Annotated in this window: 53 protein-coding genes and 2 rRNA genes (1 of these 55 running past the window's edge); 40 read left to right on the forward strand and 15 right to left on the reverse strand. The window is 66.1% G+C overall.

What is annotated here, in order from left to right:
- Both NX068_RS00005 and rrf read left to right on the forward strand, forming a co-directional pair.
- Positions 1 to 89 (forward strand): 23S ribosomal RNA (locus NX068_RS00005); the annotation flags it as partial.
- A gap of 123 nt (positions 90 to 212) precedes the next feature.
- Positions 213 to 326, forward strand: a 5S ribosomal RNA gene (gene rrf, locus NX068_RS00010).
- A 136-nt stretch (positions 327 to 462) separates the two neighbouring features.
- Here the strand turns inward: rrf and NX068_RS00015 are convergent.
- Positions 463 to 912 (reverse strand): MaoC family dehydratase, encoded by a 450-nt coding sequence (locus NX068_RS00015; RefSeq protein ID WP_263459244.1) that lies wholly within the window; start codon positions 910 to 912, stop codon positions 463 to 465.
- Between the two features lie 223 nt (positions 913 to 1,135).
- Here NX068_RS00015 and purL point away from each other — a divergent pair, with 223 nt between their 5' ends.
- The 6 genes from purL to NX068_RS00045 all read left to right on the forward strand — a co-directional run bounded on the left by purL (position 1,136) and on the right by NX068_RS00045 (position 11,080).
- Positions 1,136 to 5,071, forward strand: coding sequence for a phosphoribosylformylglycinamidine synthase (gene purL / locus NX068_RS00020; protein ID WP_263459716.1), 3,936 nt, complete (start codon positions 1,136 to 1,138; stop codon positions 5,069 to 5,071).
- A gap of 148 nt (positions 5,072 to 5,219) precedes the next feature.
- A complete protein-coding gene (locus tag NX068_RS00025) occupies positions 5,220 to 6,548 on the forward strand; it encodes a cyclic di-GMP phosphodiesterase (protein WP_263459245.1) in 1,329 nt (442 codons plus the stop codon).
- Positions 6,549 to 6,551: 3 nt separating this feature from the next.
- Entirely contained in the window at positions 6,552 to 7,847 is a 1,296-nt protein-coding gene (locus tag NX068_RS00030) for a GGDEF domain-containing phosphodiesterase (RefSeq protein ID WP_263459246.1), read from the forward strand.
- 92 nt (positions 7,848 to 7,939) lie between these two features.
- Entirely contained in the window at positions 7,940 to 8,359 is a 420-nt protein-coding gene (locus NX068_RS00035) for a DUF2946 domain-containing protein (protein WP_263459247.1), read from the forward strand.
- Between the two features lie 108 nt (positions 8,360 to 8,467).
- Positions 8,468 to 8,926 (forward strand): copper chaperone PCu(A)C, encoded by a 459-nt coding sequence (locus tag NX068_RS00040; RefSeq protein ID WP_263459248.1) that lies wholly within the window; start codon positions 8,468 to 8,470, stop codon positions 8,924 to 8,926.
- Between the two features lie 165 nt (positions 8,927 to 9,091).
- Entirely contained in the window at positions 9,092 to 11,080 is a 1,989-nt protein-coding gene (locus tag NX068_RS00045; protein WP_263459249.1) for a TonB-dependent copper receptor, read from the forward strand.
- 96 nt (positions 11,081 to 11,176) lie between these two features.
- Here the strand turns inward: NX068_RS00045 and NX068_RS00050 are convergent, their stop codons facing one another.
- Entirely contained in the window at positions 11,177 to 12,814 is a 1,638-nt protein-coding gene (locus NX068_RS00050; protein ID WP_263459250.1) for an electron transfer flavoprotein-ubiquinone oxidoreductase, read from the reverse strand.
- A 188-nt stretch (positions 12,815 to 13,002) separates the two neighbouring features.
- Here NX068_RS00050 and NX068_RS00055 point away from each other — a divergent pair, with 188 nt between their 5' ends.
- From NX068_RS00055 to ftsB, 8 genes are all read left to right on the forward strand, one after another.
- Entirely contained in the window at positions 13,003 to 13,422 is a 420-nt protein-coding gene (locus NX068_RS00055) for an acyl-CoA thioesterase (protein WP_263459251.1), read from the forward strand.
- Between the two features lie 75 nt (positions 13,423 to 13,497).
- The gene (locus NX068_RS00060) at positions 13,498 to 15,489 is read left to right on the forward strand and encodes an acetoacetate--CoA ligase (protein ID WP_263459252.1); all 1,992 of its coding nucleotides are present in this window, start codon (positions 13,498 to 13,500) and stop codon (positions 15,487 to 15,489) included.
- Between the two features lie 15 nt (positions 15,490 to 15,504).
- Positions 15,505 to 16,047 (forward strand): isochorismatase family protein, encoded by a 543-nt coding sequence (locus NX068_RS00065; protein ID WP_327084793.1) that lies wholly within the window; start codon positions 15,505 to 15,507, stop codon positions 16,045 to 16,047.
- 340 nt (positions 16,048 to 16,387) lie between these two features.
- Positions 16,388 to 17,080, forward strand: a complete 693-nt coding sequence (aqpZ, locus tag NX068_RS00070; RefSeq protein WP_263459253.1) for an aquaporin Z — start codon at positions 16,388 to 16,390, stop codon at positions 17,078 to 17,080.
- 204 nt (positions 17,081 to 17,284) lie between these two features.
- Positions 17,285 to 18,922, forward strand: a complete 1,638-nt coding sequence (gene pyrG, locus NX068_RS00075) for a CTP synthase (RefSeq protein ID WP_263459254.1) — start codon at positions 17,285 to 17,287, stop codon at positions 18,920 to 18,922.
- 11 nt (positions 18,923 to 18,933) lie between these two features.
- Complete coding sequence (gene kdsA / locus NX068_RS00080; RefSeq protein ID WP_263459255.1) at positions 18,934 to 19,773, forward strand: 3-deoxy-8-phosphooctulonate synthase; 840 nt, start codon at positions 18,934 to 18,936, stop codon at positions 19,771 to 19,773.
- Between the two features lie 155 nt (positions 19,774 to 19,928).
- Positions 19,929 to 21,212 (forward strand): phosphopyruvate hydratase, encoded by a 1,284-nt coding sequence (gene eno, locus NX068_RS00085; RefSeq protein WP_263459256.1) that lies wholly within the window; start codon positions 19,929 to 19,931, stop codon positions 21,210 to 21,212.
- Positions 21,213 to 21,285: 73 nt separating this feature from the next.
- Positions 21,286 to 21,558, forward strand: a complete 273-nt coding sequence (gene ftsB / locus NX068_RS00090) for a cell division protein FtsB (protein WP_068638080.1) — start codon at positions 21,286 to 21,288, stop codon at positions 21,556 to 21,558.
- A gap of 105 nt (positions 21,559 to 21,663) precedes the next feature.
- Here ftsB and NX068_RS00095 read toward each other — a convergent pair whose 3' ends face one another.
- Both NX068_RS00095 and NX068_RS00100 read right to left on the reverse strand, forming a co-directional pair.
- The gene (locus NX068_RS00095) at positions 21,664 to 22,215 is read right to left on the reverse strand and encodes a C40 family peptidase (protein WP_263459257.1); all 552 of its coding nucleotides are present in this window, start codon (positions 22,213 to 22,215) and stop codon (positions 21,664 to 21,666) included.
- A gap of 84 nt (positions 22,216 to 22,299) precedes the next feature.
- Positions 22,300 to 23,025, reverse strand: coding sequence for an SIMPL domain-containing protein (locus tag NX068_RS00100; protein WP_263459258.1), 726 nt, complete (start codon positions 23,023 to 23,025; stop codon positions 22,300 to 22,302).
- Between the two features lie 224 nt (positions 23,026 to 23,249).
- Between NX068_RS00100 and NX068_RS00105 the strand changes: the two genes are divergently transcribed.
- Positions 23,250 to 24,119 carry a DMT family transporter gene (locus NX068_RS00105; RefSeq protein ID WP_263459259.1) on the forward strand — a complete coding sequence of 290 codons (870 nt, stop codon included), beginning with the start codon at positions 23,250 to 23,252 and terminating at the stop codon, positions 24,117 to 24,119.
- 8 nt (positions 24,120 to 24,127) lie between these two features.
- Here the strand turns inward: NX068_RS00105 and NX068_RS00110 are convergent, their stop codons facing one another.
- Positions 24,128 to 24,682 (reverse strand): gamma carbonic anhydrase family protein, encoded by a 555-nt coding sequence (locus NX068_RS00110; RefSeq protein ID WP_263459260.1) that lies wholly within the window; start codon positions 24,680 to 24,682, stop codon positions 24,128 to 24,130.
- A gap of 203 nt (positions 24,683 to 24,885) precedes the next feature.
- On the opposite strand from NX068_RS00110, the gene NX068_RS00115 reads away from it, so the two are divergent.
- From NX068_RS00115 to NX068_RS00130, 4 genes are all read left to right on the forward strand, one after another.
- Positions 24,886 to 25,731, forward strand: a complete 846-nt coding sequence (locus tag NX068_RS00115; protein WP_263459261.1) for a 23S rRNA (adenine(2030)-N(6))-methyltransferase RlmJ — start codon at positions 24,886 to 24,888, stop codon at positions 25,729 to 25,731.
- Positions 25,728 to 26,093, forward strand: a complete 366-nt coding sequence (locus NX068_RS00120) for a nucleotide pyrophosphohydrolase (RefSeq protein WP_263459262.1) — start codon at positions 25,728 to 25,730, stop codon at positions 26,091 to 26,093. Before NX068_RS00115 ends, NX068_RS00120 begins: the two co-directional genes overlap by 4 nt.
- A 129-nt stretch (positions 26,094 to 26,222) precedes the next feature.
- Positions 26,223 to 27,806, forward strand: a complete 1,584-nt coding sequence (locus tag NX068_RS00125; protein ID WP_263459263.1) for an inorganic phosphate transporter — start codon at positions 26,223 to 26,225, stop codon at positions 27,804 to 27,806.
- Between the two features lie 19 nt (positions 27,807 to 27,825).
- Complete coding sequence (locus NX068_RS00130) at positions 27,826 to 28,155, forward strand: DUF3301 domain-containing protein (protein ID WP_263459264.1); 330 nt, start codon at positions 27,826 to 27,828, stop codon at positions 28,153 to 28,155.
- 6 nt (positions 28,156 to 28,161) lie between these two features.
- On the opposite strand, the gene folE is transcribed toward NX068_RS00130, so the two are convergent.
- From folE to fabI, 3 genes are all read right to left on the reverse strand, one after another.
- Entirely contained in the window at positions 28,162 to 28,800 is a 639-nt protein-coding gene (gene folE / locus NX068_RS00135; protein WP_263459265.1) for a GTP cyclohydrolase I FolE, read from the reverse strand.
- 86 nt (positions 28,801 to 28,886) lie between these two features.
- Entirely contained in the window at positions 28,887 to 29,489 is a 603-nt protein-coding gene (locus tag NX068_RS00140; RefSeq protein ID WP_263459266.1) for a hypothetical protein, read from the reverse strand.
- Positions 29,490 to 29,504: 15 nt separating this feature from the next.
- Entirely contained in the window at positions 29,505 to 30,284 is a 780-nt protein-coding gene (fabI, locus tag NX068_RS00145; protein WP_263459267.1) for an enoyl-ACP reductase FabI, read from the reverse strand.
- A 187-nt stretch (positions 30,285 to 30,471) separates the two neighbouring features.
- Between fabI and NX068_RS00150 the strand changes: the two genes are divergently transcribed.
- The 3 genes from NX068_RS00150 to NX068_RS00160 all read left to right on the forward strand — a co-directional run bounded on the left by NX068_RS00150 (position 30,472) and on the right by NX068_RS00160 (position 32,422).
- Complete coding sequence (locus NX068_RS00150; RefSeq protein ID WP_263459268.1) at positions 30,472 to 30,999, forward strand: HAD domain-containing protein; 528 nt, start codon at positions 30,472 to 30,474, stop codon at positions 30,997 to 30,999.
- 101 nt (positions 31,000 to 31,100) lie between these two features.
- Positions 31,101 to 31,874, forward strand: a complete 774-nt coding sequence (locus NX068_RS00155; RefSeq protein WP_263459269.1) for a hypothetical protein — start codon at positions 31,101 to 31,103, stop codon at positions 31,872 to 31,874.
- Positions 31,874 to 32,422: a YaeQ family protein gene (locus NX068_RS00160; protein ID WP_263459270.1), complete on the forward strand. Its 549-nt coding sequence runs from the start codon at positions 31,874 to 31,876 to the stop codon at positions 32,420 to 32,422. Before NX068_RS00155 ends, NX068_RS00160 begins: the two co-directional genes overlap by 1 nt.
- A gap of 83 nt (positions 32,423 to 32,505) precedes the next feature.
- Here NX068_RS00160 and NX068_RS00165 read toward each other — a convergent pair whose 3' ends face one another.
- The 3 genes from NX068_RS00165 to cspE form a co-directional block, all read right to left on the reverse strand.
- The gene (locus tag NX068_RS00165) at positions 32,506 to 33,387 is read right to left on the reverse strand and encodes an alpha/beta fold hydrolase (protein WP_263459271.1); all 882 of its coding nucleotides are present in this window, start codon (positions 33,385 to 33,387) and stop codon (positions 32,506 to 32,508) included.
- A gap of 108 nt (positions 33,388 to 33,495) precedes the next feature.
- Positions 33,496 to 35,547 (reverse strand): DEAD/DEAH box helicase, encoded by a 2,052-nt coding sequence (locus NX068_RS00170; protein WP_263459272.1) that lies wholly within the window; start codon positions 35,545 to 35,547, stop codon positions 33,496 to 33,498.
- A 278-nt stretch (positions 35,548 to 35,825) separates the two neighbouring features.
- Positions 35,826 to 36,035, reverse strand: a complete 210-nt coding sequence (gene cspE, locus NX068_RS00175) for a transcription antiterminator/RNA stability regulator CspE (RefSeq protein WP_004260632.1) — start codon at positions 36,033 to 36,035, stop codon at positions 35,826 to 35,828.
- A 366-nt stretch (positions 36,036 to 36,401) separates the two neighbouring features.
- On the opposite strand from cspE, the gene ylqF reads away from it, so the two are divergent.
- Complete coding sequence (gene ylqF, locus NX068_RS00180) at positions 36,402 to 37,322, forward strand: ribosome biogenesis GTPase YlqF (protein ID WP_263459273.1); 921 nt, start codon at positions 36,402 to 36,404, stop codon at positions 37,320 to 37,322.
- Positions 37,323 to 37,370: 48 nt separating this feature from the next.
- On the opposite strand, the gene NX068_RS00185 is transcribed toward ylqF, so the two are convergent.
- Positions 37,371 to 37,586, reverse strand: a complete 216-nt coding sequence (locus NX068_RS00185; RefSeq protein ID WP_263459274.1) for a hypothetical protein — start codon at positions 37,584 to 37,586, stop codon at positions 37,371 to 37,373.
- Between the two features lie 107 nt (positions 37,587 to 37,693).
- Between NX068_RS00185 and NX068_RS00190 the strand changes: the two genes are divergently transcribed.
- The 14 genes from NX068_RS00190 to pnp all read left to right on the forward strand — a co-directional run bounded on the left by NX068_RS00190 (position 37,694) and on the right by pnp (position 52,522).
- Positions 37,694 to 38,587: an alpha/beta fold hydrolase gene (locus NX068_RS00190; RefSeq protein WP_263459275.1), complete on the forward strand. Its 894-nt coding sequence runs from the start codon at positions 37,694 to 37,696 to the stop codon at positions 38,585 to 38,587.
- Positions 38,588 to 38,609: 22 nt separating this feature from the next.
- Entirely contained in the window at positions 38,610 to 39,464 is an 855-nt protein-coding gene (locus NX068_RS00195) for a 3',5'-nucleoside bisphosphate phosphatase (protein WP_263459276.1), read from the forward strand.
- A gap of 13 nt (positions 39,465 to 39,477) precedes the next feature.
- Entirely contained in the window at positions 39,478 to 40,110 is a 633-nt protein-coding gene (locus NX068_RS00200) for an L-threonylcarbamoyladenylate synthase (protein WP_263459277.1), read from the forward strand.
- A gap of 99 nt (positions 40,111 to 40,209) precedes the next feature.
- Complete coding sequence (locus NX068_RS00205; RefSeq protein ID WP_263459278.1) at positions 40,210 to 40,869, forward strand: site-2 protease family protein; 660 nt, start codon at positions 40,210 to 40,212, stop codon at positions 40,867 to 40,869.
- 13 nt (positions 40,870 to 40,882) lie between these two features.
- On the forward strand, positions 40,883 to 41,713 hold the full coding sequence (locus tag NX068_RS00210) for a segregation and condensation protein A (protein ID WP_263459279.1): 831 nt from the start codon (positions 40,883 to 40,885) through the stop codon (positions 41,711 to 41,713).
- Positions 41,691 to 42,290, forward strand: a complete 600-nt coding sequence (scpB, locus tag NX068_RS00215) for an SMC-Scp complex subunit ScpB (RefSeq protein ID WP_263459280.1) — start codon at positions 41,691 to 41,693, stop codon at positions 42,288 to 42,290. The genes NX068_RS00210 and scpB overlap by 23 nt, the downstream gene beginning before the upstream one ends.
- Positions 42,241 to 43,380, forward strand: coding sequence for a 23S rRNA pseudouridine(2605) synthase RluB (gene rluB / locus NX068_RS00220; RefSeq protein ID WP_263459281.1), 1,140 nt, complete (start codon positions 42,241 to 42,243; stop codon positions 43,378 to 43,380). Before scpB ends, rluB begins: the two co-directional genes overlap by 50 nt.
- Positions 43,381 to 43,651: 271 nt before the next feature.
- Complete coding sequence (rimP, locus tag NX068_RS00225; RefSeq protein WP_263459282.1) at positions 43,652 to 44,086, forward strand: ribosome maturation factor RimP; 435 nt, start codon at positions 43,652 to 43,654, stop codon at positions 44,084 to 44,086.
- Between the two features lie 27 nt (positions 44,087 to 44,113).
- Entirely contained in the window at positions 44,114 to 45,589 is a 1,476-nt protein-coding gene (gene nusA, locus NX068_RS00230) for a transcription termination factor NusA (protein WP_263459283.1), read from the forward strand.
- A 13-nt stretch (positions 45,590 to 45,602) separates the two neighbouring features.
- Positions 45,603 to 48,467 carry a translation initiation factor IF-2 gene (gene infB / locus NX068_RS00235; protein WP_263459284.1) on the forward strand — a complete coding sequence of 955 codons (2,865 nt, stop codon included), beginning with the start codon at positions 45,603 to 45,605 and terminating at the stop codon, positions 48,465 to 48,467.
- Positions 48,468 to 48,470: 3 nt separating this feature from the next.
- Entirely contained in the window at positions 48,471 to 48,917 is a 447-nt protein-coding gene (gene rbfA, locus NX068_RS00240; RefSeq protein ID WP_263459285.1) for a 30S ribosome-binding factor RbfA, read from the forward strand.
- Between the two features lies 1 nt (position 48,918).
- The gene (truB, locus tag NX068_RS00245; RefSeq protein ID WP_263459286.1) at positions 48,919 to 49,881 is read left to right on the forward strand and encodes a tRNA pseudouridine(55) synthase TruB; all 963 of its coding nucleotides are present in this window, start codon (positions 48,919 to 48,921) and stop codon (positions 49,879 to 49,881) included.
- A gap of 79 nt (positions 49,882 to 49,960) precedes the next feature.
- Positions 49,961 to 50,230, forward strand: a complete 270-nt coding sequence (gene rpsO / locus NX068_RS00250) for a 30S ribosomal protein S15 (protein WP_263459287.1) — start codon at positions 49,961 to 49,963, stop codon at positions 50,228 to 50,230.
- Positions 50,231 to 50,422: 192 nt separating this feature from the next.
- The gene (gene pnp / locus NX068_RS00255; protein WP_263459288.1) at positions 50,423 to 52,522 is read left to right on the forward strand and encodes a polyribonucleotide nucleotidyltransferase; all 2,100 of its coding nucleotides are present in this window, start codon (positions 50,423 to 50,425) and stop codon (positions 52,520 to 52,522) included.
- A 103-nt stretch (positions 52,523 to 52,625) separates the two neighbouring features.
- Here the strand turns inward: pnp and dksA are convergent, their stop codons facing one another.
- The 3 genes from dksA to NX068_RS00270 all read right to left on the reverse strand — a co-directional run bounded on the left by dksA (position 52,626) and on the right by NX068_RS00270 (position 55,825).
- Positions 52,626 to 53,051 (reverse strand): RNA polymerase-binding protein DksA, encoded by a 426-nt coding sequence (gene dksA / locus NX068_RS00260; protein ID WP_068638146.1) that lies wholly within the window; start codon positions 53,049 to 53,051, stop codon positions 52,626 to 52,628.
- Between the two features lie 417 nt (positions 53,052 to 53,468).
- Positions 53,469 to 54,413: an aldo/keto reductase gene (locus tag NX068_RS00265; protein WP_263459289.1), complete on the reverse strand. Its 945-nt coding sequence runs from the start codon at positions 54,411 to 54,413 to the stop codon at positions 53,469 to 53,471.
- Positions 54,410 to 55,825, reverse strand: coding sequence for an NTP/NDP exchange transporter (locus tag NX068_RS00270; protein ID WP_263459290.1), 1,416 nt, complete (start codon positions 55,823 to 55,825; stop codon positions 54,410 to 54,412). The genes NX068_RS00265 and NX068_RS00270 overlap by 4 nt, the downstream gene beginning before the upstream one ends.
- A 418-nt stretch (positions 55,826 to 56,243) precedes the next feature.
- On the opposite strand from NX068_RS00270, the gene bfr reads away from it, so the two are divergent.
- Positions 56,244 to 56,723, forward strand: partial view of a bacterioferritin gene (gene bfr / locus NX068_RS00275; protein WP_263459291.1) — the 5' portion only. It continues 6 nt past the right edge of the window; 480 of the gene's 486 nt are visible here — the first part of the coding sequence; the start codon lies at positions 56,244 to 56,246; the stop codon falls past the right edge of the window.

Below are 56,723 nucleotides of genomic sequence, written 5' to 3' on the forward strand. Positions count from 1 at the left end.
GTTGAAGACCACAACGTTGATAGGTCGGGTGTGGAAGCGTGGCAACACGTTGAGCTAACCGATACTAATTGCCCGTGTGGCTTGATCCTATAACCTTGATACACACACTAGAACTCGAAAAGTGCGCAACCCGCGCACCAATCACACAACACCCACACTTCTTCCTACTTTGCCCTGAAAGGCCACAACGCCTCCCAGGGAACAAGTCACAGTCTGACGACCACAGCTTTGTGGAACCACCCCTTCCCATCCCGAACAGGACCGTGAAACACAAACGCGCCGATGATAGTGAGGCCCGCCCTCGTGAAAGTAGGTCATCGTCAGACTAACTACTCCGTAAAAATGCCCGACCAACATCCTGTGGTCGGGCTTTTTTACGTCTATAGCCTCACGTTCAACAGCCGTTCGATGCAAAAAAGCGCGCAAACTGCGCGCTTGGGCATTGTTTTCAATGCTGCTGTGTCAGCTGCGGGCGGGAATCAGCAATTCCGCTTCGCCGTCGATGACGACGGTGTCGCCGCAGGTGCAGACCGTCGAAAACACGGCCCGGCGCTTTTCCGCCTTGAGCTCCTTCACCGTCACACGGGCAACGACGGTCTGGCCGATCTTCACCGGTGCCTTGAACTTGAGGTTCTGCGACAGGTAGATGCAGCCGGGGCCGGGCAGACGGGTGCCGAAGACGGCGGAGATCAGGCCGGCGGAAAGCATGCCGTGCGCGATACGGCCGCCGAACATCGTGCTCGAAGCGAATTCCTCGTCCAGATGGACGGGGTTCGTATCACCCGACACGCCGGCAAACAGCAGGATGTCCGCCTCCGTGACGGTGCGGGACATCGAGGCGGATTGGCCAACGCTGAGATCTTCGAAGCGGTAGCCGTACAGTTCGTCGAAATTCCGGGTGTTGTCGCTCATGTTCCAGTTCCTGTTGAAATGATCGCTGCGTCCAGGTGGGTGACGCCGGGAGACGTCAATATAGCCGATCTGATTGCCCAGGACATGAATGAAGCATCCTGCTGCGGGGCTTGGGGGCGAAGGGCGTTCGCAGCCCGGAGAGCTTCGGTGCCTCAGGTATAATCCGGGGTTCGATATCGAGCGACTGTCTGTCGTTCGCCCACGCTTCCTCTCCATGAAGAACATGACTTCGATCCTCAAGCTACGCGGTGCCCTGGCGCTGTCCTCCTCTCGTCTGGAACGTCTTTCAAGGGCTCTCGCCGAGCTTCAGCCCAGGCTCAAGGCCATTGCCGCGGAGCACTGGTATTTCGTCGAGATATCGGCGCCGTTGTCGAACGAGGAGCAGGAACGCCTGGCCGATCTGCTCGATGCGCGTCCCGCGACGCCGGCACTGCCGACGGGGGCCCTGAAGCTGGTCGTGCCGCGGCTGGGCACGATTTCGCCTTGGTCGTCGAAAGCGACCGACATCGCCCATCAGTGCGGCTTCAGCCAGATCGTGCGGATCGAGCGCGGCATCGCCTACACCATCGATGCCCGCGGCGCGGAAGACAACGCCGCGCTGCTGCCGCTGCTGCACGACCGCATGACCGAGTCGGTGCTGAACGCCGTCGATGAAGCTGAAGCCCTGTTCCACCACTACGAGCCGCAGCCGCTGACCTCGGTCGATATTCTCGCCGGCGGGCGCGAGGCGCTGGAGAAGGCGAACGGGGAGCTCGGACTCGCGCTGTCCGAAGACGAGATCGACTACCTCGTCGACAACTTCGGCCGCATGGGACGCAACCCGACCGACGTCGAGCTGATGATGTTCGCGCAGGCCAACTCGGAGCACTGCCGGCACAAGATATTCAACGCCGACTGGGTGATCGACGCGCGGCCGATGGAGAAGTCCTTGTTCGGCATGATCAAGGACACGCACAAGGCGCATCCCGAAGGCACGGTGGTCGCCTATTCGGACAATGCCTCGATCATCGAGGGCGCCCGCATCGCGCGACTGTATCCGGATGCGGACAGGGCCTTCCGCTACCACGACGAGGAAACCCACATCCTCGCCAAGGTCGAGACGCACAACCACCCGACGGCGATTTCGCCCTTCCCCGGAGCAGCGACCGGCGCCGGAGGCGAGATCCGCGACGAAGGCGCGACCGGGCGCGGCTCGCGGCCCAAGGCCGGGCTGGCGGGTTTCACCGTGTCCAACCTGAACATCCCGGATTTCGGCCAGCCCTGGGAGAAGGCCTACGGCAAACCCGACCGCATCGCATCCGCGCTCGACATCATGATCGAGGGGCCGATCGGCGCCGCCGCCTTCAACAACGAATTCGGCCGCCCGAACCTGGCGGGTTATTTCCGCACCTTCGAGCAGGAAGTCGAAGGCGAGGTGCGCGGCTACCACAAGCCGATCATGATCGCGGGCGGCCTCGGCAGCATCCAGGCCCGGCAGTCGGAAAAGCCGACTTTCCCGCCCGGCACCCTGCTGATCCAGCTCGGCGGCCCGGGCATGCTGATCGGCCTCGGCGGCGGTGCCGCATCGTCGATGGCGACCGGCACCAACACTGCCGATCTCGATTTCGCCTCGGTGCAGCGCGGCAACCCGGAGATCCAGCGCCGCTGCCAGGAAGTGATCGACGCCTGCTGGCAGCAGGGCGACAACAACCCGATCATCGCCATCCATGACGTCGGTGCCGGCGGACTGTCGAATGCGATGCCGGAACTGGCCGACCACGCCGGTCTCGGTGCGCACTTCGAGCTGCGCGAAGTGCATATCGAGGAGCCGGGCATGAGCCCGCGCGAGATCTGGTCGAACGAATCCCAGGAACGCTACGTGCTGGCGATCGCGCCCGGAAGCCTGCCGATGTTCCAGGCTTTCTGCGAACGCGAACGCTGCCCCTTCGCGGTGCTCGGCACGGCGACCGCCGATGGCCATCTCACCGTCTCCGACCGTCATTTCGGCAACAAGCCGGTCGACATGGACATGAAGGTGCTGCTCGGCAAGCCGCCGAAGATGACGCGCAACGTATCGCGCCGCGCCGTCCATCTGCCGCCTTTCGACACCACCGGCTTCGACCTGAAGGAAGCCGGTTTGCGCGTGCTGCGGATGCCGGCAGTCGCCAGCAAGAGCTTCCTGATCACCATCGGCGACCGCTCGGTCGGCGGCCTGACCGCGCGCGACCAGTTCGTCGGCCCCTGGCAGGTGCCGGTAGCCGACGTGGCGGTCACCGCGATGAGCTTCCAGGGCTATCGGGGTGAAGCCTTCGCGATGGGCGAGCGCACGCCGCTGGCCTGCGTCGATGCGCCGGCCTCGGGCCGCATGGCGATCGGCGAGGCGATCACCAACATCGCCGCCGCCGACATCGACAAGCTCGGCGACGTCAAGCTGTCGGCCAACTGGATGGCGGCGGCCGGTCATCGCGGCGAGGATGCCAAGCTCTACGACACGGTGAAGGCCGTGTCCGATTTCTGCATCACGGCGGGTGTGTCGATTCCGGTCGGCAAGGATTCGCTGTCGATGCGCACCGCCTGGCAGGACGAAGGTCGGGACAAGCAGGTGGTCGCGCCACTGTCGCTGATCGCCACCGCCTTTGCGCCGGTGCGCGACATCCGCAACACGCTCACGCCGCAGCTGCAGTTGCCCGAAAGCGTCGAGACCGAGCTGCTGCTGATCGACCTCGGCAACGGCCTGAATCGCCTCGGTGGCTCGGTTTTCGCCCAGGCCTACGGTTCGGTCGGCGAGCATGCGCCGGACGTCGATCCGGTGCAGCTCAAGGCCTTCTTCGAGGCCATCCAGCGCCTGCGTGGGGACGATCTGTTGCTGGCCTACCACGACCGTTCAGACGGCGGGCTGTTCGCTGCCGTCTGCGAAATGGCTTTCGCAGCCAAGTGCGGCCTGTCGCTGGTGCTCGACACCGTCTGCTACGACCCCTACATGAACGACGTCGATGGGCTGGAGAAGAAGCCCGACACGCTCAAGGGCCGTTTCGACGATCGCCTGTTCGCCGGCCTGTTCGCCGAGGAGCTCGGCGCGGTGGTGCAGATCCGCCGCGACGACCGCTCGCGTATCACCGAACTGCTGCGCTCGGCAGGGCTCGCCTACCACTTCATCGGCGAGCCGAACGCGATGGACGAGATCCGCCTGCGCCGCAGCGCCAAGCTGGTGTTCGCCGCCAGCCGCGTCGAGCTGCTGCAGGCCTGGTCGGAGACCAGCCATCGCATCGCGATGCTGCGCGACGATCCGGAGTCGGTCCGTCAGGAGTTCGAAGATCTGGCCGATGCCACCGATCCCGGCCTGTCGGTGTCGCTGAGCTTCGACGTCAAGGAGGACGTCGCCGCTCCCTTCATCGCCAGCGGCGTGCGGCCGAAAGTCGCGGTGCTGCGCGAGCAGGGGGTCAATTCGCAGCTGGAAATGGCTGCCGCACTGGAGCGTGCGGGCTTTGCGCCGGTCGATGTGCACATGTCCGAGCTGCAGGCTGGGCGGGCCGACCTGGCCGGCTTCCACGGGCTGGCGGCCTGCGGCGGTTTCTCGTACGGCGACGTGCTGGGCGCGGGGCAGGGCTGGGCCAAGTCCATCCTGTTCAACAACCGTCTGCGCGATGAATTCGAAGCCTTCTTCCGCCGCAACGATACTTTTGCGCTCGGCGTCTGCAACGGCTGCCAGATGATGGGCCATCTGGCGCCGATCATCCCGGGGGCCGAAAACTGGCCGACCTTCCACCGCAACCGCAGCGAACAGTTCGAAGCCCGCTTCGTCATGGTGGAAGTCACCGACAGCCCGTCGATCCTGCTCAAGGGCATGGCGGGCAGCCGCATGCCGATCGTCGTCAGCCACGGCGAAGGCCGGACTGTGTTCGCGAGCGAGCAGGATCGCACAGCCGCCTTGATGGCACTGCGATATATTGATCGTCATGGTTCGCCCACCGAGCGCTACCCTTCGAATCCGAACGGCTCGGCGGACGGTGCGACCGGTTTTACCACGGCGGACGGACGGTTCACCATCATGATGCCCCACCCCGAACGCACGGCGCGGACCTTGCAGATGTCCTGGGCGCCGCGCTGGCTGGTGGAGGAGAGCCCGGATGCCTCGCCCTGGCTGCGCATGTTCCGCAATGCGAGGGTTTGGCTGGGGTGATTCTCCGGAGGTGATCCTGCCGGCCCTGTATTGCCCAAACTGGGGATGCAGGGCTCGGGCCGGGCTCAGGTCCGGTGTCGTCCTGTCGTTAAAGAGTTTCCGACCGAGAAATCACCCTTCGTCGAAAGGGTGCTCATGGAGCCTTTGATTGAATAGCACGATTCCGGCAAGCGAGGTCCAGATCGGGATGTACGTCGCGGACATCGACCGGCCCTGGGTGGAAACGCCCTTCATGTTGCAGGGCTTTCTTGTCACGACTTCCGATGAACTCCAGACCTTGCAGCGCTTTTGCAAGCATGTCGTCATCGATCGCAGCCGCTCGGTCGGTGAGCACCAGCGCACCCGCGCAATCGAGAAGGACGAGCCGCTCAAGGGGCCGGGCCTGCGTTCGAGCACGGCCGACGAGGAGGAGCGGGACAGTCGCGAGGAGGCTTCGCGCTTCCTCGCCGTTGCACGCAGCTTCAGAGGCAGGATTCACACCCAGCGCAGGCCGAGCATTCCGCGTGTCAGGGCTGCCGATGGCCGCAGCCGCCTCGAATCCGAGCTGTTCTATTCCGCGCCGATCGTCGACGACGTGTATCGCGCCCTGCGGGAAACCCAGGTGGCGATCGATGCCGGCGACAACATCGATGTCCTCCGCCTGGAAGGGCTGGTGGGCGAGATGGCGCAAGGGGTCGAGCGCAATTCCGATGCCCTGATGTGGCTGACCCGCCTGAAGCGCACGGACCGCTACACCTACGATCATGCGGTCAACGTCTCGGTCCACGCCATGGTGTTCGCCCGTTTCATCGGGCTGGACACGAGAAGCATCCGTCAGCTCGGGTTGGCGGGCCTGTTGCAGGACATCGGCAAGGTCAGGATCGACCCCGACATTCTGGCCAAGGCGGGGCCGCTGGACGGCGGCGAGTTCGAGCACGTCCGCGCCCATGTGCTGCACACCCTGGCGCTGCTCAAGGTCAACGAAAACGTAGACCCCGAGATCTTCGACATCATTGCCGCGCATCACGAGCGTTTCGACGGCAGTGGCTATCCGCGCGGCCTGAAGGGCATGAACATTCCGCTGGCCGCCGAGATGGCCGGCCTCATCGACACCTATTGTGCGATGACCCGGGACAGGGTCTATCTGCCGGCGGTGTCGAGCCAGCGCGCGATGGAAGAGATCAACCGGCTGCGCAATACCTTGTTCCGCGACGCGCTGGTCGACCAGTTCCTGCAATGCATCGGGCTTTACCCGATCGGGACGCTGGTGGAACTCAATTCCGGCGAAGTGGCCGTGGTCATCCAGCAGAACCAGGTACGGCGGCTGCAGCCGCGCGTGATCATCATCCTCGGACCGGACAAGGCGGTCGAGCGCTTTCCGCGAATACTGGACCTGCTGATGCAGCCCGAAACGGCTGCCGGAGAACCTTACCGGATTCTCCGCGCCTTGCCGCCCAATGCATACGGTATCGATCCCAATGATTTCTACCTGGCCTGACCGATGGCATTCCTGAGCTCCCCCGACTTGTTGCCGGCCCTGAACGAAATCTCGTGCCACCCGATGGACGGCTGTCCCCAGGGGGCCGAGCTCGGGGTGATCACGGCCAGCATTCAGCCCAATGTCTCCATCTGCCGGCTGTCGCTCGAACAGGGGCGCAGACTCGAGAGCGAGATGGGCATGATCCTCAAACGACTGCTGCGCAGCGGCGACAGCCTGTTCGCGCTTGGCCGCGGGGAATGGCTGATCGTGCTGCCGGCACTGCCGAGCAGGGCGGTGCTGACTCTGGCGATGCTGAAGATCGAGCAGGTCTTCGGCGAATCTCCGTTCCAGTTCAACGGCCTGGAGCTGCCGATCCAGTTCATCTGTGGCGCGGCGGTATCTCCCGAGCATGGCGAGGATCCGCTCTACCTGGTGCAGTCGGCGCGAATCGCGGCGCTCGATGCGCAGCAAAGAGGCGAGCGAGGGGCGATGTACGACAAGTCGATGGAGCGGACCTCGCCGCGGCTCGCCATCCTCGAACGTGACCTCCACGGCGCGTTTGGCGGTGAAAGGCCCTTGCAGCTTTTCCTGCAGCCCAAAGTCCACGCGATCGACGGCGAGTGCGATGCTGCCGAAGGCTTGCTGCGCTGGGAGCGCGTGCCCGGCGAATGGGTGCCGCCACCCGTGGTGCTCGGCCTGATCGACAGGCTCGGCATGCGCCATCGCTTCAACCGCTGGCTGTTCCAGCATGCAGCCCAGGCGCTTGCGCGGCTGGATGCGGAGGGCTTCGACATTACGCTGTCGATCAACCTGTCCGCCACCGATCTCTACGACGCCGAAGTTCCCGATCTCATCGGCCAGGCCCTGTCCACGTGGGGGATGCCCCCTCGCAGGCTATGTCTCGAGATCACCGAGACCGACATGGTCGACGATGCGGGGGAAGGCGTTGCCGACGTGCTGTGCCGCCTGCGCCTGCTCGGCGTCAAGCTCTCCATCGACGATTTCGGCACCGGCTTTTCGGGCATGAGCCGGCTCAAGCACCTGTCGGTGCAGGAAGTGAAGATCGACCGCAGTTTCGTCGTCGATCTGCTGCGTTCGGAGCGGGACCGGGAAATCGCCTCGTCGATCATCGATCTTTCCCATCGCCTGGGGGTCACGGTGACGGCCGAAGGCGTCGAGGATGCGGAAACCGCTGCTGCGCTTGCCGCCCTCGGTTGCAACCACCTGCAGGGCTTCCATTTTTCGCCGGCGCTGGCGCTGGACGATTTCGTCGTCTGGCTCGGACGCTACGACGCATCCCGTGGTCCGTCGTCCTGAGGCATGCCGCCTGAGCGACATCAAGGTCTGCCCTGAACCTGTGAATATAATCCGCGGACGACGATCCAGTCTGCCTCTTGGCTGTCCGACCCGTGCACCGCTTTCATAAACGCCTTCCCGCCTGGTTTGCCATCCTTGTGCTGCTGTTCGCAGCCTTGGCGCCTGCCGTCAGTCGGGCGATGGTGGAGCCGGGCGAGCAACTGCTGGTCGAGGTCTGTTCGGCGAGAGGTGCCAAGCGGCTGGCGATCCCGGCCGTGGAGGCCGGGCTTTATCTGGATGTGGAGCTGGCCAGGGACCAGGGTGCCGGCGATTCCACTCCGCTTGAGCTGCTGTCGGCCTGCCCGTATTGCGTCTTCCATGCCGACAGCGCCGGCTTGCCGCCGTTCGAGCACAGCGGACCGTTTGCCGCGGTGGGCCCGCGCGGGCGCCTGCCGCTGTTTTCCCTTGCCGTCCCGCGGCTTTCCGTCGCATGGTCGCCTGCGAGCCCTCGCGCACCACCCGTGCATGCATGAGTCCGTCTGCACCTCCCGGTGCATGAATTCCCGCGCCTGACCGCCTCCACCGCCATCCAGCGCTGCGGTCCAGGCCCTGCATGTGTTTTGTCGTCGAGGACTTCGATCATGAAGAAAACTGCCCTTGCCCTGGCTTTCGTCCTGGGTTCCCTGCCGGCCTTTGCCGATGTCACCGTTTCCAATGCCTGGGTTCGCGCCACCGTGGTGCAACAGAAGGCTACGGGGGCGTTCATGCAGCTGAGATCGGATCGTGCCGCCCGCCTCGTTGCCGCGGCTTCGCCGCTTGCCGGCGCGGCCGAGATTCACGAGATGCGCATGGAAGGCGAGGTGATGAGGATGAACCCCGTCGCCGCCCTGGATCTTCCGGCCGGGGAAACCGTCGAGCTCAAGCCCGGCGGCTATCACGTGATGTTGCTGGACTTGAAGCAGCAGGTGAAGGAGGGCGACGAGGTGCCGTTGAGCATCGTCGTCGAGCAAGCCAACGGCGAACGCCGGACGGTCGAGCTCAAGGTGCCGGCCCGCCCCCTCAACGCATCGGCCGGCGGGCACCGGCACGGCCAGCATTAAGCCCGTTCATAGATTCGTTGCGTAGCGGCGCGGAATCGCGCCTGCCGCCCAACGCGCTCATTCGACAGCATGCCACACCCGCAGCCCGGTTTCGGGCTGCGGCGGGTTTGGTCATGCCTGCCATCCGGCCATGCCATGTGCGCAAGCATCCAAAGAGATCCGAAGATGAAACAAGTTTTCAAGCAGTTGCCGCTTGCTGCGGCACTTTCACTGGCTTTGCCGGTGCTGGCCGAAGGGGAAGGGCGCCTCGGCAGCATCGTGGTCACGGCGCCGGTGATCAGCGCACCACTGACGGTGGAGACCGACCCCAAGGCACCGCGCCAGCCGCTTCCTGCCCACGATGGTGCGGACATGCTGAAGAGCATTCCGGGCTTCTCGGTCATTCGCAAGGGTGGCACCGATGGTGACCCGGTATTTCGCGGGATGTCCGGTTCGCGTCTCGGCATCCTGCAGGACGGCCAGGAGATCCATGGCGGTTGCGGCGGCCGGATGGATCCGCCGACGGCCTACGTCTATCCGGAATCCTTCGACCGCGTGACCGTCCTGAAAGGGCCGCAAACCGTGCTTTACGGTTCCGGCAACTCGGCGGCGGTCGTCCTCTTCGAGCGCGACATCAAGCGGATGACGGACAGCGGCTGGAGCGCCAACGGCAGCTTGACCTTCGGCAGTTGGGGGCGGAACGATCAGGTTTTCGATGCCAGGGGCGGCAATCCGGATTTCTATGCAAGAGTCGGCGCCACCCGTTCGGACAGCAACAACTACGACGATGGCGACGGCAAGGAGATCCATTCCTTCTACACCCGCTGGAGCACGACCGGAGCCCTCGGCTGGACGCCGGACGACGATACCCTGCTGGAGCTCAACTTCGGCCGCAGCGATGGTGAAGCGGCTTACGCCGACCGCGGCATGGATGGCGCCAGGTTCGAGCGCGAACATGCCGGGCTCCGGTTCGAGAAAAAGAATCTCTCAGCGCTGATTCGCAAGGTCGAGGCGCATGCCTACTACAGCTACATCGATCATGTGATGGACAACTTCAGCCTGCGGACAAACCGCGGCATGAAGATGCTCAGCAACCCGGACCGGCAGACCCTCGGTGCCCGTGCGGCAGCCGTGCTGGCGCCGAGCGAACGGTGGTCGATCACTGTCGGTGCGGATGTCCGGGACGATCAGCACCGTGTGCGTGGCGGAGTCGATTATCGTGATCAGAAGCGGCAGAAGGACATCGGTTTCGAGCGCCAGGGCCTGTTCGGCGAGGCCAGCTACGTGCTCGACGATATCCGCCGTGTCGTTGCGGGGCTGCGCGTCGACGAGCACGAGGTGCACGATTACCGGCCGGCGTCCGCTACCCGCGGCATGAGCGTCGACAAGACGCTCAAAAGCGGATTCGGCCGTTACGAGGCTGACTTCGCTGAAGGTGCCGGGACCTGGTATGCGGGTGTAGGCTATGTCGAACGCTTCCCCGATTTCTGGGAGTTCATGCGTGCCGACAGCGGCAATGCCGCCAATGGCGCGCGCTTCGATACGCTGAAGCCGGAGAAGACCACTCAGCTCGACGTCGGTGCAGACTGGAGCGTTGGTGCCTGGTCGGCCTCGGTGTCCGGCTTCTACTCGAAGGTCGATGATTACATCCTGCTGCGCTGGGTGAATCCGTCGACCGCGCGCGTCCGCAACATCGACGCCACGGTCTATGGCCTGGAAGGCGATGCGACCTGGCGGTTCGCGCCGAACTGGCAAGCGGTGGGCACCGTGGCCTGGGTGCGTGGCGGCAACGATACCGACGGCAAGGCGCTGGCGCAGCAACCGCCGCTGGAGGCGAGGTTCGTACTCGAGTACGACGACCGCCGTTTCTCCTATGGCGCGATGCTGCGCGTGGTTGCCAGCCAGAACCGCTACGACCTGGGCTCGGGCAGCATCGTCGCGAATGGCCAGGATCTCGGGCCGACCAGCGGTTTCGCGACGCTGTCGCTCAATGCCGGCTGGCGCCCGAACAAGTCCGCCTTGCTGACTGCCGGCGTCGATAACGTTTTCGACCGCAAGTACAGCGAGCATCTCGGCAAGGGCGGCTGGGACTTTGCCGGCGGCGCCGTGACCAGCGAGCGCATCAACGAACCGGGGCGTACGTTCTGGGTGAAGGCACAGATCGCGCTCGACTGACAGGGGCAGCAAAAAGCCCCGCGGCCAGGGTGCAGTTCCTCCTGGCCGCGGGGCTTCGTCGATTCTGGGCTCGGCGGCAGCCGGCAGGCTATGCCGTCACATCCCCTGGTAAATCGGCCCCTCGCCGCCCTGGGGCACGACCCAGTCGATGTTCTGCGTCGGGTCCTTGATGTCGCAGGTCTTGCAGTGCACACAGTTCTGCGCGTTGATCTGCAGCCGCGGCCCGGCTTCCTCCTGCACGATCTCATACACCCCGGCCGGGCAGTAGCGCTGCTCGGGCGCGTCGTACCTGGCCAGGTTGATCGCGATCGGCACCGTGGCGTCCTTCAGCCGCAGGTGGCAGGGCTGCTCTTCCTCGTGGTTGGTGTTCGACAGGAACACCGAAGAGAGCCGATCGAAGCTCAGCACGCCGTCCGGTTTCGGGTAGTCGATCTTCGCGCAGTCGGCCGCCGGCTTGAGCGCGGTGTGATCCGCCGTGTTGTGCAGCGTCCACGGCACCTTGCCCTTGAACAGCACCTGGTCGATGCCGAACAGCAGCGAGCCCAGGTACAGGCCTTTCTTCATGTAGGGCTTGAAGTTGCGCGTCTTGTGCAGCTCGGCGTGCAGCCAGGAGTCCTGGAAAGCGGCCGGGTAGGCGGTCAGCGCATCGCGCTGGCGTTCCTGTGCCAGGGCTTCGAAGGCCGCTTCGGCGGCGAGCATGCCCGACTTGATCGCCGCATGGCTGCCCTTGATGCGCGCCGCGTTCAGAAAGCCGGCGTCGTCGCCGATCAGCGCCCCGCCCGGGAAGATCAGCCGCGGCAGGCTCTGCAGCCCGCCCGCGGCGATGGCGCGGGCGCCGTACTGCAGCCGCTTGCCGCCTTCGAGATATTTGCGGATCTCGGGGTGGGTCTTGTAGCGCTGCATCTCCTCGAAGGGCGACAGGTGCGGGTTGCTGTAGTTCAGGCCCACCACGTAGCCGACCGCGACCAGGTTGTCCTCGAGGTGATAGACGAAGCCGCCGCCGTAGGTGGCGCTGTCCATCGGCCAGCCGGCGGTGTGCACGACCAGGCCGGGGCGGTGGTGCTCGGGTTTGACTTCCCACAGCTCCTTGATGCCGATGCCGTAGGTCTGCGGGTCGGCGCCGTCGCGCAAGTCGTACTTCGCTTCGAGCTGCTTGCCCAAGTGGCCGCGACAGCCTTCGGCGAACAGGGTGTATCTGGCGTGCAGTTCCATGCCCGGCTGGTGGTGCGGGCCCGGCGTGCCGTCGCGGTTCAGGCCCATGTCGCCGGTGGCGACGCCCTTCACCGCACCGGCCTCGTCGTACAGGATCTCGGCACCGGCAAAGCCCGGATAGACTTCCACCCCCAGCGCCTCGGCCTGCTCGCCGAGCCACTTGACCACGTTGCCCAGGCGCACGATGTAGTTGCCGTGGTTGACGAAACAGTCCGGCAGCAGCCCGTTGGGGAGCTGGCGCGCGCCGGTCTCGTCGAGGAACAGCACCTTGTCCTCGGTCACCGCGGTCTTGAGCGGCGCGCCCTGCGCCTTCCAGTCCGGAATCAGTTCGGTGAGTGCGCGCGGGTCCATCACCGCGCCCGACAGGATGTGGGCGCCGAGCTCGGCCGCCTTCTCGATCAGGCACACCGACAGTTCCCGGCCCTGCGCCGACGCCAGCTGCTTGAGCCGGATCGCCGACGACAGCCCTGCCGGGCCGCCGCCCACGATCAGTACGTCGAACTCCATCGATTCGCGTTCCATCCTGTTCTCCTGTGCGCGAAGGTATGCTTCGCTTTCTTGCCGATTTGCGAAACGGCTTAGTTTAAACGGTCGCGAGTAGTCCGTAAGCCTGCCTCGCTGAACATACGGATGCGTATGTTACAGTGTGCGTGCGATTGAAAAAAGCCGGTCGAACAAGGCCGGTCAGAACGAACAATGGAGACGACAACATGAAAGAAGGGGCAAAGCTCGTCCATACGACCCGTATTCCGGTGCGCTGGGGCGACATGGACGCCTACGGCCACGTCAACAACACGGTCTATTTCCGCTATTTCGAGCAGGCCCGCTGCGAATGGGCCGAGAAGATGGGTTTCCAGGTCAGCCCGAAGGAGACGGCCGGGCCGGTGATCATCAATGCCAGCTGCACCTTTTTCGCGCCGGTCAACTATCCTGCAACCGTCGTCGTCAGGATGTACGCTGGCGAGTTGGGACGTACGAGCGTGATGACATGGTACGAGCTCTACGTCGAGGGAGAGGACAGGCTCTACGCCGAAGGCGCGGCGAAGACGGTATGGATGGACAACGCCACCGGCAGGTCCGCGCCCTTGCCCGAAGCGATCCGGGCGCTGCTCGACAGCGCTGCCGGCTGAACATTCGACCGCAGGAGCGCCGGAATAGCAGGCAGCTCAACTTGCGTGAATATCGATCGATGGTGAGGAGACATCATGAATCCTGCAAACGACAAGCCCTTGTGGCAACCTTCGCCGGAGCGGATCGCTTCGGCCAACGTCACCGCATTCCGGCTCGCGGTTGAAAAGCGCTGGGGTGTTTCGCTGCCCGACCATGAAGCGCTGCATGCCTGGTCGGTCGAGCAGCCCGAGCAGTTCTGGTTCAGCGTCTGGGACGGCGAGGGGGCAGCTGGCGGCGGCGTCATCGGCACGCGCGGCGAACGTGTGCTGGTCGATGGCGAGCGGATGCCGGGGGCGAAGTGGTTTCCGGATGCGCGGCTCAACTTCGCGCAGAACCTGTTGCGTTCGCGCGATGGCCATGATGCGCTGGTGTTCTGGGGCGAGGACCGCGTCAAGAACCGCATGAGCCATGGCGAGCTGTACCGCGCCGTGGCCCATTTCGCCGCCGCGCTGCGCGAGCAGGGCGTGGTGGCGGGTGATCGCGTCGCCGCCTACATGCCCAACATGCCCGAGACGGTCGTCGCGATGCTGGCGGCGACGAGCATCGGCGCCATCTTCACCTCGGCCTCGCCCGACTTCGGCGTGCAGGGTGTGCTCGACCGCTTCGGCCAGACCGAACCCAAGGTGCTGGTGGCCTGCGACGGCTACTACTACGGTGGCAAGACCGTCGACGTGCTCGACAAGCTCGGCGAGATCGTCGGCCAGCTGCCTTCGGTCGAGCGTGTGGTGGTCGTGCCCTACGTGCATCACGACCACGATCTGTCGAAAGTGCCGCATGCGCGCATGTACGCCGACTTCATCGAGCCGTTCCATTTCGTCGACGACATCGAGTTCGCCCAGCTGCCCTTCGACCACCCGCTGTACATCATGTATTCCTCGGGCACCACCGGCGTGCCCAAGTGCATCGTGCATTGCGCCGGCGGCGCGCTGCTGCAGCACCTCAAGGAGCACCGGCTGCACTCCGACGTCAAGCCGGGCGACCGCGTCTATTATTTCACCACCTGCGGCTGGATGATGTGGAACTGGCTGGTGTCGGGCCTGGCGGCCGGCGCCACGCTGCTGCTCTACGACGGCTCGCCCTTCGCCGGCGACAACCACGTCATCTTCGACTACGCCGACGCCGAAGGCATGACCCACTTCGGCACTTCGGCCAAGTTCATCGACGCCTGCGCCAAGTTCGGCCTCAAGCCGCGCGAGACGCACCGGCTCGACAGCGTGCGGGCGATGATGAGCACCGGCAGCCCGCTGGTGCCCGAAGGCTTCGACTACGTCTATCGCGAGATCAAGGCCGACCTGCAGCTTTCGTCCATCTCGGGCGGCACCGACATCATCTCCTGCTTCGTGCTCGGCAGCCCGGTGCTGCCGGTGTGGCGCGGCGAGATCCAGTGCCGCGGCCTGGGCATGGCGGTGGACGTCTGGGACGACGATGGCCACCCGGTGCGGGGCGAGAAAGGCGAACTGGTGTGCACCCGGCCTTTCCCGGTGATGCCGCTGGGCTTCTGGAACGACGCCGACGGCAGCAAGTATCGGGCCGCCTATTTCGATCGCTTCCCCGATGTCTGGTGCCACGGTGACTTCTGCGAGATCACCGCTCACGGCGGAATCATCATCTACGGCCGCTCGGATGCCACCCTCAATCCCGGCGGCGTGCGCATCGGCACGGCGGAAATCTACCGCCAGGTCGAGAAGCTGGACGAAGTGGTCGAAAGCCTGGTGATCGGCCAGGACTGGCCGCCGCAGAACCCGAACGACGTGCGCGTGGTGCTGTTCGTCAGGCTGCGCGAGGGGCTGGCGCTCGACGACGGCCTGGTGCAGCGCATCAGGCAGACGATCCGCGACAACACCACGCCGCGCCATGTGCCGGCCAAGGTACTGCAGGTGGAGGACATCCCGCGCACCAAGAGCGGCAAGATCGTCGAACTGGCGGTGCGCAACGTGGTGCATGGCCGGCCGGTGAAGAATCAGGAAGCACTGGCCAATCCCGAAGCGCTGGCGGATTTCCGCAACCGTACCGAATTGGCCGACTGAGACCAGGAGAACGACGTGCTGATGAACCGTGAGAAATCCGTCCTGCTGATCATCGACGTGCAGGCGAAGCTGGCTCCTTTCATTCACGACAAGGACGCAGTCGAGGCCAACTGCATCTGGCTGGCGCAGGTCGCCGGGCGCATCGGAGTGCCCATCGTCGTCACCGAACATTTCCCCGACAAGATCGGCGGCACGCTGGAGTCGGTGCGCGCCGCCACTGCCGGCGCGCAGTACGTCGGCAAGCAGTGCTTTTCGGCACAGGGCGATGGCTGCCTGGCCGGCACCGCGGTGGCGGATTGCCGCCAGGTCATCATGTGCGGCACCGAAGCCCATGTCTGCGTGCAGCAGACCGCGCTCGACCTGCGCTGGGCAGGCAAGGAAGTGTTCATCGTCGCCGAGGCTGCCGGCTCGCGCGATCCGGCCAACCGCGACCTGGCCTTCGCGCGCATGCGCAGCCACGGCATCGAGATCGTGTCGCGCGAGATGGTCGCCTTCGAATGGCTGCAGCGCGGCGGCACCGAACTCTTTCGTGAGGTGAACCGGGATTTCATCCGTTGAGCCCGCCGCCGAGGCATTGATGAAGCGGGTTTGCCAGCGTCATTTGACGGGATCATTTTCCGGAGGTGGGATGTTGCGGTACAGCATGTGATATCGGCCTTTCGGATGCTGATCAGGGCCAGTTTCTGTCGATCTGCTTTGTTGCGGTGCGGATCTGTTGCCCGAACAGGGTGTGCGCACTTTGCCAGACCCGTGCCAATCGTCTAGGATTCGGCTGGATTTCCCTTTTTTCCCGGGATGGGCCGGCCTTGGGCAGGCACTTCCATCCCGGCGGAGACGGGAAATCCCTTCCCCTTCACGCTCGTCTGGCAGTGTCGCCAACAAAACAACGGAGAAATAAATGAACAAATATGGTGCGGAGTTCTTCGGAACTTTCTGGCTGGTCCTGGGCGGCTGCGGCAGCGCCGTGCTGGCCGCGGCCTTCCCGGATGTCGGCATCGGCCTGCTGGGCGTGTCGCTGGCGTTCGGCCTGACCGTGTTGACGATGGCCTTCGCCATCGGCCACATCTCGGGCTGCCACCTCAACCCGGCGGTGTCGATCGGCCTGTGGGCCGGTGGCCGTTTCCCGGCCAAGGAACTGCTTCCCTACATCGTCGCCCAGGTGCTGGGCGGCATCGCCGCGGGCGGCGTGCTCTACCTGATCGCCACCGGCAAGGCCGGCTTCGACGTCTCCGGCGGCTTCGCCTCGAACGGCTACGGCGAGCATTCGCCCGGCGGCTACAGCCTGCAGGCGGCGCTGATCACCGAAGTGGTCATGACCATGATGTTCCTGATCGTCATCCTCGGTGCCACCGACAAGCGTGCGCCGCAGGGCTTCGCGCCGATCGCCATCGGCCTGTGCCTGACGCTGATCCACCTGATCAGCATCCCGGTCACCAACACCTCGGTCAACCCGGCGCGCAGCACCGGCGTGGCGGTCTTCGTCGGCGACTGGGCGACGGCCCAACTTTGGCTGTTCTGGATCGCGCCGATCATCGGCGCGGTGCTCGGCGCCGTGATCTATCGCTGCATCGGCTGCGAAAAGAAGGCTTGAGCATACCCCACGGGCGCAAGCGGCCCCTGTTCCATTCACTCCAGGCCCTGATGGCTGAAGGGGATGGAGCAGGGGCCGTCTGCCGTATGCGCGGACAGGCGCATGAATACCGTTGTTGCAGTTGACCGTGCTCCGCGGGCTCCGGCGTACTGACTTAGATCGGACTGATCGGTTATCATCGCGCTTTCCCGCAGCACTGTTCCCATGACCAAATACGTCTTCGTTACCGGCGGTGTCGTGTCCTCCCTGGGCAAAGGCATCGCGGCGGCCTCATTGGGGGCCATCCTCGAGTCCCGTGGCATCAAGGTCACGCACCTCAAGCTCGATCCCTACATCAACGTCGATCCGGGCACCATGAGCCCGTTCCAGCACGGTGAAGTCTTCGTCACCGAGGACGGCGCCGAGACCGACCTCGACCTCGGTCACTACGAGCGCTTCACCAGCGCCAAGATGAGCAAGCGCAACAACTTCACCACCGGCCAGATCTACGAGTCGGTGTTGAAGAAGGAACGGCGCGGCGAATACCTGGGCAAGACCGTGCAGGTCATCCCGCACATCACCGACGAGATCAAGGCCTACGTCAAGCGCGGCGCCGAAGGCGCCGACGTGGCGATCGTCGAAGTCGGCGGTACCGTGGGCGACATCGAATCGCTGCCCTTCCTCGAAGCGATCCGCCAGATGGGTTTCGAGGAAGGCCGCAACGGCACCTGCTTCATCCATCTGACGCTGCTGCCCTACATCCCGACCGCGGGCGAACTGAAGACCAAGCCGACCCAGCATTCGGTCAAGGAGCTGCGCGAGATCGGCATCCAGCCCGACATCCTGCTGTGCCGCGCCGACCGCTCGATCCCGGTGGACGAGCGGCGCAAGATCGCGCTGTTCTGCAACGTGATGCCCGAAGCGGTCATCGAATGCCTGGACGCCGACTCGATCTACAAGATTCCGGGCATGCTGCACGACCAGATGCTCGACCAGATCGTCTGCCACAAGCTCGACATCCTGGCCCGCGCGGCCGACCTGTCGGTGTGGGAGAAGCTGATCCATGCGCTCGAGCATCCGAAGCAGACGGTCAACATCGGCTTCGTCGGCAAGTACGTCGATCTCACCGAATCGTACAAGTCGCTGATCGAGGCGCTGAACCACGCCGGCATGCACACCGAGTCGAAGGTCAGGATCCACTACATCGACTCCGAGGACATCGAGCGCGACGGCTGCGGCGTGCTCGATACGATGGACGCCATCCTGGTGCCCGGCGGTTTCGGCAAGCGCGGTACCGAAGGCAAGATCGCGGCCATCCGCCATGCGCGCGAGAACAAAGTGCCTTATCTTGGCATCTGCCTCGGCATGCAGCTTGCCGTGGTCGAGTTCGCCCGCGACGTCGCCGGCATGGAAGGCGCGCATTCGACCGAGTTCGCATCCGACACCTGCTTCCCGGTGATCGGCCTCATCACCGAATGGAAGGACCGCAGCGGCAGGATCGAGAAGCGCAGCGAAGCGTCCGACCTCGGCGGCACGATGCGCCTGGGCGGCCAGCTCTGTCAGTTGAAGGAAGGCACGCTGGCGCGCGAGATCTATGGCGCGGCCGAGATCATCGAGCGCCATCGCCACCGCTACGAAGTGAACAACACGCTGCTGGCCAGGCTGGAAGAGAAGGGCCTGGTGGTGGCGGGTCGTGCGCCGGCCACCGACCTGTGCGAGATGGTCGAACTGCCCACCGACGTGCATCCGTGGTTCGTCGGCTGCCAGTTCCATCCCGAATTCACGTCCAACCCGCGCAAGGGACACCCGCTGTTCACCGCCTATGTGAAGGCGGCAATCGCACGCAAGCAGACCAGCGCCTGAAGGAGCGAAGCATGAACCTGTGTGGTTTCGAAGTCGGACTCGACAAGCCCTTCTTCCTCATCGCCGGCCCCTGCGTGGCCGAATCCGAGCAGATGTGTCTGGACATCGCCGGCCAGATGAAGGAGATCTGCGGCGAACTGGGCATTCCGTACATCTTCAAGGCCTCCTACGACAAGGCCAACCGCAGCTCGGGCAGGAGCTTCCGCGGCCACGGCATGGATGCCGGGCTCAAGATGCTCGAAACAGTGAAGAGACAGCTCGCTCTGCCGGTGCTGACCGACGTCCATACCATCGAGGAAATCCCGGTGGTGGCCTCGGTCGTCGATGTGCTGCAGACGCCAGCCTTCCTGTGCCGCCAGACCGATTTCATCCATGCGGTGGCGGCCAGCGGCAAGCCGGTCAACATCAAGAAGGGCCAGTTCCTCGCCCCGGGCGACATGAAGAACGTCGCCGACAAGGCGCGCGAGGCCAATGGCGGTGCTGACACCATCATGGTCTGCGAGCGCGGCGCCTCCTTCGGCTACAACAACCTCGTCTCCGACATGCGTTCGCTGGCGATCATGCGCGACACCGGCTGTCCGGTGGTGTTCGATGCCACCCATTCGGTGCAGCTGCCGGGCGGGCAGGGCACGGCTTCGGGCGGCCAGCGCGAGTTCGTGCCGGTGCTGGCGCGTGCGGCGGTCGCGGTCGGCGTGGCGGGCCTGTTCATGGAAACACATCCCGATCCGGCCAAGGCGCTGTCCGACGGCCCCAACGCCTGGCCGCTGCCGAAGATGAAGGCCTTGCTGGCGACGCTGAAGGAGATCGACGCGCTGGTCAAGCGCGAAGGCTTCCTCGAAACCACGCTCTGAAAATGGCTGGGCGGCGGCGGTATCCGCACGGACTGATGAGCGCTATAGCGCGGCGGCGCCCACAAGGCGGCGCGCGGGCGCGAGCATTCTTTCTGCCGGGTCATGCCCCCGCGTGATCGATTCGAATCATCCCGTAACTGAAACAGGACAAACATATGAGTGCAATCGTTGATGTGATCGCCCGCGAGATTCTCGACTCCCGCGGCAACCCGACCGTCGAAGCCGACGTGCTGCTGGAATCCGGCGTGATGGGCCGCGCCGCCGTGCCCTCGGGCGCGTCCACCGGCTCGCGCGAAGCGATCGAACTGCGCGACGGCGACAAGTCGCGCTTCCTCGGCAAGGGCGTGCTGCGCGCGGTCGAGAACGTGAACACCGAGATCGCCGAAGCCATCATCGGCCTCGACGCCGAAGACCAGTCCTTCATCGACCGCACCCTGATCGAGCTGGACGGCACCGAGAACAAGTCGCGCCTGGGCGCCAACGCCATGCTGGCGGTGTCGATGGCCGTGGCCAAGGCCGCTGCCGAGGAAGCGGGCCTGCCGCTGTACCGCTATTTCGGCGGCTCCAGCCCGATGGTGATGCCGGTGCCGATGATGAACGTCATCAATGGCGGCGAACACGCCAACAACAGCCTCGACATCCAGGAATGCATGATCATGCCGGTGAGCATGAACAGCTTCCGCGAAGCCCTGCGCTGCGGCGCCGAGATCTTCCAGCACCTGAAGAAGATCGTCGATGGCAAGGGCTACCCGACCACGGTCGGCGACGAAGGCGGCTTCGCCCCCAACGTGTCCGGCACCGAGGAAGCGCTGAACCTGATCCAGGAAGCCATCATCGCCGCCGGCTACGTGCCCGGCCAGGACGTGTTGCTGGCGCTCGACTGCGCCGCCTCCGAGTTCTACAAGGACGGCAAGTACGAGCTGAAGGGCGAAGGCCTGTCGCTGAGCGCCGAAGGCTTCACCGACTACCTGGCGACGCTGTGCGACAAGTTCCCGATCGTGTCGATCGAGGACGCGATGGCCGAAGGCGACTGGGAGGGCTGGAAAGTGCTGACCGAGCGCCTGGGCAGCAAGGTGCAGCTGGTGGGCGACGACCTGTTCGTCACCAACACCCGCATCCTGCAGGAAGGCATCGAAAAGGGCATCGCCAACTCGATCCTGATCAAGATCAACCAGATCGGCACCCTGACCGAGACCTTCGCCGCCGTCGAGATGGCCAAGCTGGCCGGCTACACCGCGGTGATCTCGCACCGTTCGGGCGAGACCGACGACTCGACCATCGCCGACATCGCCGTCGGCCTGCGCGCGATGCAGATCAAGACCGGCTCGCTGTCGCGTTCGGACCGCATCTCGAAGTACAACCAGCTGCTGCGCATCGAGGAAGATCTGGGCGACACCGCCTTCTACCCGGGCAAGCGCGCGTTCTACAACCTGCGCTGAGCACTGAGGCACGGCCGAGGCCGGCGGATCGTCCGCCGGCCTTTGTCGCACCTGCACTGGCGGTATTCCTTCCATGCGCTGGCCCATCCTGATCCTGCTCGCCCTCGTCGTGCTGCTGCAGTACCCGCTCTGGCTGGGGAAGGGGGGCTGGCTGCGGGTGTGGGAAGTCGACCGTCTGCTGCAGGCGCAGCGCGCCGAGAACCTGCGTCTCGAACAGCGCAACGCCGGTCTCGATGCCGAAGTGCGCGATCTCAAGTCGGGTAACGAGGCGATCGAGGAGCGGGCACGCTTCGAGCTCGGCCTGACCCGGCCGGAAGAAATCTACGTGCAGGTGCCGCAGAAATAGGGCTGTGCGCTGCCACGCCGTGCACGGCGCGAAAAAACCGAATGGAAGCCGGGCGCAAGGGTTCGTGCCGGTAATTGGCATGCCCGCTGTCGGGCGGGCCATGGCTCAGTTCAGGGCGATCAGCGTCCGTGCGCCGTCGATGCGCGGCGCGAAGTAGCGGTTGTCCAGCCTTTCCACGCGGACGCTGCCGCGGCTGGATGGCGCATGGATGAAGCGGCCGTCGCCGATGTAGATGCCCATGTGCGAATGGCGGCGTTTCAGGGTGTTGAAGAACACCAGGTCGCCGGGCTGGAGCTGATTGACCTTGATCGGCCGCGTGCGGTCGGCGATCTGGGCGGCGTTGTGCGGCAGGCGCTTGCCGCTGATGTTCTCGACGATCCAGGCCACCATGCCGCTGCAGTCCAGGCCCGCTTCGGGGTTGCGTCCGCCGAAGCGGTAGCCGGTGTCGAGCAGGCCGAGCGCGAACAGCACCATTTCCTGCGCATGGGCTTCGTCTTCGAGCGTGAAGTAGCGGGACTGGGTGATGGGAGCATCCGTCGTCGCATGCGGACCGGGCGCGGGCGCCGAGCTGCAGCCGGCGAGGAGGGCTGCAGCGAGCGCGGCGATGCCGGCAAGGCGGATGGCCGGGCGTGGAGCGGGTGTCGATGCGTGTTCCATGCGCGCAAACATAATCGAGCCGGCCTGCCGCGTCCAGCGCGGCAGCCGGCAATGGCAAGCCAGGGCTTGCAGGCCCGGCCTGCTTCAGTCCAGCAATTCGATGCGGCCGTTGATGTTGACTGCCAGTTCGCTCTCGCCGCCTTCGAGCGGCGCTGGCGCGTGCGCCGCATCGGCCATCATCGCCGGCGCGGCCTGCATGCGATACCTGATCGGCGGCAGGCCGCCGCTGTCACCGATCGACATATGCACGATGCGGTATTGCTTGCCGAGGGTCTTGGCGATCAGCGCCGCGCGCTGCTCGAAAGCCTGAATCGCGCTGACGGTGGCTTCCTCTTCCGCCTTGCGCCGGGTCTCGGGCGCGGGCTGCATGGCGACGCCCGACAAGGCCAGATCCGACTGCAGCCTGCCGATCAGCTCCGACAGCGCACCGAGGTCACGGCTTTCGATGCGGATCTCCGAGCGCATGCGCCACGATTCGATCTTCCCCTGGCCGTTCTTCGCATACACCGGCCAGGTCGATACCCCGCCGGACTGGGCTTTCACGCTGGCGAAGCCACGCGCCAGGTCGAGCGCCTTGCTGATACGCCGATTGATTTCCTTCGCCAGCACAGCCGCATCCTTGCCGTTGCTTTCAGCATAGAGGGTGGCGATGCCGAGGTCGTTCGGTGCTGCCTGGCTTGCGTTCGCCGAGAATTCGATGGTTTGCTGCTGACGGGCGTTCTGCTCGGGTGAGGCAAGCGCGACAGTTGCGGCAAGCGGCGAGACGAGGGCGGCGCCGAGGATGATGCTGGGCCAGAGGCGAAGAGACATGGGCGAACTCCCGGGATTGATGATCGATGAATGGCCGGCGCCTGCCGCGGTGGCGCGCATGCAGGTCGCCGTATCCGGTATACCGCAATTCGCCGCTCGGCGGGGCAGGCGGGTGTAAGTGTGCATTGCCCGGCGATTTCCGGCGTTCGGTGGGCCTCTGCGGTCCCCGCGATTGACCCCCGCGCGGCGCGCAGGCATGCTTGCCGACTTTTGCCGCCAGCATCATGAATCCACGGCTCGTCGGCGCACTCTGCGTGGCGCTTTCGGCAGCATCGTTCGGCGCGATGGCGATCTTCGCGCGCCAGGCCTACGCCGGCGGCGCAGACGTGACCGCCGTGCTGCTGCTGCGCTTCGTGATCGCGGCGGTGCTGCTGACGGGGCTCATGCTGGCGACCGGGCGGCGCTGGCCGAGAGGACGCAGCCTGGCGCTGCTGCTGGCGATGGGCGGGCTGTGCTACGTCGGCCAGTCGATGAGCTTCTTCTCCGCGCTCAATCACGCTTCGGCCGGGCTGGTGGCCTTGCTGCTCTATCTCCACCCCTTTCTCGTCACCGTGTTCGGCGCCCTGATCCTGCGCCGGCCGCTCGGCGCCAGACGAATGCTCGCGGTGCTTGCCGCCTTGCTCGGTACGGCCCTGACGCTGGGCGGTGGCCTCACCGGCGAAGCGCTCGGCATCGTGCTGGGCGTGACGGCGGCGGTGATCTATTCGATCTACATCCTGGTCGGCGCCCATGCGCTGAGCCGGGAAGACCCGCTGGCGGCAGTCACGGTGGTGATGATCGGTGCGGCGATCGTGTTCGCGGCACTGGCCGGCTGGCAGCAGCCGGCATTCCCGGCCACGGCGCCGGCCTGGACTGCGGTATTCGCGATCGCCATCGTGTGCACCGTGGTAGCGATGCTCGGCCTGTTCATCGGCATCCGCAACCTGGGGGCGGCCGATGCGGCGACCCTGTCGACGCTGGAGCCCGTGGTGACGATCGTGCTGGCGGCGATCTTCCTGGGCGAGGCATTCACGCCGCTGCAGATCGTCGGCGGTGCGATCGTGCTGGCCGCCGTGGTCTGGCTGGCCCGGGCCGGCGGCCAGTTGCCGGCCTAGGCCGGCGCTCAGGTGGACGGTTGCCCGAGTACCGTCGCCGGGTCGATTGCCCGCAGCTCGGTCTTGTAGCGAGCCGCATTGTCGACGTAGTGGCGGGCGTTCCACTTCAGGTGCTCGATCTCGGCATCGGAAAGCTGACGGATCACCCGGCCGGGCGAGCCGACGACCAGCGAGCGGTCGGGGATGGCCTTGCCTTCCGGGATCAGCGTGTTGGCGCCGATGATGCAGTGCTTGCCGATGACCGCCTTGTTGAGGATCACGGCATTGATGCCGATGAGGCTGCCGTCGCCGATCGAGCAGCCGTGCAGCATCGCCATGTGGCCGACGGTGACGTCCGCGCCGATGGTCAGCGGCACGCCGTCGTCGGTATGCAGCACCGAGCCGTCCTGGATGTTGCTGCCGTCGCCGATCCTGATCGGATCGTTGTCGCCGCGAATCACCACGTTGTACCAGATGCTGACGTCGCGACCGGCCTCCACCGCGCCGACCACGGTCGCATTGTGGGCGACCCAGGATCCTTCGCCGAAACGGGGCGTGCGATCGCCCAGGGCGTAGATGCTCATGTGTGTTTTCTCGCTCTCTCTGGCTGCCGGCCGGTGCCGACGCTCGGGGGGCGCATCATAGCAAGCGCATCATGCGCTGCAAACCACTCCGGGGTCCGGCAATGTCCCTGATCCTGCGGGAAATTCCCCATCCGCTCCCCCGGCTGCCTTGGCGCTTTCCCCCGCTGCAGTGCTAGCATGCGAGTCGCAAACGGATATCCTTCATGCTCAGTTACCGCCACGCCTTCCATGCCGGCAACCACGCCGACGTCCTTAAACATACCCTGCTGCTCGAACTGCTGTCCTATTTCAACCGCAAGGACAAGCCCTGGCATTACATCGACACCCATGCGGGCGGCGGCTGCTACGCGCTCGACAGCGAGCAGGCCGGCAAGACCGCCGAGTACGTCGATGGCGTCGGCCGCATCTGGGACCGGACGGACCTGCCCGAGCCATTGGCCGCCTACCGTGCGGCGCTGGCACAGTTCAACCCCCATGGGCGCCTGCTGTTCTATCCCGGTTCGCCTGCGCTGGCGATGACGCTGGCGCGGCCGCAGGACCGTCTGCGCCTGTTCGAACTGCATCCGGCCGATTTCGACTCGCTGACGCGCACTTTCGCCACCGAGGCCGAACGCGTGCAGTGCCGCAAGGCGGACGGCTTCGGTGCGCTGAAGAGCCTGCTGCCGCCGCCTTCCCGCCGCGCCGTGGTGCTGATCGATCCGCCTTACGAAGTCAAGGACGACTATCGCCATGTGGTCGATTGCATCAGGGATGCGATGCGGCGTTTCCCGACCGGTACTTACGCCGTGTGGTACCCGATGCTCGCACGTCCGGAAGCGCGCAGGCTGCCGGAGCGGCTGGCGGAGCTGGGTGCCGGTAGCTGGCTCGACGTCCGCCTGGCGGTACGCCGGCCGCCGCGCGAGGGCTTCGGCATGTTCGGCAGCGGCATGTTCATCGTCAATCCGCCCTGGGTATTGCCCGAACGGCTCGAATCGATGATGCCTTGGCTGGTGGAGGCGCTGGGCGTCGACGATGGTGCCGGCTTCGACCTGGAGCACCGCATCGAATGAAACCGGAACAAACGGGGGATCGGCTCGACGGCCTGCGCGATGGCTTGCGCCGCTTCGCCGCCGAGCGCGACTGGAACCAGTTCCATACGCCCAAGAATCTCGCGATGGCGCTGGCCGGCGAGGCCGGCGAGGTCATCGAACATTTCCAGTGGCTGACCTCCGAGCAGTCCGCCAAGCTGGATGCTGCATCGCGCAATGCAGTGGCGGAAGAACTGGCCGACGTGCTGCTCTATCTCGTCCGCCTGGCCGACGTGCTGGACATCGATCTGGTGGAGGCCTCGGTGCGCAAGATGGCGATCAATGGCAGGCGCTATCCCGCCGACAAGGCCAGAGGGCGGGCCGACAAGTACGATCGCTTGTAAAGACTTGCGCTGGCGGTGTTGCACCGATGCTGCGCCGCAGCGTGATCGGCGGTGGAGGGACTCACGAGGAGTTTGGGCGCTTGTCGATTTTCTGAAACAATGGCGCCTTTCCATTTCGGATCACTTGGCGTGGACCTGAAACACATCAGCGAAATTGAACGAGCAACGCATCGTGGCCGGGGAGAAGTGCTTCGTCTCGGCATCGGCCTGCTCTTCATCGTCGGCGTCATGTTCTATGCCGCGATGCGCGGCGGTGGCGGCGACGGCAGCCTGATTCTCGTCATGGCAGCCATGGTCGGCGGCTACATGGCGATGAACATCGGCGCCAATGACGTCGCCAACAACGTCGGCCCGGCCGTCGGTTCGAAGGCGATGAGCCTGGCCGGAGCGCTGGTCATCGCCGCCATCTTCGAGGCGGCCGGCGCGCTGATTGCCGGCGGCGAAGTCGTCGGCACCATCCGCAGCGGCATCATCGACCCCGAACTGATCACCGATTCCGACACTTTCGTCTGGATCATGCTGGCGGCGCTGCTGGCCGGCGCATTGTGGCTGAACATCGCCACCGCGGTCGGCGCACCGGTGTCGACGACGCACTCGATCGTCGGCGCCGTGCTCGGCGCCGGCATCGCCGCCGAAGGCACGGACATCGTCGCCTGGTCGACGATGGGCAACATCGTTGCCAGCTGGGTGGTGTCGCCGGTGCTCGGCGGCGTGTTCGCCGCCGCCTTCCTGTACCTGGTCAAGCGCAGCATCACCTATCAGACCGACATGGCGGCGGCGGCGCGCAGAACGGTGCCGATGCTGGTCGGCCTGATGGCCTGGACTTTCGGCACCTACCTGATCCTGAAGGGCCTGAACCGCGTGTGGTCGGTCGGCTTCGGCGAGGCGGTGGTCTATGGCCTGTTGATTGCGGTGCCGATCTTCCTGCTGACCAAGCGCTCGATGAACGGGCGCGGCATGCAGCTCGCCAACACCAAGCAGAGCGTCAACCGCCTGTTCACCGTGCCGCTGATCTCGGCCGCGGCGCTGCTGAGCTTCGCCCACGGTTCCAACGACGTGTCGAACGCGGTCGGCCCGCTTGCCGCGATCGTCGATGTCATCACCAGCGACGGCGTGATGCACAAGTCGGCGCCGATCCCGACCTGGGTGATGATGGTGGGCGCGCTCGGCATCGCGCTCGGCCTGGCGCTGTTCGGACCGAAGCTGATCCGCACCGTCGGCAGCGAGATCACCGAACTGGACCAGATGCGCGCCTACTGTATCGCCATGGCGGCGACGCTGACCGTGATCGTCGCCAGCCAGTTCGGCCTGCCGGTCAGCTCGACGCACATCGCCGTTGGCGGCGTGCTCGGCGTCGGCTTCCTGCGCGAGTACCTGAAGAGCAACTACGACCGCATGCTGGAAGAGATCAAGGCCCACCACCCGGAAGGCGATCTGGCGGCGATCGAGGCCTTCGTCGCCCGCTTCGAGAAAGCCTCGATCGAGGAGAAGGGCGAGATGCTGCGCGACCTCAAGCAGCGCTCGAAGAAGGCCGAAGACCCGGCGCACTTCTCCAAGGTCGAGCGCAAGGGCTTGCGCAAGGTTTACCGCCGCGAACTGGTGAAGCGCTCGCAACTGATGCGGATCGCCGCAGCCTGGATCATCACGGTGCCGGCGTCGGCGCTGATGGCGGCGATGCTGTTCTTCATGATCCGCGGCATGATGCTGCCGTGACCACGGCCACCTGCGCCAGATGAGCTTTGTCGAACTGATGACGGTGCTGGGGCTGGGCGGCATCGTCTGGTTCTGGTTCGACAGCCTGAAGGCGCGCGAGGCCGGGCTGGAGGCTGCACGGCGCGCCTGCCTGCGCGAGGGGCTGCAGTTTCTCGATGAGACCGTCGTCGGCCACGGCATCAGGCTCGCACGCAACGACGAAGGACATGTGGTGCTGCGCCGCGGCTTCGATTTCGAGTATTCGCTGTCGGGCGACGACCGCTATCGCGGCGCGGTGGTCATCGAAGGGCGCGAGGTCGTGCTGGTCGATACCGCGCAGCACCGCATCCGCGTGCTGCACCCGCACTGATGCCGTCTAGCCCGAGATCGCGCGCAGGAACTCGCTGCGGGCCTGGGGCGAACGTTCGAATTCCCCGCTGAAAGCCTGGGTGACGACGCGTTCGTCGCCGCGCCGGTCCTCGCCCAGCAGCAGGCAGAGCTGCTCGGCTTCGATCACGCAAGCCGCACCTGCCGCCTTGCCGTGCCGCAGCAGCGCGTCGGCGATGTCGCGCGTCATCCATTCCTGGTAGGTGAAGCGGTGGCCGATCGCGTCCACCAGGCGGGCGATGCGGCCGAAGCCGTGCAGGCGCCCGTCGGGGATGTAGGCGACGTGGGCGACACCGCGGAAGGGCACGAGGTGGTGCGGGCAGACGCCATGGACGGCGATGCCGCGCACCACGACCATGTCGCGGCGTTCGTCGGCGAAGCCTTCGCCCAGCACTTCGGCCGGATCCAGCTCGTAGCCGCCGAGCAGGCGCCGCTGCCACAGTTCGCGCACGCGCTGCGCGGTGCGGCCGGTATGGGAGGAATGCGGATCGATGCCGCAGGCGCGCAGCAGGTCGTCGATCGCGCGTTCGAAGGCGGGGGCGTCGAAGGCGCCGCTCCGTGCGATGCCGATGGTGTCGGGCGGTGCCGGGGAGGGCGCTTCATGCGCGTCATGGTCGTGTGGGTGCATCAGGCCTTCCATGCGTATCGCGGCTGGTGGGCAGGCCATGATACGCGGATCGCCCGCCAGCGTCGCCGCGGCAGCCTGGAGAGGGCTCAGGCGATGAAGACCGGGTCCGAGAACACCAGTGTGCCGTCCTTGCGCATCATCAGGTTGTTGGCGTTCAGGATGTCGGGCAGGACCTGGTATTCCTCGACGAAGTCCGACAAGGCCTTGAGTGCCTTGTCGAGCTTGTTGCTGGCGAAGGGGTTCAGCGTCATGTCGTACAGCGCGATCCGGCCCATGTCGGTGCCGAGCTTGCTCCATTGCTGGCAGGCCGACCAGTAGGTGTCGATCAGCCGCAGCGCCAGCGCTGCCGCGGGGGAGCCTTCGGCCAGCGGATAGAGCTTTTCCATCTCGATCAGATGCAGCGGATAGCCGGACTGCGCACGGCCGATGACGCCGTGGTCGGCATGGATGACGGGGAAATGCTCGCCGCGCGGACGATCGTCGGCGGTGTAGAGGAAGTAGTCGGCGGGCGAGCTGACGATCTTGTAGACCCGCTCGCCATCGCCCTTGTCGAGCACGATCGAATATTCGCCACGGCCGATTTCCTCCTTGCCGTCGAGCAGCGGATGCGCCGGCACGGGGTCCGGCAGCACGACGCTGGTTCGCCCGAGCTGGGCCCGGGCCGAGGCGATGTCGATCGTGGCGATCATGGCGATGCTCCGTGCTTACGCCATGATGTTATACCCGGCATCGACGAAATGCACTCCGCCGCTGACCAGCCGGCCGGCGTCGGACACCAGGAAGGCGGTCAGCGCGCCGATGTCCTCGGGCGTGACCAGCGCATGCATCGGCGAGCGCTCGACCGCGGCGGCCATCAGGCCGTCGAAGCCGGCGATGCCCGAGGCGGCGCGGGTCATCAGCGGGCCGGGCGACACGGCATTCACGCGGATGTTCTTGGCGCCGAGTTCGGCCGCCATGTAGCGGGTGGCGGCCTCGAGCGCGGCCTTGCACAAGCCCATCACGCCGTAGTTGGGGATGACCTTTTCCGAGCCCAGGTAGGTCATCGTCACCAGTGCGCCGCCGCCGGCCTTCTCGAGCAGCGGCTCGGCCTTCTTGGCCAGGCGGACGAAGGAGTGGGTCGACACGTCCATCGCCAGCGCGAAACCGTCGGCCGAAGTGTCGACCACGCGGCCGTGCAGGTCGTCGCGCTTGGCGAAAGCCATGCTGTGCACGGCGAAGTCGAGCTTGCCGTGGCGGGCCTCGATTTCGGCGAAGGCGGCATCCATGGTCTCAGGGTTGGTGACGTCGAGCAGGAACACGTCCTCGACGCCGAGGCGGTGGATCACCGGCTCGATGAAGGCGCGGGTCTTTTCGTTCTGGTAGGTGATGATCAGCTTGGCGCCGGCCTGGGCGCAGGCTTCGGCCACGCCGGTGGAGATGGATTTTTCGTTGGCGATGCCGGTGATCAGGCCGACCTTGCCTTCCAGATTGATGATGGGCGTCATGCTGTAGTCCTCGCAGTTAAAAGGGTTTTTGTGCGCTGCAAAATCAATATGCCGCAGCGATGCGGCGATTTTCTTTCAATGATTCGTGACGAAAGCGGCAGGTGCCGGTGCCTTGGATTGGAGTATATTCTGCATTGCAGCAATCCAGAACCGTAGCCATGCGCCCAAATGGCAGAGAGAGTGCAACATGACACGCAATACATACATCTTCATGGACTTCGACGGCGTCACCCACCCTTGGGGCGAAGTCGAGGACTTCCGCTGCCTGCCGCTGATCGAGGCGGTGCTGCGGGAGTTCGAAGAGGCGCGCGTGGTCATCGCCTCGGACTGGCGCATGCTGTTCTCGATGCAGAAGCTGGTGGCCCGTTTCGCCGAGGACATCCGTCCCCGCATCGCCGGTGCCACGCCGCACATGCTGCCCAAGCACGGTGCCGAGCTGCATGGCCTGCGCGAGCGCGAAGCGATGCTGTGGCTCGCCCAGCACGAGGCGGATCATCGCAGTGCCGCGTGGTGCGCGCTGGACGATGCGCCGGGCAACTGGATGACCCGCTCGCGCCTGTTGCTGACCGATTTCAAGCGTGGTTTCACCGACGAGGACGCCGCGGCGCTGCATCGCATGCTGCGGAACTTCCGCGACGGGACCGCCGAGAGTGTCGGTTTTCGCGCTGGCGCCGCTGCGCCGGCGTCGTTGTGGGCGGCGCGCAGCATCGCCTGAGCGTCGCCGCGGGTCCCTGCGGCCCGCACGCAGGCGGTCCGATTTGATTCGAGCGGTATCGCTGTGCACAATGGGCGCCCATTTCTGCCGACGGTGGCCCCATGAGCGCGAACGATGACGCGATTCCTCCCGACCCTCTCGCTGTCGATGCCGACAGCGGCGTCCAGCGCCAGGCCGCGCAGATGGCGCAGGAGGCCTTTGCCCGCGTGTTCCGCCTCAGCGTCGGCGAAAGCGATGAAGTCCGCCTGAAAGGCGTCGCCCAGCTGCAGCGCGAACTGGATGACTGGGCCTGTGCCGGCGATGGCGACGAGGCCCGCGCCTTGCGGCTGGCTCTGCTGCTGTCCGGCATGGACCAGTGGGGCGTGGCCTGGAGCCAGGCTTTCGGCCTGGTGTCCATCCCCGGCCTGACCGAACTCATCGGCAGCCTGCGGACCGGGCTCGGAGTCGAGGATGAGGCGCGTTTCCTGCGCCAGTTCGAGGCCATCGGCCAGGCCGAGGAGAACGCCATCGACTTCAAGGTCGAACTGCGGCGAGGCATTCACCTTGCGCTATGGCATTCGTCCATCGCCACCGAGGACCGCGACGAGGCCTTGCGCCTTGCCGCGCAGCTCGGCGGCCGCCTGCTCGGCCTGATGACGCGCGAGATGCCGCTGGCCGGCTGGCGGCTGGTGGCCGATACGCTGGCCTTCATCCAGATCCGCTGCCTGGCCGACGGCCTCGCCGCCGAAGGTGCGGGACAGGAAGCCACCCAGGCCTTGTTCGGCGCGCTGGCGCGCGAGCTGCCGCAGGAGCAGCGCGACCGAGTGATGGCGCATGCCGCGCGTGCCGTCATCGCCTGGCAGCAGGCCAGCCGCCCACCGGAGCAGATGCACTGATGGCGCTCAAGGCGACGATCTTCAAGGCCGACATCCAGGTCGCGGACATGGATCGCGGCCACTATGCCGACTACAGCCTGACGCTGGCCCGCCATCCGTCCGAGACCGACGAGCGGATGATGGTGCGCCTGCTGGCCTTCGCGCTGTTCGCCGATCCGGCGCTGGGCTTCGGCAAGGGCTTGTGCGTGGACGACGAGCCGGACCTGTGGCGCAAGGACCTGACCGGCGCGATCGAGTGCTGGATCGACGTCGGCCAGCCCGACGAGAAATGGGTGCGCAAGGCCTGCGGGCGGGCGGACGAGGTGATCGTGCTCGCCTACGGCCGCGCGCTGGAGGTGTGGTGGAACGGCGTGCGCGAGAAGCTGGCGCGCCAGTCCTCGCTGCGGGTCATCGAGCTGGCACGCGAGGCGAGTGCCGAACTGGCGAAACTGGCCGAGCGCACGATGCGCCTGCAGTTCAGCATTCAGGACGGCCACGTCTGGGTGACCAACGGCCGCGATACCGTGTCCATCGAACCCCGCTTCCTGCTGGGTGGCGGCCAGGCCTGATCGGCGTGCCGATGCGCGGCGGATGAATTCCTCGCGCACGCCTTTTGCAACATGCGCGGCCGAATACCCGCGGCAGGCATGCTTCAGCCAGCGGCCTGGAGAAAGCGCTTGATCTCGGCGGCCGCCGCGTCCGGTGTTTCCTGCATGAAGCAGTGTCCGCCCGGCACCAGTTGCTGGCGTACCGACGGATTGCCGGCGCGCCAGCGGGCGATGCCCTTGGCGGCGAAGGGATAGCTGCGGTTGCCGCGCAGCACCAGCGTGGGGGTGCGCACCCGCGCCAGCGAGGACCACAGGCGGCGCGGATAGGAGCCGAAGATCTCGGCTTCGCGGCTGGGCCGGCACTTGAGTTCGACGCCGCCCGCCGGACTTTCACGCAGGGCATGGTCGACGTAGGCCTGCAGTGCGTCGTCGCGCCAGCCGCGGAACATGCCGCGCTCCTGCAGCCCGAGCCAGGCGGCCGTGCGGTCCGGCCAGTGGTGGCGGCGCCGGCGTGCCCGGCTGGCGAGCGTGTTGCGCGACAGCAGGCCGACGACGTCGGACAGCGCCATCAGGCCGATCATCGCCGGCGGGAACAGCACCGGATCGAGCAGCACCGCACGTGCGAACAGGTCCGGCTCGCGAGCCATCATCAGGCAACTGATGACGCTGCCGAAGCTGTGGCCGACGGCGTGGACCGGCACATCGCCGAAGCGTGTCCGCTGCGTCCGCCAGGCCTCGGCAGCGAATTCGGCGGTCCGGTTCCAGCCGTGGAAGCGTCCGCCCTGGTCGCTGTCGCCATGGCCCTGGACGTCGGACAGGAAGAGGTCGAAATCTTCCGCCAGAATTTCCAGCATCGGCGCATAGGTCAGCCCGCAATAGCCGTTGCCGTGCAGGAAGTGGATCAGCGGGCGGCCGGAAGGCGGGCTGTGCTGCCCGCGCAGGGTGAATCCGGCTGCGGTGATGTGGTGCCAGGCTTGCAGCTTCATGCTCGGTCCAGCGTTCATGTCGAGTGGGCGGCACGGGCACTGAATACGCCGACGGCATCCGGCTGCCGAGGCGGAGCAGGGTGCCCGGAGCCGGCTGCCGCCGCTTGTTCAGCTTTCCTTGCGCTTGCGGGGCTTGCCCGTGCCGTGGGCGGCCGGGCGCGGCGTGTCGGCGGGGCGGCTGAAGTGGCGGTGATGGCCGCCGGCGTCGCTGCGGCCGGGTGCGTGCTCCTGGCGGCGCCAGCCGTCTTGCGACTTGTCCTGCGACTTCCAGCCGCCCTTCGCCTGGCCGCCTGCCGGTCCGGAGTCGCGGCGCTCGAAACCGCCGGGCCGGCGATCCTGCTTGTTGTCGTCGCGCCAGCCGCCGCCGTCGCGCGGCGGACGGCGGCGTTCCGGCGTCGCGGCGGCTTCGGCGGCCGACAGCGCGCGGATGTTCAACTGCATCTGCCGCACCCGGGTGCGCTTCAGGGTGTCCATCAGATCGGCGGGCAGGTTGGCCGGCAGTTCCACGGTGGAGAAGTCGTCGAACAGGTGGATCTGGCCGATGAAGCGGCCTTCGATGCCGCCTTCGTTGGCGATTGCGCCGACGATCTCCTTCGGGCTGGCGCCCTGGTTGCGGCCGACTTCGATGCGGTAGCGCACCAGTGCGCCGTCGGCAAAGGCGCGGCGGCGGGAGAGGATCTCGTCGCGGTTGGGGCGGGGCGTGCGCTCGCGCGGCGCGCCGGTGGTGAAATGCTCGTCGCGCGGCGGCCGGCCGCCGCTGCCCGGCTGGGCGGTGGCCAGATCCCAGCCGCGGCCCGACTGCTCGATCAGCAGCGGCCGTTCGCGCTGGGCGAGATAGGCGAGCGCGGCGGCGATCTCATGCACGTCCAGTTCGTTCTCGTCGGCGAGGTTGTTGACCACGTCCATGTAGAAACCCAGTTCCTGCTCGGCGGCAGTCTCGACCACCATGCGCTTGAACTGCGCGACGCGCAGGTTGGTGACTTCCTCGCTGCTCGGCAGCGCGATCGGCGTGATCGGCTGGCGGGTGGCGCGCTCGATCATCTTCAGCATGCGCGTCTCGCGCGGCGCCACGAACAGGATCGCGACGCCTTCGCGGCCGGCACGGCCGGTGCGGCCGATGCGGTGGACGTAGGCTTCGGTGTCGTAGGGAATGTCGTAGTTGATGACGTGGCTGACGCGCGGCACGTCGATGCCGCGCGCGGCGACGTCGGTGGCGATGACGATGTCGAGCGCACCATTCTTGAGTTGCTCGATCACGCGTTCGCGCAGGCCCTGGGTCATGTCGCCGTTGAGCGCCGCCGCCGCGTAGCCGCGCGCGGCGAGCTTGTCGGCGAGTTCCTCGGTGGCGATCTTGGTGCGCACGAAGACGATCGCGGCGTCGAAGCTTTCCTCGGCGTCGAGGATGCGGGTCAGCGCGTCGAGCTTGTCGACGCCGCGCACCAGCCAGTAGCGCTGGCTGATCTTCGACACCGTGGCGGTGGCGGCGCGGATCCTGATTTCCTCGGGTTCGCGCAGGTGGCGGCGGGCGACGTCGCGGATCGCGTGCGGCATCGTCGCCGAGAACAGCGCGGTCTGGCGCTCTGCCGGGGTGTGCTCGAGGATCCACTCGACGTCGTCGATGAAGCCCATGCGCAGCATTTCGTCGGCTTCGTCGAGCACGATCGCCTTCAGCGCGTCGAGCTTCAGGCTCTCGCGCTCGAGGTGGTCCATGACGCGGCCCGGCGTGCCGACGATGACCTGGGCGCCGCGCGACAGCTGGCGCAGCTGCACCACCATGCTCTGGCCGCCGTAGATCGGCAGCACGTGGAAGTTCTTCAGGTGGTGGGCATACTTGGCGAAGGCTTCGGCGACCTGGATGGCCAGTTCGCGGGTCGGCGTCAGCACCAGCACCTGCGGCCGGGTGTCGGCCAGATCGAGACGGGCCAGCATCGGCAGCGCGAAGGCGGCGGTCTTGCCGGTGCCGGTCTGGGCCTCGCCGAGGATGTCGCGTCCGGCCAGCAGCTGCGGAATGCAGGCGGCCTGGATCGGCGAGGGCGTTTCGTAGCCGACTTCGGCCAGCGCGGACAGGAGGGGCGCGGGAAGGTCGAGATCGGTGAAGCGCAGCGTCTCCCGCGAGGCGGTCTCGGGGCTGGGAGATTCGTTGGGAACGGTGTCGGTCATGGCAGTCGAGCCGCATGGGCGGCAATGGGCAGCGATGCTGCGAAGTCGCGATTATCGGCGAATCCGGTGCAGCAAACGAGTGAAGCGGAGTAAAGGGGTGTGAAGCGGGGGCGTGAAACGGAGCGGGGCGCGACGAGCGGCCGTGTTTGCTGCGACATCCTCGTGCAGCGCCCGGAGGGCTTTGGCGCCTTGCCGCAGCCTGGCGGCAGAAAAGCAAAAAACGCGGCGCAAGGCCGCGTTTCGTCTTGAATCGATCGACGTCGCCGACGTCGAAGCGATTACAGCGGGCGGATGTTGGCCGCCTGCAGGCCCTTCGGGCCGGTCTTGACTTCGAATTCGACGCGCTGGTTTTCAGCCAGGCTCTTGAAACCCTTGCTCTGGATTTCCGAGAAGTGGGCGAACAGGTCGTCGCCGCCGTTTTCCGGGGTGATGAAGCCGAAGCCCTTGGCGTCGTTGAACCACTTGACGGTACCGGTTTGAGTGCTCATTTGCGTTCCATATAAAAAATGACTGGGCATGCGCCCCAAAATGCAGGAACGATCAAGAAACGTAATCCAGAGGAATCAGACCGGCACGCGTTCTTGTAGAACACGCTGGACAACCACCAGAACAACCACTGCTTGAATCGACTGCGAGCCGCACGATACACCGTTTCCGGGGCATGGGGAATTTATTTTGCGTGCCGGGCGAAAAAATTTTCCGCCGGAGAGGGCGCGCGGAGAATGGGCATATGGCGGCCGAAATTGTTGTGCATTGCATCATGCACGGCACGATGCAGCGGCCGGGAAAGAAGGTGTAAAGCAGCGGAGCGATGGGATAATGCGCGCACCAGAAAAAAGGCGATGAGCTAAAGCATGTCAATCCAGTGGTTTCCCGGTCACATGGCGTCGGCGCGGAAAAAGGCCGCCGAGGCGATGGCGGCCATCGACGTCGTCATCGAAGTGACCGATGCGCGCCTGCCCGAGGCCAGCAGCAATCCGATGATTTCCGAGCTGCGGCGCTTCCGCAACCGCCCCTGCCTGAAGCTGCTGAACAAGGCCGACCAGGCCGATCCGGCGGCGACCCGGGCCTGGATGGATTTCTACAATCGCCAGCCGGGCGTAAAGGCGGTCGCGATCTCGGCCAAGAATGCCTCCGATGCCGCGCGCGTGCCGGCCTTGTGCCGCCAGCTCGCGCCGCACCGGGACGACGGCACCAAGCCGCTGCGGATGATGATCATGGGCATTCCCAACGTCGGCAAATCGACGCTGATGAATGCGCTGCTGAAGCGCAAGGTGGCCAAGGTCGGCGACGAGCCGGCGGTGACCAAGCACCAGCAGACGCTGGACCTGGGGCCGGGCATGACGCTGACCGACACGCCGGGAATGATGTGGCCCAAGATCGACTACGATCCGGACGGCTACATGCTGGCGGCCAGCCATGCGATCGGCCGCAATGCCGTCATCGACGAAGAGGTTGCGGCCTTTCTCGGCGGCATCCTGCTGGAGCGTTATCCGGCGCTGCTGGCGGCCCGCTACCGCATCGATCCGTCGTCGATGGATGCCCAGGCGCTGGTGGAGGCGATCGGGCGCAGGCGGGGCTGCCTGGTCAAGGGCGGCGGGCTGGATCTGGAAAAGGCCTCGCTGATCCTGCTGCAGGATTACCGTGATGGCGTGATCGGGCGCATCAGCCTGGAAACGCCGGAGTCGCGGGCGGCGATGGTCGCGCGGATCGAGGCCGAGCGTGCCGAGGCCGCTGCCAGCGACGGCGGGGCGGCGGGCGAAGAAGAATCGTAGGCCTTGGACGCCTTCGGGTTTGAAGGCGCGGCCGATGGGGGGCTGCGCTCAGTTTCCGGCCGCGATCTCGATCCAGCGCAGCCACTGCCCGCAGGCATTGCGCGGCCCGCGCAGGCTGCCGTGCCACGGCCCCTGGTTGCAGGTGCCGCGGCTGTTCTCGGGGTCGATGTGAACCGTGCTGCCGTCTTCCGCCAGCGTGCGCTTGCCGCCCCAGCGGTTGCAGGTGGGGCAGCGGCGAAGCTCGGCAATCGGGGAAATGTTCATCGGTCTTGCGGTCGGGTTCGGCTCGGGCAGATCAGGAGGCGATGATACGCGAGCAGCCTCGCATCGTCGCCGCCGGGGTGCGCCGGGGGCTTTGCTATCATTCCGCCATGAAAAGCTCCCGTTCCCGTTTCCTCGATATCCGCGGCCTGCGGCTGCATCTGCGCGAATGGGGCAGGGCGGGCGCCCCCCGACTGTACCTGCTGCACGGCTGGATGGATGCGTCGGCATCGTTTCAGTTCATGGTCGATGCGCTGGCCGGCGACTGGCATGTGATCGCGCCCGACTGGCGCGGCTTCGGCCTCAGCGCCTGGAGCCAGGCCGACGGCTACTGGTATCCGGATTATTTTGCCGACCTCGATGCGATCCTGCGCGCGGTCGAGGGCGAAGACACGGCGCCGGTGCGCCTCGTCGGCCACAGCATGGGCGGCAATGTCGCGCTGATGTACGCAGGCATCCGTCCGGCCCGGGTCGGACGCGTCGTCGTGCTCGATGCCTTCGGCCTGCCGGATCGGTCGGCCGCCGAAGCGCCCGGACGCTATCAGAAGTGGCTGCGGGAACTGGCCGAAGTGCCGCGGCCGCGGATCTACCCCAGTCTCGACGCGCTGGCCGAGCGTCTGCGGCGGGACAATCCGCGCCTCGACGCGGCCCGTGCAGGCTGGCTGGCGGAAGCGCTGGCCCAGCCCGACGAGCGGGATGAAGTCAGGGGCTGGCGGATCGCCGGCGACCCCTTGCATCGCCGGGTCAATCCGGTGCTCTACCGCCGTGCCGAGGCGGAAGCCTGCTGGCGGCGGGTGACGGCACCGGTGCTGGCGATCGAACCCGCCAATGCCGATCTGCGCGAACGCATCGGCGTCAGCGACGAGGATCACGCGGCGGCCTTCGGCTGCTTCGCCTCGATCGAGGTGCGCAGGCTCGACGATGCCGGCCACAATCTTCACCATGACCAGCCGCAGCGGATCGCGGAGATCGTCGAGGCCTTCTTCCTGTCCGATGGGCAGTGACGCTTCTTGCCGGAGTATTCAGATGACGCACGCCGAACTGCATGCACTCAATGCCGATCTGCATTGCCATTCCACCGTGTCCGACGGCTGGCTGGAACCCGCCGAGGTGGTCGCGCGGGCAAAGGCGAACGGTGTCGAGCTGCTGGCGCTGACCGACCATGACGAACTCGGCGGGCTCGGCATCGCCGCGGCGACGGCGGCCGAACTGGGGCTGCGCTTCGTCCCCGGGGTGGAAATCTCGGTGTCCTTCGCCGACGAGACCATCCACGTCGTCGGCCTCGGCATCGATCCGCGGGAGCCCGGCATCGTCGCCGGCCTGCAGCAGATCCGCTCGGGACGCGATGCGCGCGCCGCGCGCATCGGCGAGGCGCTGGCTGCAGCCGGCATTCATGGCGCACTCGAAGGCGCGCGCCGCTTCGCGCGCAACCCGGCGCTGGTCAGCCGCGCCCATTTCGCCCGCCATCTGGTCGCCAGCGGCGTGATGCCGGACGTCAGGACCGTGTTCGACCATTACCTGGTGCGCGGCAAGCCCGGCTTCGTCGACCACGAATGGGCGTCGCTGGAGGAGGCGGTGGGCTGGATTCGCGCTGCCGGCGGTGTCGCCGTGGTCGCCCATCCGGCGCGCTACCGGCTGTCCAATGCCGACATGGAGCGCCTGCTCGACCGCTTCGCCGCCGCTGGCGGCGAGGCGATCGAAGTCGTCTCCGGCGCCCACTCCGAGGACGAGATGCGCCGTTTCGCCACCGTCGCCCGCCGCCGCGGCCTGCTCGCCTCGCGCGCTTCCGACTTCCACGGCGAGAACGAAAGCCCGGTCGACCTCGGCTGCTGCAACCCCCTTCCGCCCGACCTCACGCCGGTGTGGTCGCGCTTCCTCTGAGAAAACGACAACCATGGCCCAGTTCTTTTCCCTCCACCCCGAACAGCCCCAGCCGCGCCTGATCCGCCAGGCGGCGGAAATCATCCGCGGCGGCGGGCTGGTCGTGCTGCCGACGGATTCGGCCTATGCACTGGCCTGTACCGTCGGCGATGCCGGCCTGCTCGAGCGCATCCGCAGGATTCGCGGCGTCGACGAGCGGCATCACTTCACCCTGATGTGCCGCGACCTGTCCGAGATCGCCACCTACGCGCGGGTCGACAACAGCCAGTACCGGCTGCTCAAGGCGACCACGCCGGGCGCCTACACCTTCATCCTCGAAGGCACCAAGGAGCTGCCGCGCCGGGTCTTGCACCCGAGGCGCAAGACCATCGGTCTGCGCATCCCCGAGCACGCGGTGGTGTCGGCGCTGCTGGCCGAACTGGACGGCCCGATGCTGAGCTCGACCCTGCTGCTGCCCGATGAGGACCTGCCGCTGACCGACGCCGAGGAGATCCGCGACCGCCTCGGCAAGCTGGTCGATCTGGTGATCGAAGCCGGCTACTGCGGCCCCGAAGCCACGACGGTGATCGATCTGACTTCCGGCACCCCGGAGCTGGTGCGCGCCGGCTGCGGCGCGCTCGAACCCTTCGGCCTCGAGGCGGACTGAGCGGATGGCCGCGGCCGTGGCCCGCAGCGGTCCCGGCCGGGGGCTGCCGTGGGCAAAGGTGCGCTCTGCTAGAATGCCCGCTTTACTGCCGACGCTTCCATGGATTCTCTGATTTCGACGCTGGCGATCTGGGCGCTGCCCGTGGTGCTCGCCATCACCCTGCACGAGGCGGCGCACGGCTATGTCGCCCGCCATTTCGGCGATCCCACCGCCGATCTGGCCGGCCGCATCACGCTCAACCCCTTGCGCCACATCGACCCGGTGGGCACGATCCTGGTGCCGGCGGGCATCCTGGCGCTGAGCTCGCTGGCCGGTGCCGGCGGCATCCTGTTCGGCTGGGCCAAGCCGGTGCCGGTCAATTTCGGCCGGCTGCGCAACCCGAAGGCGGACATGTTCTGGGTGGCCGCGGCCGGGCCGTTCATGAACCTGCTCATGGCGCTGGGATGGGCGATCCTGTTCCGCATCGCGATGGCGGGCGAGCCGGGCGACTACACCTTGCCGATGATGAAGATGGCCGACGCCGGCATGCAGATCAACGCCGTGCTGATGGTGCTGAACCTGCTGCCGATCCCGCCGCTGGACGGCGGCCGGATCGCCGTCAGCCTGCTGCCGAACCGCCTGGCCTGGGGCTTTGCCCGGCTCGAGCCCTATGGCTTCCCGATCCTGCTGGTGCTGCTGTTCACCGGTGTGCTGGGCACCATCCTGTGGCCGCTGATCGCGGGTTTCCGCTATCTGCTCGGCGCGATCGTCGGCATCTGACGCACATGTGCCAATGAACATGCCGCTGGAACTGGCGCCGGTCGAGGCGCCCGAGATGCTGGAGCACGTGGCGCGCATCTATGGCGAACCGCTGCTCGAACTGCCGAAAGACCTGTATATTCCGCCCGACGCGCTGGAAGTATTCCTCGACGCCTTCGAGGGGCCGCTCGATCTGCTGTTGTACCTGATCCGCAAGGCCAACCTCGACGTCCTCGACGTTCCGATGGCGCCACTGACGGCACAGTATCTCGAGTACGTCGATGCGATGCGGGCGAGCAATCTGGAGCTTGCTGCCGAATATCTGCTGATGGCGGCGATGCTGCTCGAGATCAAGTCGCGCATGCTGCTGCCGCGGCCGCCGCGCGAACATGCGGAAGAGGAAGATCCGCGCGCCGAACTGGTACGCCGCCTGCTGGAGTACGAACGCATGAAGCTCGCCGCGGCACGGCTCGACACGCTGCCGCGCGCCGAACGCGATTTCGAGTGGGTCGGCGTCTTCGTCGCCGAGAAGGTCGTCGAACGCCAGCCCGAAGTCAGCCTGCACGACCTGCAGCTTGCCTGGCTGAGGATCATGAAGAATGCGCGCCTGACCCAGCATCACCGTATCGGGCGCGAGCAGCTTTCGGTGCGGGAGCACATGACCGGCATCCTGCGCAAGCTCGGCGGTGGCGGTTTCGTCGTCTTCGATGCCCTGTTCGATGTGAAGCTCGGCACGGCGGGCCTGGTCGTGAGCTTTCTCGCCGTGCTCGAACTGGTGAAGGAAAAACTGGTGGAAGTGAGCCAGAACGAGGCCTTTGCGCCGATCTACGTGAAACTGGCCGATGCAGCCCGCGACGACGCCTGAAGCCTGGTCGCGCGTCATCGAGGCCGCGCTGTTCGCCGCGCCGGCGCCGCTGCCGGTATCCGAGTTGCGCCGCCTGTTCGACGAGGATCCGGGGCCTGAGCTGGTGCGCAAGCTGCTGGAAGAACTGCGCGCCGAATGGGCAGCAGCCGGGCGCGGCATCGAACTGGTGCAACTGGCCAGCGGCTGGCGCTTCCAGACGCGCGCCGACTACCAGGCCTACCTGGATCGGCTCAAGGAAGAAAAAGCGCCGCGCTACTCGCGCGCGGTGATGGAAACACTGGCGATCATCGCCTACCGGCAACCCGTCACGCGCGGCGACATCGAGGACGTGCGCGGCGTGGCGGTGTCGCCCAACATATTGAAGACGCTGGAATCGCGCGGCTGGATCGACGTCGTCGGCCACCGCGACACGCCGGGCCGTCCGGCGCTCTTCGCCACCACCCGGCGCTTTCTCGATGACATGGGTCTGCGCAGCCTCACCGAGCTGCCTGCGCTGACCGAGATCGAAAAAATCATGGACCTTGTCGATGCCTCGCAAACCGAACAGCCCGTTCCGCCCCCCGCAGAAGAAGTCTGACGCGATCGAGATCCTCGACCGCCCCCGTCGTGCATCGCGCAAGGATGATCACGACGAGGACGCTCAGCCGCGCGACCCCGATGCCCACCTCAATGCCGATCCCCGCGGCCCGCGTGGACCGCGTGGCGGAAATCGCGGGGGCGGGCGCCCGGGTGGCGGTGGCGACCCCGCCCGCAGGCCGGATGCGCACAAGTCCGCGCTCGGCGTGCCGGAGCGCGGTGAACGGGGGGCTCGCCCCCGGCCGCAGGGGCAGGGCGGCGGGCGCAATGCGCCGACGACGCTGACCGAGCCCGAGCGCCTGCAGAAGGTGCTGGCCCAGGCCGGCGTGGCCTCGCGGCGGGAGATCGAGGAATGGGTGGTCGCCGGCCGCATCTCGGTCAACGGCCTGCCGGCCTCGCTCGGCCAGAAGATCGGCCCGGGCGACCGCGTCAAGGTCAATGGCAGGCTGGTGCCGCTGCGCTTCACCCAGCGTTCGCCGCGGGTGCTGATCTACCACAAGCCCGAAGGCGAGATCGTCTCGCGCGACGACCCGGAAGGCCGTCCGACCGTGTTCGAGCGCCTGCCGCTGCTGCGCAAGGGGCGCTGGCTCGCCGTCGGCCGGCTGGACTTCAACACCTCGGGCCTGCTGCTGTTCACCAACGACGGCGACCTCGCCAACCGCCTGATGCATCCGCGCTACGAGTTGGAACGCGAATACGCGGTGCGGCTACTGGGTGAGCTGACCGAGGAGCAGGTCAAGTCGCTGACCGAAGGCATCCAGCTCGCCGACGGCCCGGCGCGTTTCAACAGCCTGCGCGACGAAGGCGGCGAGGGCGCCAACCACTGGTACCGGGTGACGATCTCCGAAGGCCGCAACCGCGAGGTGCGGCGCATGTTCGAGGCAGTCGGGCTGACCGTCAGCCGCCTGATGCGGGTGCGCTACGGCAGCGTGGAACTGCCGACCCGCCTCAAGCGCGGCATGTGGATGGAAATGCCCGAAACCGAAGCCTGTTTGCTTGCCGGCCTGCCGGCGCCGCAGCGCCAGGTGCAGAAGAACGATCGCGACAAGCGTCCGCCCAAGATGCACCGGACCACGCCCGTGGCGCGCTGATTTTCAGTTCCTGCGTCGCCACGGGTGACTGGCCGGGCCGGATTGCTGCGTTGCGGCAGTTTGCCCGGCTATCGGTTTTGGCGCTATACTCTCAAGGCTTTGATGGATGGCTTTCGTCCGCTCGCGTCTTCCGGCGCGTTGCGGGGTGTGCGGAAACATCCTGAGGTTGTGATCAGCGGCGTGTTCCGGACAGGGGCGATGGGTTGATGGGCGTTAGGCCCATTTTTTATTTGTGCGCGGCAATCCGAAGGCAGCGCAGCGGAAGACAGGTATGCGAGCAGGAATCGAGAATCTGATCGAACAGGTGGTGACCGGCCTCGGCTATGAACTCGTCGATATCGAGTTCTCGCCGCGCGGGCGTCTGCTGCGTGTCTTCCTCGACATCGAGCGCGGCATCACCGTCGATGACTGCGCCACGGTGAGCAACCAGCTGCAGCGCGTGTTCGAGGTCGAGAACATCGACTACGACCGGCTCGAAGTGTCGTCGCCCGGCCTGGATCGTCCGCTGAAGAAGCTGGCCGATTTCGAGCGCTTCGCCGGCCAGGAAGCGCAGATCCGGCTGTCGCTGCCGATCGACAACCAACGTAATTTTGCCGGCGTGCTCGGCGGTGTGCGCGATGGCGCCGTGGTGCTCACGACCGAGAAGGGCGAGCAGTCGCTGCCTTTCGAGGACATCGAGAAAGCACGTCTTGTACCCAAATTCTGAGACTGTGGATGTGGAGGTTTTCCTGAAATGAGCCGCGAGATCCTGCTGCTTGTTGATGCATTGGCGCGTGAGAAGAACGTCGCCAAGGACATCGTTTTCGCCGCGCTGGAGTCCGCGCTGGCCTCCGCAACCAAGAAGCGCATCCATGACGACGCCGATGTGGTGGTGTCGATCGACCGCGAGACGGGCGACTACACCTCGTGCCGCCGCTGGGTGGTCATGCTCGACGAGGAAGTCACCAACGACGAAGCCGAGATGGGCATCATCGATGCGCGCGACATCCGCGCCGATGTGCAGCTCGGCGAGTACATCGAGGAAGAGCTCGAACCGATCGACTTCGGCCGCATCGGTGCGCAGGCCGCCAAGCAGGTCATCCTGCAGAAGATCCGCGACGCCGAGCGCGAGCAGGTGCTGAACGACTTCCTCGAGCGCAAGGAATTCCTCGTTTCCGGCGCGATCAAGCGCATGGAGCGCGGCAACGCGATCATCGAAGTCGGCCGCATGGAAGCCGTGCTGCCGCGCGACCAGCAGATCCCGCGCGAGAACCTGCGCGTCGGCGACCGCGTCAAGGCCTTCCTGCTGCGCATCGACCGCGGCGCCCGCGGCCCGCAACTGATCCTGTCGCGCACCGCGCCCGAGTTCCTGATGAAGCTGTTCGAGCTCGAAGTCCCTGAGATCGAGGACGGCCTGCTCGAGATCAAGGCCTGCGCCCGCGACCCCGGCCTGCGCGCCAAGATCGCGGTGAAGTCGAACGACCCGCGCATCGACCCGATCGGCACCTGCGTCGGCCTGCGCGGCTCGCGCGTCACCGCGGTGCGCAACGAGATCGGCGGCGAGCAGATCGACATCATCGTGTGGGCACCCGATCCGGCCCAGTTCGTCGTCGCTGCGCTGCAGCCGGCCGAAGTGGTGTCCATCGTCGTCGACGAGGAAGCCCACGCGATGGACGTGGTGGTGGACGAGAACAACCTCGCCATCGCCATCGGCCGCAACGGCCAGAACGTCAAGCTCGCTTCCGAGCTCACCGCCTGGACGATCAACCTGATGAGCGAACAGGAGTCGGCCGAGAAGACCGCGCAGGAGCAGCAGGGCCTGCGCGCGCTGTTCATGGAAAAGCTGGACGTCGACGAGGAGATCGCCGACATCCTGATCGAGGAGGGGTTCTCCTCCCTGGAAGAAATCGCCTACGTGCCGTTGGCCGAGATGCTCGAGATCGAAGCCTTCGATGAAGAGACGGTCAATGAGCTGCGCAACCGCGCACGCAACGTGTTGCTGACCGAGGCGATCGTGACCGAAGAGCAGCTGGAGAACGTCTCCGACGATCTGCTCAATCTCGACGGCATGGAGAAGTCCCTTGCCGCCAAACTGGCCCAGCAGGGTGTGCGCACCCGTGACGACCTCGCCGACCTCGCGGTCGACGAACTGGTCGAAATGGCCGGGATCGACGAAGAAAGAGCCAAGGCGCTGATTTCCGTTGCGCGCGCCCATTGGTTCCAGGAATGATGGGAGGGCAGTAATGGAAAACATGAGCGTGACCCAGTTTGCCGGCGAACTGAAGATGCCGGCCGCGGCGCTGCTCGAGCAGTTGAAGCGTGCCGGTGTGGAAAAATCCGGCGCGGCCGACCTGCTCACCGAACAGGACAAGGCGCGTCTGCTCGAATACCTGCGCCGTGCGCATGGCGACACCGAGCCCAAGGGCAAGATCACCCTGACCCGCAAGCAGACGACCGAGATTCGCGCCACCGATTCGACCGGCCGTGCGCGTACCGTGCAGGTCGAAGTCCGCAAGAAGCGGACCTTCGTCAAGCGTGACGAGGTCGCCGCGGATGCCCAGGCGGCTGCCGCTCCGGCACCGGAAGCGCTGGAAGAAGTGCCGCTGGCCGATCTGCCGCCCGTGCAGGCCGAAGCACCGGCGCCCGAGCCGGTGTTCGAAGCTGCCGCGCCGGTGGAAGCGGCCGCGGCGGAGCCCGTGCCGGCTGAAGCCGAAGCCCCGGTGGCGGAACAGCCCGCGGTGGCCGAGCCGCCTGCTCCGGAGCCCGCTCCGGCTGCCCAGCCCGAACCCGTCGTGGCCGAGGCGGTGCCCGAATCCGCTCCGGCGACCGAGCCGGCGGCACCGGCACCGACGAAAACCACCACCACGCTGGTGCGCTCCAAGCCGCTGCCGCTCAACGAGATCCTCAGCGACGAGGAAATCGCCGCACGCAAGCGCGACGAAGAGCGCCTGCGTGCGCTGCGGGAGCGCCAGGCCGCCGATCTTCGTGCCCGCCAGGAGCGCGAAGCCGCAGCACGCGCCGCCGCCGATGCGCGCCGTGCCGAGGAAGAGGCGCGTGTCGCTGCCGCATTGAAGAAGCAGGAAGAGCCGGCCAAGCCCGCTGCGGCCAAGCCGGGCAGCGGCACCCTGCACCGTCCGGCCAAGGCCGACGACAAGCCGGGTGCCAAGGATGCCAAGCGCGGTGCGCCTGGCCGCGATGCTGCCGATGGCGGCAAGCGCCGCGGCGGCCTGAAGACCCGCGGCGAAGTGGGCGCGGGCGGCAACAACTGGCGCGGCGCCGGCAAGGGCGGCGGCCGCCATGGCCGCCACCAGAGCGACGAACGCAGCAACTTCCAGGCGCCGAGCGAGCCGATTGTGCGTGAAGTGCACGTGCCCGAGACCATCACCGTGGCCGATCTCGCCCACAAGATGGCGGTGAAGGCCACCGAAGTGATCAAGGTGCTGATGAAGATGGGCACCATGGTCACGATCAACCAGGTGCTCGACCAGGACACGGCGATGATCATCGTCGAGGAAATGGGCCACACCGCGCTGGCGGCCAAGCTGGACGATCCGGACGCCTTCCTCGACGAGCACGACGAGCACAAGGACGTCGAGCTGCTGCCGCGTGCGCCGGTGGTCACGGTCATGGGCCACGTCGACCACGGCAAGACCTCGCTGCTCGACTACATCCGCCGCGCCAAGGTGGCGTCGGGCGAATTCGGCGGCATCACCCAGCACATCGGCGCCTATCACGTCGAGACTTCGCGTGGCGTCGTCACCTTCCTCGACACACCGGGCCACGAGGCCTTCACGGCGATGCGTGCGCGGGGTGCGAAGGCGACCGACATCGTCATCCTGGTGGTGGCGGCGGACGACGGCGTGATGCCGCAGACGCGTGAAGCCATCCACCACGCCCAGGCCGCCGGCGTGCCGCTGGTGGTGGCGATCAACAAGATCGACAAGCCCGAAGCCAACCCCGAGCGGGTCAAGCAGGAACTGATCGCCGAGAGCGTGGTGCCGGAAGAGTACGGCGGCGACGTGATCTTCGTGCCGGTGTCGGCGAAGAAGGGCACCGGCGTCGATGAACTGCTCGAAGCCGTGCTGCTGCAGGCCGAAGTGCTGGAGCTGACCGCGCCGGTCGATGCACCGGCCAAGGGCCTGATCATCGAAGCCCGCCTCGACAAGGGGCGCGGTCCGGTGGCTTCGCTGCTGGTGCAGTCCGGCACCCTGCGCAAGGGCGACGTGCTGCTGGCCGGTGCCACTTTCGGCCGCATCCGCGCGATGCTGGACGAGAACGGCAAGCAGATCGAGGAAGCCGGGCCGTCGATTCCGGTCGAGATCCTCGGCCTGTCGGACGTGCCGTCCGCCGGCGACGAGGCGATCGCGCTGGCCGACGAGCGCAAGGCGCGCGAGATCGCGCTGTTCCGCCAGGGCAAGTTCCGCGACGTCAAGCTGGCCAAGCAACAGGCCGCCAAGCTCGAAACCCTGATGGAGCAGATGGCCGAAGGCGAGGTCAAGAGCCTGCCGCTGATCATCAAGGCCGACGTGCAGGGTTCGCAGGAAGCGCTGGTGCAATCGTTGCAGAAGCTCTCCACCGACGAAGTGCGGGTCAACGTCATTCACGCCGCGGTGGGCGCGATCTCCGAATCCGACGTCAACCTGGCGCAGGCTTCGGGCGCGGTCATCCTCGGCTTCAGCATCCGTGCCGATGCCGGCGCGCGCAAGCTGGCCGAGACCTTCGGCGTCGATATCCGCTACTACAACATCATCTACGACGCCGTCGATGAGGTGAAGGCGGCACTGTCCGGCATGCTGGCGCCCGAGAAGCGCGAGGAAGTCATCGGCATGGTCGAGATCCGCCAGGTGTTCACGATCTCCAGGGTCGGTTCGATCGCCGGCTGCTACGTGCTCGAAGGCGTGGTCAGGCGTGGTTCGCACGTTCGCCTGCTGCGCAACCACACGGTGTTGTGGACCGGCGAGCTCGAATCGCTCAAGCGCTTCAAGGACGACGTCAAGGAAGTCAAGTTCGGCTACGAGTGCGGCCTGCAGCTCAAGAACTACAACGACATCCAGGAAGGCGACCAGCTCGAGGTGTTCGAGATCAAGGAAGTGGCGAGGACGCTGTAAGCGATGCCGAAGGAGTATTCCCGCAGCCAGCGCGTGGTGGAGCAGATCCGCCGCGAGCTGGCCGAGCTGATCCGGCTCGAAGTCAAGGATCCGCGCGTCGGCTTCATCACGTTGACCGACGTCGAGATCACGCCCGACTACGCCCACGCCAAGGTGTTCTTCACCTCGATGACGGGCGAGGCGGACGTGCCTGAAATCCTCAAGGGCCTGCGCCGGGCCGGCGGCTTCCTGCGCCGCGAGCTCGGCCGCCGCATCCGCATCCACACCATTCCCGAATTGCATTTCCACTACGACCGTTCGGTGGAGGAAGGCTCGCGCCTGTCCCGCCTGATCGACGAAGTGGTGCGCGAGGACGAAGCGCGCAGCCAGGACGGCGACAAAGGCCAGGACGGCGGTGACGGTACGGACGGCAGCCGCGCCGCGGACGATGACGGCAAGGCCGGCGCCTGAGATGCAGGAGCTTGCGGCGCGTCCGCGCCGCCCGAAGCAGGTGCAGCGCAAGATCGTCCGCGCCATCGTCGATGGCGTGCTGCTGCTCGACAAGCCGCAGGGCATGAGCTCGAACGGGGCGCTGCAGACGGCGCGCCGCCTGCTCAATGCCGCCAAGGCCGGCCATACCGGCACGCTCGACCCGATGGCCAGCGGCCTGCTGCCGCTGACCTTCGGCGAGGCGACCAAGTTCTCGCAGATGCTGCTCGACGCCGACAAGACCTACGAAGCCGTTGTCCAGCTGGGCATCGAGACCGACAGCGGCGACGCCGAAGGGGCGGTGCTGGCGAGCCGGCCGGTGGCCGTCGAGCGGGCGCAGCTCGACGCCGTGCTCGAGAACTTCCGCGGCGACATCGAGCAGGTGCCGCCGATGTATTCGGCGCTGAAGCGCGACGGCAAGGCCTTGTACGAATATGCGCGGGCGGGGATCGAGATCGAACGCGAAGCGCGCAAGGTGCGAGTCCATGCGCTCGAACTGCTCGATTTCGCCGATACCCGCTTCAGCATCCGCGTGGCCTGCAGCAAGGGCACCTACATCCGCAGCCTGGCGATGGACATCGGTTCAGCGCTGGGTTGCGGTGCGCATCTGTGCGCCCTGCGTCGCACCCGCATCGGCGCCTTCGACGTCGCCGATGCGCTGACGCTGGACGCGCTGGAAGCGCAGCCGGCCGAAGTCCGTGCCGGCCTGCTGGCACCGGCCGATACGCTGGTGGCCGCATATCCGGCCTGCCATCTCGACGCCGAACAGGCATGCGGGCTGCTGCAGGGCAGGGTGCTGGTGCTGGGTGAGACCGGCGCCGAAGGGCTCGTCCGCGTCTACGGCCCGCAGGGCTTCATCGGCCTGGGGCAGTGGCAGCAGGGCGGCAAGCTGGCGGCACGCCGGCTGATCGCCACCGGGGCGGATGCGCCTGGCGCATCCGCATGATTATCGATTGAGTTTCTGGCGCGGCTTTGGGTATAATCCTCCGCTTCTGATTGGCAGAAAAACACGAGTAAAGACACACATGGCTCTTGATATCGCATCCAAGTCGAAGATCGTCTCCGACTTCCAGCGCGCCCAGGGCGACACCGGTTCGCCGGAAGTCCAGGTTGCGCTCCTGACCGCCCGCATCAACGGGCTCGCCCCCCACTTCAAGGCCCACGGCAAGGATCACCACTCCCGCCGCGGCCTACTGAAGATGGTCAGCCAGCGCCGCAAGCTGCTGGACTACCTGAAGGGCCGCAACGCCGAAAGCTATCGCAACCTGATCGAGCGTCTGGGCCTGCGCAAGTAATTGCGTCCATGACCAGCCCGACACCGCCCGCCAGGGCGAGGTAAGCGACAAAGCCGGTGCGTGCCTCCGCGGCACCGCCGGCTTTGTGCCGTTTGCGGCACCGCAAACACCGGCTGGTTCTCCCGCGGCAGGATGCTTCCATCCTGCCGCCCGCAGTTGTGGTTCGCTGCATTCATCGTTAAAGGAATTCCCTTGCTGAACGCTATCAAGAAAACTTTCGCCTACGGCGCACACACCGTCACTCTGGAAACCGGCGAGATCGCTCGCCAGGCCGGCGGCGCCGTCATCGTGAACATGGACGAGACCGTGGTGCTGGCCACCGTGGTGGCAGCCAAGGAAGCGCGCCCGGGCCAGGACTTCTTCCCGCTCACCGTCGACTACGTCGAGAAGTTCTATGCCGCGGGCCGCATCCCCGGCGGCTTCTTCAAGCGTGAAGGCCGCCCGAGCGAGAAGGAAATCCTCACCTCGCGCCTGATCGACCGCCCGATCCGCCCGCTTTTCCCCGAAGGCTTCATGAATGAAGTCCAGGTGATCGTGACCGTGCTGTCGCTGAACCCCGAAATCGATGCCGACATCCCGGCGATGATCGGCGCCTCCGCCGCGCTGGCGATCTCGGGCATTCCGTTCGACGGCCCGATCGGTGCCGCCCGCGTCGGTTATGCCGACGGCCAGTACATCCTGAACCCGACCGCGACCGAGCTGCAGACCAGCCAGATGAACCTGGTGGTCGCCGGTACCCAGGCCGCTGTGCTGATGGTCGAGTCCGAAGCGCAGGAACTGCCCGAGCAGGTCATGCTGGGCGCGGTCGTGTTCGGCCACGAGCAGATGCAGAACGCGATCAAGGCCATCAACGAACTGGTCGAAGTCGCCGGCAAGCCCGAATGGGACTGGCAGGCTCCGGCGGGCAACGATGCGCTGATCGCACGCGTCACCGAACTGGCCAAAGCCGACATGGAAGAAGCCTTCCGCATCACCAGCAAGCAGGAGCGCTCGACCCGCCTGGGCGAGATCCGCAAGCGCGTGATGGCGGCGCTGAGCGAAGGCGTCGACACGCCGCCGTCGGCCACCGAAGTGAAGGACATCTTCTTCAACATCGAATCGGGCATCGTCCGCAGCCGCATCCTGAACGGCGAGCCGCGCATCGACGGCCGCGACACCCGCACCGTGCGTCCGATCACGATCCGCACCGGCGTGCTGCCGCGCACCCACGGTTCGGCGCTGTTCACCCGCGGCGAGACCCAGGCGCTGGTCGTCGCCACGCTGGGCACCGGCCGCGACGAGCAGATCATCGACGCCATCGCCGGCGAGTACAAGGAGCGCTTCCTGCTCCACTACAACTTCCCGCCCTTCTGCACCGGCGAAACCGGCCGCTTCGGCATCACCAAGCGCCGCGAAGTGGGCCACGGCCGCCTGGCCAAGCGCTCGCTGGTGGCGATGCTGCCGAAGCCCGAGGACTTCTCCTACACCGTGCGCGTGGTGTCCGAGATCACCGAATCCAACGGTTCCTCGTCGATGGCCTCGGTCTGCGGCGGCTCGCTGGCGATGATGGATGCCGGCGTGCCGCTGAAGGACCACGTCGCCGGCATCGCCATGGGCCTGATCAAGGACGGCAACCGCTTCGCCGTGCTGACCGACATCCTGGGCGACGAGGACCACCTCGGCGACATGGACTTCAAGGTCGCGGGCACCGAGAACGGCATCACCGGCCTGCAGATGGACATCAAGATCCAGGGCATCACCAAGGACATCATGCAGGTCGCGCTGGACCAGGCCAAGGCCGGTCGCCTGCACATCCTCGGCATCATGAAGGAATCGCTGGGCAGCTCGCGCGGCGAAGTCTCCGAGTACGCGCCGCGCATGATCAACATGAAGATCAACCCCGAGAAGATCCGCGACGTGATCGGCAAGGGCGGTGCGGTGATCCGCGGCCTGCAGGAAGAGACCGGCACCGTGATCGAGATCGAGGACGACGGCCAGATCACGATCTCGTCGGTCAGCGCCGAAGGCGCCCAGGCGGCGAAGGCCAGGATCGAGGCGATCACCGCCGAAGTCGAAGTCGGCAAGGTCTATGAAGGTCCGGTCGTGCGCCTGCTCGACTTCGGCGCCATCGTGAACATCATGCCGGGCCGCGACGGCCTGCTGCACGTGTCGCAGATCGCCAACGAGCGCGTCAACAACGTCTCCGACTACGTCAAGGAAGGCCAGGTGGTGCGCGTGAAGGTGCTGGAGACCGACGAGCGCGGCAAGATCCGCCTGAGCATGAAGGCGCTGCTGAACGAAAACGCCGGCTGAGGACAGGCTGGCGGCGCGCAGCGGATTCCGGTCCGCTGCGGCGCACGTCCCAACGAAAAAGGACGCCGTGGCGTCCTTTTTCGTTGTCTGCAGCAGTTGGTGTTTACCTGGCGACCTGGCGTTCGCGCATTTCTTCCAGGGTCTTGCAGTCGATGCACAGTGTAGCCGTCGGACGGGCTTCCAGGCGCTTCAGGCCGATCTCCACGCCGCAACTGTCGCAGTAGCCGTACTCGCCGTCATTGAGTCGCCCGAGCGCCTCGTCGATCTTCTTGATCAGCTTGCGCTCGCGATCGCGGTTGCGCAGTTCGAGTGCGATGTCGGATTCCTGGCTGGCGCGGTCGTTGGGGTCGGCGAAGACGGTGGCTTCGTCCTGCATCGTGTGCACGGTGCGTTCGATGTCCTCCATCAATTCACCCTTCAGCGAGCCCAGGATTTCGCGGAAGTGGGCGATCTGCTTCTCGCTCATGTATTCCTCGCCAGCGGCGGGAACGTAGGGCGGGAATTGCTTGTGCAGGGTATCGTCAGCCATGAATCTCAACTTCCGTAGGTTGGTGAATGGTAGAGGCGACTTAATAGCAGAATCGGGGGGTGGCAGCAAGCCGACCGGCGGCTGCCGGAATGAAGCTGCGCGCGAAGCCGCGATCGCTCCGCACCGTCCGGCGCCGGCGAGGCTTGCATGGTGATGAAGGAAGGGCGCAATAGAGGCGCCGAAAAGAAAAAGCCCGGACGCTTGATGGTCCGGGCTGAAATCCACACCTAAGGAGGAGGGTGGAGGAGACGGTTCAGATACTAGCTGGATGGATTGTGCGATGCAATAATTCCAAATACAAAAAATTTTATGACCACAGAAGCATTATTTTCATTCGATACGACCTGTGCGGCCAACTCCTCCCCGGGTAGCCTGCCCGGCTCGGGTTAGGCGATCCCCCCTTCCCGGGCTGCCCCCCTACAGCGACTGGATATGCTCGAACATCCTGCGGCGGCCGGCCTCGTCCGGCAGGCGACCGCTTGCCGCACCGAGGTTGTCGATGACGTTGCGTGCCTGGCTGGTGGCCGGCGTGGCCACCGTGACCGCGGGATGGGAGATCACGTACTTCAGGAAGAACTGGCCCCATGAGGCGATGTCGTATTCGGCCGCCCAGTTAGGCAGCGCATGGCCATCCACCTTCTGCCACAGCCGCGAGCGGCCGAAAGGCTGATAGGCCAGCACGCCGATGCCGCGCTCCTGCGCCAGCGGGAAGATGCGTTCCTCCATCACGCGGTTGTCGATCGCGTAGTCCACGCCGACGAAGTTCAGCGGCTCGCTGCGCATGATGCGCTCCAGCTCCTCGTACTGGCCCGGGAAGGTGGTCGTCACGCCGATGTAGCGCACGCGCCCGGCGTCGCGGTATTCCTTGAGCAGGCCGAGCTGGGTGGGCACGTCGCCCAGGTTGTGCACGTTGATCAGATCCATCCGTTCCTTGCCCAGCCGTGCCAGCGACTGCTCGATCTGGGCGCGGGCGGCGGCCGGATCCGCCTTGCCGCCGCCGCGTCCGGCCACATTGACCTTGGTGGCCCAGAACAGCTTGTGGTTGAGGCCGGTTTCCTGCGCGATCCTGGCGGCCACTTCCTCGGCTGCGCCGTAGCTGGGGGCGGTATCGAACACCGTGCCGCCCCCGCGCGCGAAGGCTTCCAGCACCTCGCGCACGCGCTCGACATTGCCTTCGCCGGCGATCCGGGAGAAGGATGCCGAGCTGCCCAGGCCGACGGCCGGCAACTGCTCGCTGGTGCCGGGAATCGTCCGCGTGATCAGGCTGCGGCTGTCCTCGGCGGCCATCAGCAGCCGGGGATGGGCTGCCAGGGCCAGGCCCGCAGCGGCGGAAAGCTTGAGGCAGTCTCGTCGTGTGATCATGGTGTTGGACTCCTTGTCGTGGAAGGTTCTCCCGGCGCGGCGGCCGGGGCTGGAGGAAGGCTTGCTCCGCGTTCCGCGGCCAGGCGCAACTGGGCGCGCCCCAGCCACAGTCCCAGCGCGGCCCAGGCCAGCGCCAGCGGAATCGCCACGCTCGCCAGGCCGGCCAGGCCCATGCCCAGCCGCCCGAGGAGGCCCTCGGCCTGGGCGCCGGCCACGTCGCCGCCGCGGTAGCCGAAAGTGTCGATGAAGGCTTTCGACTTGTACTTGTCCTCGCGGCTGACGACCGTGTACAGCGTCTCGCGCGCCGGCCGCGTCAGCGCCCGCTGCACGGCACGGAAGGCTGCCTCGAACACGATCAGCGCCGCCAGCGTGCCGACGATGGCCAGGCCGACGAAGCCCAGCACCACCGTCAGCGGCAACAGCATCAGCGTCAGGTGGACGCCGAAGCGTTCCATGATGCGGCCGGCGATCAGCGCCTGCAGCACCAGGGTCGTGACCTGGGTGATCAGGTCGATGCGGGCGAACAGCGCCGTGCGCTGGTCCATGTCGCCGCCGAGCGCGGCCACCATCTGCAGGCGGGTGAAGTAGAGCAGGGTGGCGACCACCGCCATGATGATCACGTAGACCGCGATGCCGAGCAGGTAGCGCGAGGCGAACACTGCTTTCAGGCCCTGCCATGCGCTGCCGCCGATGACCGCATGTTCCGGCCGTTCCGCCTGCCCGGCGCCGCCTGCGCCGGCAGCTCGCTGGCTGCGCGCCACCGCCCACGCCGCGCCCAGCGCCAGCATCAGGAAACCGGCCGACACCAGCAGCAGCGCCGGCGTGCCCAGCGGGCGCGCCAGCACCGAAGCCAGCCAGGGGCCGAAGATCGCGCCCAGCGTGCCCCCCACCGAAATCAGCGCGAAAAAGCGCTTGCTCTGCTCCAGCGTGAAGCGGTCCGCCATCAGCGCCCAGAACAGCATCGTCGCGAACAGGTTGAAGACGCTGAACCAGACGTAGAACACCTGCCCGCTGGTGATGCCGACCGCTTCCGGCGCCAGCACCAGCAACAGATGGAAGCCGAGCAGACTCAGTGCGAAGAAGACATAGGTCGCGGCGATGAACTTCAGCCGCGGCAGGCGGCTGACCAGCCAGCCGAACACCGGATTGGCCAGCAGCGTCACCAGCGCAGTGCCCATGAACAGCCAGCGTACCGCCTCGATGCCGCGCTGCATGCCCAGCGCGTCGCGCGCCGGGCGCAGCACCATCAGGGCGGTCAGCACGCAGAAGAAGAACAGGCCGGCCAGCAGCACCGGCACGGCCTCGTCGCGGCGAAGCTTGAAAAGTGCGCCGAGGCGCGTCTGCTTGAGCGAGTTCGTCATCGAGGCGGGGAAACGATGTGCATGAAGGATGCCGTGTAGCGGGATCGGCAAGGACCGATCCGATCCCTGACGGGCAGGCCGGGATCGGTTTCAGTGGCAGTATCGGTTCAGTTGCCGGAATACCGGATCGTGGCGCCAGGGCGCCCGGCGACCGTGGCCGATGCATGCGCTGAATCGGGGAGACACCGGGAGCAGTCCAATGTTCCGGCAATATCCGCCAGGCACGCCGTCATGCAGGATGCGGAAGCATGCCAGGGCAGGCTCCACGCCGACGGGATACGGGCAACGAGGCCGGCAATGAGAAGTGTTCCTCGCGGATTCACAATGAATGAGAGCTAGTCTCGATATTGTTCTCTAAGGCATTGCCAGATAAGGAAAATTTTCTTTGACCTGATCCGCGCCTTGCGTCAGACTCCGCCCCCTGAAGGCAGGGATGAACTGCCTCGTGACACAGCCAAACGGAGAACCCATGAAAGGCAACGCCAAGATCATCGATGCACTGAACAAGATGCTGGCTTACGAGATGACGGCTTCGGACCAGTATTTCGTTCATGCCCACGTCTATCACGACATGGGCCTGCTGCACCTCTACGACCGCATCTATCACGAGCACCAGGAAGAGCTCACGCATGTCAAGGTGCTGATCGAGCGGATCCTGTTCCTCGAGGGCACGCCCGATCTCGGCCAGCGCCTGCCGGCCAGCACCAGCCGCGACGTACCGCAGATGCTGAAGCACGATCTGGACATGGAGATCACCGTGATCCAGCAACTGCGCGAGATCGTCGCGCTGTGCGAGCAGGAGCGGGATTTCGTCACGCGCGAGAAGCTGATGCCCCTGCTGCTCGATACCGAGGAAGACCACATCCACTGGCTCGAGCAGCAGCTGCGCCTGATCGACATGGTCGGCATGCCGAACTACCTGCAGAGCCAGATGAAGGTGGGTACGGCC

The sequence above is a fragment of the Thauera carbonicopians genome, from assembly GCF_025699485.1.
Classification (GTDB): domain Bacteria; phylum Pseudomonadota; class Gammaproteobacteria; order Burkholderiales; family Rhodocyclaceae; genus Thauera.

Coding starts and splice junctions, on each gene's coding strand:
- NX068_RS00015 (WP_263459244.1), bottom strand. CDS start 912: ATGAGCGACAACACCCGGAATTTCGACGAACTGTACGGCTACCGCTTC.
- purL (WP_263459716.1), top strand. CDS start 1,136: ATGACTTCGATCCTCAAGCTACGCGGTGCCCTGGCGCTGTCCTCCTCT.
- NX068_RS00030 (WP_263459246.1), top strand. CDS start 6,552: ATGGCATTCCTGAGCTCCCCCGACTTGTTGCCGGCCCTGAACGAAATC.
- NX068_RS00040 (WP_263459248.1), top strand. CDS start 8,468: ATGAAGAAAACTGCCCTTGCCCTGGCTTTCGTCCTGGGTTCCCTGCCG.
- NX068_RS00045 (WP_263459249.1), top strand. CDS start 9,092: ATGAAACAAGTTTTCAAGCAGTTGCCGCTTGCTGCGGCACTTTCACTG.
- NX068_RS00050 (WP_263459250.1), bottom strand. CDS start 12,814: ATGGAACGCGAATCGATGGAGTTCGACGTACTGATCGTGGGCGGCGGC.
- NX068_RS00055 (WP_263459251.1), top strand. CDS start 13,003: ATGAAAGAAGGGGCAAAGCTCGTCCATACGACCCGTATTCCGGTGCGC.
- NX068_RS00060 (WP_263459252.1), top strand. CDS start 13,498: ATGAATCCTGCAAACGACAAGCCCTTGTGGCAACCTTCGCCGGAGCGG.
- aqpZ (WP_263459253.1), top strand. CDS start 16,388: ATGAACAAATATGGTGCGGAGTTCTTCGGAACTTTCTGGCTGGTCCTG.
- pyrG (WP_263459254.1), top strand. CDS start 17,285: ATGACCAAATACGTCTTCGTTACCGGCGGTGTCGTGTCCTCCCTGGGC.
- kdsA (WP_263459255.1), top strand. CDS start 18,934: ATGAACCTGTGTGGTTTCGAAGTCGGACTCGACAAGCCCTTCTTCCTC.
- eno (WP_263459256.1), top strand. CDS start 19,929: ATGAGTGCAATCGTTGATGTGATCGCCCGCGAGATTCTCGACTCCCGC.
- ftsB (WP_068638080.1), top strand. CDS start 21,286: ATGCGCTGGCCCATCCTGATCCTGCTCGCCCTCGTCGTGCTGCTGCAG.
- NX068_RS00095 (WP_263459257.1), bottom strand. CDS start 22,215: ATGGAACACGCATCGACACCCGCTCCACGCCCGGCCATCCGCCTTGCC.
- NX068_RS00100 (WP_263459258.1), bottom strand. CDS start 23,025: ATGTCTCTTCGCCTCTGGCCCAGCATCATCCTCGGCGCCGCCCTCGTC.
- NX068_RS00105 (WP_263459259.1), top strand. CDS start 23,250: ATGAATCCACGGCTCGTCGGCGCACTCTGCGTGGCGCTTTCGGCAGCA.
- NX068_RS00110 (WP_263459260.1), bottom strand. CDS start 24,682: ATGAGCATCTACGCCCTGGGCGATCGCACGCCCCGTTTCGGCGAAGGA.
- NX068_RS00115 (WP_263459261.1), top strand. CDS start 24,886: ATGCTCAGTTACCGCCACGCCTTCCATGCCGGCAACCACGCCGACGTC.
- NX068_RS00120 (WP_263459262.1), top strand. CDS start 25,728: ATGAAACCGGAACAAACGGGGGATCGGCTCGACGGCCTGCGCGATGGC.
- NX068_RS00130 (WP_263459264.1), top strand. CDS start 27,826: ATGAGCTTTGTCGAACTGATGACGGTGCTGGGGCTGGGCGGCATCGTC.
- folE (WP_263459265.1), bottom strand. CDS start 28,800: ATGCACCCACACGACCATGACGCGCATGAAGCGCCCTCCCCGGCACCG.
- NX068_RS00140 (WP_263459266.1), bottom strand. CDS start 29,489: ATGATCGCCACGATCGACATCGCCTCGGCCCGGGCCCAGCTCGGGCGA.
- fabI (WP_263459267.1), bottom strand. CDS start 30,284: ATGACGCCCATCATCAATCTGGAAGGCAAGGTCGGCCTGATCACCGGC.
- NX068_RS00150 (WP_263459268.1), top strand. CDS start 30,472: ATGACACGCAATACATACATCTTCATGGACTTCGACGGCGTCACCCAC.
- NX068_RS00155 (WP_263459269.1), top strand. CDS start 31,101: ATGAGCGCGAACGATGACGCGATTCCTCCCGACCCTCTCGCTGTCGAT.
- NX068_RS00160 (WP_263459270.1), top strand. CDS start 31,874: ATGGCGCTCAAGGCGACGATCTTCAAGGCCGACATCCAGGTCGCGGAC.
- NX068_RS00165 (WP_263459271.1), bottom strand. CDS start 33,387: ATGAAGCTGCAAGCCTGGCACCACATCACCGCAGCCGGATTCACCCTG.
- NX068_RS00170 (WP_263459272.1), bottom strand. CDS start 35,547: ATGACCGACACCGTTCCCAACGAATCTCCCAGCCCCGAGACCGCCTCG.
- cspE (WP_004260632.1), bottom strand. CDS start 36,035: ATGAGCACTCAAACCGGTACCGTCAAGTGGTTCAACGACGCCAAGGGC.
- ylqF (WP_263459273.1), top strand. CDS start 36,402: ATGTCAATCCAGTGGTTTCCCGGTCACATGGCGTCGGCGCGGAAAAAG.
- NX068_RS00185 (WP_263459274.1), bottom strand. CDS start 37,586: ATGAACATTTCCCCGATTGCCGAGCTTCGCCGCTGCCCCACCTGCAAC.
- NX068_RS00190 (WP_263459275.1), top strand. CDS start 37,694: ATGAAAAGCTCCCGTTCCCGTTTCCTCGATATCCGCGGCCTGCGGCTG.
- NX068_RS00195 (WP_263459276.1), top strand. CDS start 38,610: ATGACGCACGCCGAACTGCATGCACTCAATGCCGATCTGCATTGCCAT.
- NX068_RS00200 (WP_263459277.1), top strand. CDS start 39,478: ATGGCCCAGTTCTTTTCCCTCCACCCCGAACAGCCCCAGCCGCGCCTG.
- NX068_RS00205 (WP_263459278.1), top strand. CDS start 40,210: ATGGATTCTCTGATTTCGACGCTGGCGATCTGGGCGCTGCCCGTGGTG.
- NX068_RS00210 (WP_263459279.1), top strand. CDS start 40,883: ATGAACATGCCGCTGGAACTGGCGCCGGTCGAGGCGCCCGAGATGCTG.
- scpB (WP_263459280.1), top strand. CDS start 41,691: ATGCAGCCCGCGACGACGCCTGAAGCCTGGTCGCGCGTCATCGAGGCC.
- rluB (WP_263459281.1), top strand. CDS start 42,241: ATGCCTCGCAAACCGAACAGCCCGTTCCGCCCCCCGCAGAAGAAGTCT.
- rimP (WP_263459282.1), top strand. CDS start 43,652: ATGCGAGCAGGAATCGAGAATCTGATCGAACAGGTGGTGACCGGCCTC.
- nusA (WP_263459283.1), top strand. CDS start 44,114: ATGAGCCGCGAGATCCTGCTGCTTGTTGATGCATTGGCGCGTGAGAAG.
- infB (WP_263459284.1), top strand. CDS start 45,603: ATGGAAAACATGAGCGTGACCCAGTTTGCCGGCGAACTGAAGATGCCG.
- rbfA (WP_263459285.1), top strand. CDS start 48,471: ATGCCGAAGGAGTATTCCCGCAGCCAGCGCGTGGTGGAGCAGATCCGC.
- truB (WP_263459286.1), top strand. CDS start 48,919: ATGCAGGAGCTTGCGGCGCGTCCGCGCCGCCCGAAGCAGGTGCAGCGC.
- rpsO (WP_263459287.1), top strand. CDS start 49,961: ATGGCTCTTGATATCGCATCCAAGTCGAAGATCGTCTCCGACTTCCAG.
- dksA (WP_068638146.1), bottom strand. CDS start 53,051: ATGGCTGACGATACCCTGCACAAGCAATTCCCGCCCTACGTTCCCGCC.
- NX068_RS00265 (WP_263459289.1), bottom strand. CDS start 54,413: ATGATCACACGACGAGACTGCCTCAAGCTTTCCGCCGCTGCGGGCCTG.